Raw genomic sequence first — 56,078 nt, forward strand, 5'->3', positions numbered from 1 at the left:
TCCGTGCCAGTCCCCCGGCGTTCCAACCTGATGATGAATCCCCCCGTTTCCGCTGGCGCAGCCGCGCGGGCGCGGGCCTTGATAAAGAGAGAAGGGGTGTCTTTGACACTGACCACGCCCCCAAACAACGTGCTCGCCACCATCGATATGGGCTCCAACAGCTTCCGCCTGCAAGTGTCGCGGGTGGTGGACGACCAGCTGTACGCGCTGGACGTGATGAAGGAGACCGTGCGCCTGGGCGCGGGCCTGACCGCCGACAAACAGTTGGACCAGGAAACCCAGGACAAGGCGCTGGCCTGTCTCGCCCGCTTTGGCGAGCGTCTGCGCGGCTTCACCCCGGCCCAAGTGCGCGCGGTGGGCACCAACACCCTGCGCGTGGCCAAGAACGCGGCGGATTTCATCGCCAAGGCCGAGCCGCTGCTGGGTTTTCCCATTGAGGTGATCGCTGGCCGAGAAGAAGCGCGGCTGATCTATCTGGGCGCCGCCCACTCGTTGCCGGACACCAAGGAGCGGCGCATGGTGGTGGACATCGGCGGCGGATCCACCGAGTTCATCATCGGCAGCCATTACAAGGCTTTGGTCACGGAAAGCCTGCCGCTGGGCTGCGTCAGCTTCACGCTGCGTTATTTTCGTGATGGCAAATTGAGCCAAGCCAATTTCCAAGACGCTATCCTGGCCGCGCGCAATGAAATCCAGCGCATTGCCCATCAATACCAGCGCGAAGAATGGCAGCTGGCGGTGGGCACTTCCGGCACCGCGCGCTCGCTGCGCGACGTGCTCGAAATCAACGACTGGAGCAGCGCCGACATCACCTTGGCCGGCATGGAAAAGCTCAAGGCGCTGTTGATCCGCCAGGGCAGCATCGATGCCATCGACGTCAACGGCCTCAAGGCCGACCGCGCGCCGGTGCTGGCCGGCGGCCTCGCCATCATGATCGCGGTGTTTCAGGAACTGGCCATCGACAAAATGACGGTGGCCGAAGGCGCTTTGCGCGACGGCGTGCTATACGACCTGCTGGGCCGCCAACGCGAGAAGGACATGCGCGATACCACGGTCGCCCAGTTCAAGCGCCGTTACCATGTGGACACCGCCCAGTCCGAGCGCGTCACCGCGTTGGCCGAACGCCTGTACCGCATGGTGGCCGGGGAAGACGTCGACCAATCCATGCTCAAACGCCTGCTATGGGCGGCCAAGCTGCATGAGATCGGCCTCACCATCTCCCACACCGCCTATCACAAACACTCTTCCTACATCCTGCAACACGCCGACATGCCGGGCTTCTCCAAGCGCGAACAAGCCACGCTGGCCGCCATCGTGCTGGGGCATCGCGGCGACATGGGCAAGATGCGTCAATACATGGAAGACGCCAGCCTGTGGCAGGCGGTGGTGGCGCTGCGCCTGGCGGTGCTGTTCCATCGCAGCCGCAACAGCATCGTGCTGCCGGACCGGCTGGACCTGCGCCAGCACGCCACCGGCTTCGCGCTGACGCTGAACAAAGCCTGGTTGAAGGGCAGTCCGCTGACCGCCAGCGGCTTCAAACAGGAAGTCGGCCAATGGAAAAACGTCGGCTTCGTGCTCGACATTGAGCAAGTGTGAGCCGCCCATGCGTCACACCACGCTGAAAAAACGCATACCCACGTTGGGTGAAGCGCCTGGCACCCTGCTGTCGGTGGGGGAGGCCAAGCTGCCGGAAGCCTCGATCTCGCTGTTTGAATACGGGCCGGAGCAACTGCAGGAAACCTCGTTCCAAACCGTGGCCGAAGGCATGGCCCACCAGTCCGGCGACGGCGTGCTCTGGCTCAACGTCTATGGTCTGCACCAGCCCGAGGTGATGCGTGCCATCGGCCAGCGCTTTGGCCTGCACGCGCTGGTGCTGGAAGACATCATGAATGCGCGGCAGCGGCCCAAAGTGGAAGACTACGGCGACTACCTGTTTATCGCCGGCCGGGTGTTCGACTACCACCAACACAGCGAGAACGGCACTGGGAGGCTGTTGTCCGATCAGATATACCTGGTCATCGGCCGTCGCTTCGTGCTCACCTTCCAGGAGCGCCCCACCGGCGTGTTCGAGGAAGTTCGGGAGCGGCTGCGCCGCGGACGCGGCCTGCTGCGTCACAAGGAGGCGGACTATCTGGGCTATTCCTTGCTGGATGCGATGATAGACGACTACTTCGGCGTGCTCACCGAGTTCAACGAAAGGGTGGAGCGCATGGATAGCACCCTGCTGCGAGGCCGCGACCAGGGCGTGTTGATGCAGATTCAGCGTCTGAAGCGCGATTGCCTGAAACTGCGCCGCGCGCTGATGCCGATGCGGGAAATGTTGATTTCGCTGAATCGCGGCGAGCACGGCTTCTTCAAGCCGGAAACGCTGGTCTATCTGCGAGACGCCTATGATCACACCATGCATGTGATCGAGTCCCTGGAAATGTCGCGTGAGATGGTGGGCGATATGTTGGACCTTTACCTCTCCACCCAATCTCACCGCCTCAACCTGCAAATGCGGGTGCTCACCGTATTGACTATGATCTTCATGCCGCTGACGCTGATCGCCGGCATCTACGGCATGAATTTCGAATACATGCCGGAGCTGAAATGGCATTATGGCTACCATCTGGTGTTGGTGGCGATGCTGGGCATTGCCGGCGGATTGAGCTGGTTGTTCTGGAAAAGGCGCTGGCTCTAGGGCCTTGCTTGCGTTTCCCTGCGCCTTGCACACCCGTGTTTACGATCTCGCGAGCCAGGGCGGGACAAGGCGAAAACGGCTGAGAGAACGGGCACAAGAGCACTTCAGAGCCGTGCTCACCGTGGGGCGTCTCACGACACGCAGCAGCAAGATTCCCATGCCAACACGTTTCATGGCGATTGATGCGCGAGTGATCCCCGGCGCGGTTCGCGCCGGGGCGTGCTTTACCCTGTTCTATCAATGAGCCGGAGCTGAGCGGGCGATGGAAGCCCGCACGGGTTTACGGCCGGCTCAGTTCCACTGACCACTCCGGACCGGAGCCGATGCCGCGCTTGGCGGCGTAGTTGTCCATGTTCAGCGCTAGCGACACGTCCAGCAGGCTGTTCAGATAGACCAGCGGCTGGCCGTTGGCCACCTCGCCGAAGGTGCGGCGGTAGGGCGCCACCACTTCGTCCACCGGCTTGCCCTGTTTGAAAATGCGCACTTTTACCGTGTCGCCGGGGCGGAAGCCTTGGGCTTCGAACAGCGCTTTGGGGATATTGGTCCACACATTACCGTATTGCGGGTCCAATACCGGGATCATGCCCTTGATCCGTTCGCCGGCGGCTTCAGCGTGTTGATACGGTAGTTTGACCACGGCGGAGGCCGGCAGCGGCGGGCCCACTTCCTCAAAGCGGATTTTGCCGGCGGCCAGCCGCGCGCCGGTGTAGGCGTAAACGTCGCGGCCGTGGAAGGTGTAGGAGTCCGACGAGCCTTTCAGGCGGTTGGTCTTCTCGTCGATGCGGCGCAGTTCGGCCACGCCGTCGCGTTCGGCGATCAAGGTCAGCAGGCCGTTGTTGGGATTGACGAAATAGCGACCGTCCCTGGTTTTCAGTACTACCGACTGGCGTTCGGTGCCGACGCCCGGATCCACCACCGATACGAACACTGTGCCCTTCGGCCAGTAGTTGGCGGTCTGGTACAGCCGGTAGGCGCCGCTCCAAATATCGTAATCCGGAATTTCATGGGTGAGGTCGGACAGCGTCAGCTTGGGGTCCACCGAATAGGCGACGCCGCGCATCGCCGACACTGCGCCGTCCTTGAGGCCAAAGTCCGTCATTAGCACCAGAGGCGCGTCCGCGCGCGCCAAGCCGGCTAACAGCAAGCCGGCGGCCAGCCAGAGGCGGGCGTGTTGGAATAGCTTCATTCTTCTTCTCCTAAGTGTTTTCTTGTGTCCAAGGATGGGCTTTCAACGCCGTATCGCCGAAGCGCAGCAGGCATTGAACAGGTTTTTACACCTCGTCCGAGCGCAGCCTCCGCACGCCGGCGGCCAGCATGTGCGCCCAGGCGCTGCTGAGCGACCCGTTCAGATTGATGCCGCGGCAGGCATCGTCCACCACCGTGGTTTCCAAGCCGGCGGCGCGCGCGTCCAGCGCGCTCCAGGCTACGCAGTAGTCCGTGGCGAGCCCGGCCAGCCACACGCGCTTGACGCCGCGTTCGGCCAGATAGCCGGCCAGGCCGGTGGGGGTTTGGCGGTCCGCTTCCACGAAGGCGGAATAACTGTCCAGCGCCGGATTGCAACCCTTGCGAATGATCAACTGCGCGAGATGGGTGTCCAGCTCCGGGTGGAATTCGGCGCCGCGGCTGCCGGCCACGCAATGGTCCGGCCACAGCGTCTGCTCGCCATAAGGCAGCTGGATGCTGTCGAAAGGCTGTTTGCCGGCGTGTTGGCTGGCGAAGGAAACATGTTTGGCCGGGTGCCAATCCTGGGTCAGGATCACCCGGTTGAAGAACTGCATCATGTGGTTGATCAGCGGCACGATCTGATCGCCGTCGGCCACGGCCAGCTCGCCGCCGGGACAAAAACTGTTTTGCACGTCCACCACGATCAAGGCGCAATCGTCGCCGTAGCGTTTCAGGGGCATAGCGTTTTCCTGCAAGGGTTCTCAGCCTTTCTTGTTACCACGCGGCCGCCGGCGCGGTAAAGCCCGACGCTGTGATAATCGCGAAAAAACGGTTTGCCATTAATACCCTGTGGGGGTATATAATTCAGCCCAGGAGGTCATCATGACAGCAAGCACCGTGGATTTGCCGATTGAGGGCATGAGTTGCGCGGCCTGCGCCGCCAGGATTGAAAAACAGTTGAATCGGCTGGACGGGGTGGAAGCGGCGGTGAATTTCGCCAGCGAGTCCGCCAAGGTTTCGTTCGACCCGGTCAAAACCCCGCCGCAGACACTGGTGGACACCATCGCCAAGACTGGTTTCGCCGTGCCGCGCCGGCAGGCGGAGCTGGACATCCAGGGCATGACTTGCGCCGCCTGCGCCGGCCGTATCGAGAAGGTGCTGAACCGCTTGCCAGGCGTGTCCGCCCAGGTCAACTTCGCCAGCGAGAGCGCCCGTGTCGATTACGTGGCCGGTCTGGCCGACGAGGCGGCGTTGATCGCCGCGGTGAGCCGCGCTGGTTATCAGGCCGCGGCCAAGGCCGGGCCGGGCGACGACACGCTGGCCGCCGAGCATGCGCGCCGCTACCGGCGCGAGCGGTTGTGGTTCGCGTTCTCCGCCTTGCTGACCTTGCCCTTCCTTATTGAAATGGCGGCGATGTTCAGCGGCGGCCACCATGGCTGGCTGCCGCGTTACTGGCAGTTGGCCTTGGCCACGCCGGTGCAATTTATCGTCGGCTGGCGTTTCTACAAGGGCGCCTGGGCGGCGCTGCGCGGCGGCGGCGCCAATATGGACGTGCTGGTGGCCCTGGGCACCAGCATGGCCTGGCTGTTGTCGGCGGCGGTGACGCTGCTGGGGCGGGAAGACCAGCATGTCTATTTTGAAGCCAGCGCCTCGGTAATTACGCTGGTGCTGCTGGGCAAGCTGCTGGAAGCCCGCGCCAAGGGGAAAACTTCGGCCGCGATTGAGGAGCTGATCCGGCTGGCGCCCAAGACCGCCCGCGTGGAGCGCGAGGACGGCCGGGTGGAGGAGGTGGCGGTCACCGCGCTGCGCCAGGGCGATCTGATTGTGGTGCGCCACGGCGAAACCTTGCCGGTGGACGGCGAGGTGGTGGACGGCGCGGCGGCGCTGGATGAAAGCATGTTGACCGGCGAAAGCCTGCCGGTGGCCAAGCGCGTCGGCGACAGCGTCTACGCCGCCACCCGCAACCAGGACGGCATGCTGAAGATCCGCGCCACCGGCGTGGGCGGGGACACCCAGTTGGCCGAGATTGTGCGCCTGGTGAGCGCGGCCCAGGGCTCCAAGGCGCCGATTCAGCAATTGGCGGACGTGATTTCCGGCGTGTTTGTGCCGGTCGTGGTGGGCATCAGCCTGTTGACCTTCATCATTACCGGCCTGTGGCTGCAGGATTGGCCGGCGGCGCTGATCCACGCGGTGGCGGTGCTGGTGATTGCCTGCCCTTGCGCTTTGGGCCTGGCCACGCCGACAGCGGTGATGGTGGGCGTGGGCAACGGCGCGCGGCGCGGCATCCTGTTCCGCAACGCCACCGCGCTGGAACTGGCAAGCCAGGTGGGGGTGCTGTTGGTGGACAAGACCGGCACGCTGACCGAAGGCAAGCCGCAAGTCAAACAAGTGCTGCCGCTGGCGGCGGACACGGATTTGGTGCTGCAACTGGCCGCCAGCGTGGAGGCTGGATCGGAACACCCGTTGGCGCGCGCCATCCTGCAACAGGCGCAAGAACAGGGCCTGGGCTTGCTGCCGGTCAGCGGCTTCGCCGCCCAGGTGGGGCAGGGGGTGCAGGCGGAAGTGGCCGGTCACGGCCTGGTGCGCGCCGGCGTGCCCGGCTGGTTGGGCGAGCAGGCCTTGAACGCCGCCTTGCCCTTGCAACAGGCGGGAAACACCGTGGTGGCGGTGGCGCGCGGCGAGGAGCTGTTGGGCCTGCTGGCCATCGCCGATCGCATCCGTCCCAGCTCGGCCCAGGCGGTGGCGCAGTTGCAGCGGATGGGCATACGGGTGGCGATGCTGACCGGCGACAACCCGGCCACCGCCGCCGGCATCGCCGCGGAGGCGGGCATCCGCGACTACCGCGCCGAGGTGAAGCCGCAGGACAAGGCGGCGGAAGTGCGGCGTTGGCAGGCGCAGGGCTTCAAGGTGGCGATGATGGGCGACGGCGTCAACGATGCGCCGGCGTTGGCCGCCGCCGACGTCAGCCTGGCGATGGGCGCCGGCTCGGATGTGGCGATAGAAGCCGCCGACATTACCCTGATGCACGGCGACTTGATGCACGCGGTGGATGCGATTCGGTTGTCGCGCGCCAGCCTGCGCAAAATCCGGCAGAATCTGCTGTTCGCCTTTATCTACAACGTGATGGGGATTCCGCTGGCGGCGCTGGGCATGTTGAACCCGGTGATCGCCGGCGCGGCGATGGCGATGAGTTCGGTATCGGTGGTGAGTAACTCGCTGCTGCTGCGGCGCTGGAAATAAGGCGGCATCGGTGTGAGAACGTGTTTACGATCTCGCGAGCTAAGAGCTGAGAAGGCGCAGTGTACAGACGGTACATGAGTATTTCGAAGCTGTACTCACCGTGTGACGTCTCACGACGCGCAGCAGATCGTGAACAGGTTCTGAGGGACGGTTTGAATTTTTTCAGGAGAAAGCAATGTCCGAATTGATCATGAAAGTGGATGGCATGACCTGCCAGGGGTGCGTGAAAAGCGTCAGCGGCGTGCTCAGCGGCATGGCCGGCGTCAGCGAGGCCGAAGTCAGCCTGGAGGCTAAGCAGGCCAAGGTGGTGTACGACGCGGAGATCGTGTCGCCGGAGGAACTGGCGGCTGCGGTGGAGGACGCGGGCTTCGACGTGACGCGCTGAGTGTTAAACGATGGCGAGGCGGAACAGGGCATGGCTTGCGGGCCATGCCCTGTTTCATTGTTCGTCGCCTTTGGGCGTTAACTGAGTTCCGTCGTTTTCAGAGGAGAGGGCGTCGGGGAATCGCCGGCAATGTATTGTTTTTCAATGATCTTGCCGGCTTGACGATTCGGGGAACGGGTGCCGGCATCAAGCTATGCCTGGCTGGCAAAGGTCAATGATGAGCGACGAGAAAACCATAGAGAAGATGAGACAGCGGGCGGGCGGCCTCAGCTTAGATGAACTCGTGGCCGTGCGCGACGCCAGCTGAATCAAGGGCAGCCACCAGCTCTACAAGATCCCCGGAGTTCCAAGTGGCGTGAATATGTGAAGTTCAGACCTTATCCGCCGGTCCTTGCCGACCGGGTTGTCACGATTCCTCCTCCCCCAACACGCCGAACTCCACCGGCGTCTTCACGTAAAACACCTTGACCCCGGCGGCGGCGAGCGCGGCCAGCAGCCGCTCGGCCTCGTCGGCGCTGATCACCAGCGTGACTTCCTCGGGCTGGTCCGCCAGATCGAAGAAATGGACGGAGTGCAGCCGGCGGTGGCGGCCGTAGCCTTCACTGGCGGTGAACAGCGTGGCGCCGCGGATGTCCATCCGCCGCGCCTGTTGCACGATCCATTCCGCCAGCGGCAGGCCGTCGTGGCAGTGGTCTTGCTGGGTGAAGAAGGAGAGTTGATAGCCTTGCATGGTCTTGGTCTCCGGCGGCTACAGTTCGATCAGCATGCCTTCGCGCAGCGGGCAGACGCGCAGGCCGTTGGCGTATTCGGAGCGCAGCTGTTCCAGCAGGTGTTCGCGGCAGCCGGGGTCGATGTGGCTGATCCAAAGATGGGTGTTGGCCGGCAGCAGCGGCAGGAAGGGCAGCAATAGCAAGGGCGTCATGTGGCCCTGGCGCGCGGCCTCGCCCTGGCGCTCGTCGGTGTAGGTCAATTCGCAGATCACGTCGGTCAGCGAGGGCACATTGGACACCCATTGCCAGAAAGCCGGGCAAGGGCCGCTGTCGCCGCTGAAAGCGAGAGCGCGCCAGCTGCCTTCTATCAACCAGCCCAGCGCCGGCACGCTGTGATTGGCCGGCAGCGCGGTGGCCAGGCCTTCGCCTATCGGCAGCGCGTAGCCGGGCTCCACCGCTTGCAGCCGCAGCCAGGGCTGTTCGACGCTGGGTTGGCGGGTGTAGTCCGGCCAGAGTTCGCCGTTGAACAGATGGGCGCGCAGCGCGTCCAGGGTTTCTTGCTGGCTGTAGACAGTGAGGCCGGGGCCGCGGCGGCTGGCGTGAACGTCGGCCAGCAGCGGCAGGCAGCCGCAGTGGTCGGCGTGGCTGTGGGTGAGCAGCACCTGGCGGATGGACAGCATCTCGTCCGCGCGCAAGCTGGTCACGCCGGTGCCGCAATCTATCAGGGTGTCTTCGTCAATCAGAAAACTGGTGGTGTGGCCGGGGTGGCCAATGCAGGCGGCGGCGCCGAGAACCTTGATGTGCATGGGTTTCTCCTGGTTGCGGCCGTTGACCGGCCGGGCTTGGCCGGTCCGCCGCTGCAAACATGGAAAACGATCTGCTGCCCGCCCCGCCCGATGCGAGTTATTGTCGCGCCGCCGCCCAAGAGACCGCCGGCTTGAATCTTTCTAGTGTAGACAAGCCGGCGGCCGCTTGCGCGGTCTGGGGTTAGCGCACGATGCCCACCGGGTAGAGGAAGCGGTTGCTGTCGGCGAACGGCGTCTGCTCATAGAACCAGTTGAGCCGGGCGTTGCGGTCCTTGGCGAACTTGGGGTCCTTGAGCCTGGCCTGGAAGGCCTGACGCAAGGCCGGGCTTTCCGCCAGCATGCGCCGCGCCATCGGTTCCATCACATAGGCTTCCGGCGCTTCCGCCGAGGTGAGGTTGGCGTTGAAGAAGCCCCAGTGCAGGAAGGAGTCCGGGCTGGCCGGTTCCAGCAGCAGCATCGCCAGCGTGCCCAAGGGTTGTTGCGGGTCCACCACCACGGAGCCGGCCGGATAGGTGACTTTGCGCTGCAAGGGGCTGGGCTTGCCGTCTATCAGCAGGCGGCCTTCGTAGCCGGGAATCTTGTCGGCGGATTCGCGGTCCGGCTCAAACGGCGTGCCCAGCTTGATATCGTCCAGCCGGTAGACGGTGACGTCCAGCGTTTCCGGCCGGCTCAGTTCGCGCAGCTGGATGCCGTGAGCGCGTAGCCGGGCGATCACCTCGTGCCACTGCGCCGGCACCACATAGGCCTTGGGCCGCGCGGCGGTGAGGTCCGGCACGGTCAGCGGGGTGATGGGCAGGCGGTAGTCGCGCGGCTGATTGCTCCAGCGCACGATCTTGTCGCCGGTGATCGGAGATTGCACCTTGTCGAACTTGACGCCCTTGAAGTCCACCAGTTTGGGTTTGCCCTCGGCTTCCTTCCAGGTCAGCGTCACCGGATCCGGCCGCGCGGCGCGGCCCTTGGCGATGGCGGCGCGCAGGCTGTCGTAATGGCGGGACACGCTGTCGAAGATGGCGCGATAGAGCACGTAGTTGCCCAGAACTTGCTGCTTGTAGGGCTTGAGCGCGTGCAGTTCCACCAGGATGGCGGGGATGCCGCGGGCGTCGGCGTACTGATTGGAGAAGCGCGCCAGATCGCTGTAATACGGGTAATAGCCCTTGTCGGGGTTCTCGTTGTCGTTCATCGAGATGCAGACATTGGGCTCATGGCCGTAGCGGCGCAGTTCGCGATAGACCTCGGGCGTCATCACCTGGTCCATCCAGCGGCTGGACTCGGGCGACCAGCCTTGGCCGTTGTTGCAGTAGGTGACGTCGTATTGGTAGTTGACGCCGTCCGTGCTGTGGGTGTCGATGAAGAAGTCCGGCTGGTAATCGTTGAGCGCGCGCGCCACGTTGCGGATTTCCGGGCTGTCCAGCTTGGTGAAATCCCGGTTCAGGTTGAGGTTGCGGCCGTTGACCCGCCAGCCGGTCTGTTCCGGCCCGTTCTGGTTGATGCGGCCGTATTTGCCGTAGCGCATGTCGCCGTCCACGTTGACGGTGGGGACGAACAGCAGGTTGACCTTTGACAGCAGCGCGTCGTCGCGGATGAGTAGATCGCGGATCAGCATCAGCCCGGCGTCCTTGCCGTTGGCTTCGCCCGGGTGGATGCCGGCTTGCACGTAGATCAGCGGCTTGCCGCTGGCGCGCAGGCCCTGCGGCGATTTGTCGGCGGTGGAGGATACCAACGCCATCATCATCTCGTGGCCTTGATCGGTTTTTTCCGCCATCGGGCCCAGCTTGAGCAGCGCCGGTTTGGCCGCGGCCAGCTTGTTCAGGTAGGCGATGGTTTCCGGATAGGCCGGCGTGTGCTTGAAGCCGCTGGTCTCCAGCGGCGTGGCCCACGGGTCGTCCGCCTTGGCGGCGAAGCGCTGGCTGTCCCCCTGCCAGGGGATGTCCGGGGGCAGCACGCGCTGGCGCGCAGCGGATAGGTATTGGCTGTCGTCGACGTAGTCCGGCGCGGCCGGCATGGCGTGTGCGTGCGGGCCGAGGTGCAGGGCGGCGAAGGCGGAAACGATGGCGAGGCGCAGCGGCAAGTGCATGATGATTACCCTGATTGTCCAAGACCGAAACAGGCTACGCCCGCCGGCCCGGCGGACGCACGGGCTGTTGCACGGCGGCTTGACCGGGGTCAAGCGGTGCCTGCGGGGGTGTGGTTCGAGAATCGATATTTTTTGTGGCATATTGTCGCAGGGGTCCAGCGCGGCCGCGCCGGATCGGGATCATTTCAGACAAGGGGTTCTCGTGAAAACTTGGGTATCGAGCCTGGCCTTGGCCGTCGCGTTGTCCAGCGCGGCCTACGCCGCGGACATTCCGCTGCGTGACTTTTTCCGTAATCCGGAGCAGAGCAATTTCACCTTGTCGCCGGATGGCAAGAGCGTGGCTTTCCTGGCGCCTTGGGAGGCGCGGCGCAATATTGTGGTGCGCATGCCGGGGCAGCCGGACCGGCGCGTCACCGAAGTGAAGGACCGCGACCTGTCGGGTTATTTCTGGAAGGGTAATCAGCGGCTGGTTTACAGCAAGGATAATGGCGGGGATGAGAATTTCCACCTGTACGCGGTGGACCTGGTCAGCGGCAAGAGCCGCGATCTGACGCCGTTTCCCGGCGTGCGCGCGGAGATCGTCGACGAACTCACCGAACGGGACGACGAATTGCTGGTGGGCCTGAACAAGCGCAAGCCGGAAGTGTTCGACGTTTACCGGGTGAACCTGAAAACCGGCAAGCTGACGCTGGAGGCGAAGAACCCCGGCAATGTCACCAGTTGGAGCACTGATCACAATGGCCGCATCCGCATCGCCACCACCACGGACGGCGTCAACAGCACCCTGCTGTATCGCGACCAGCCGGGCGGCGCCTTCCGCAAGCTGATGACCACCTCCTTCCGGGACAGTTTCAATCCCTTGTTCTTCACTTTCGACAACCAGCGTTTCTACGCCGCCAGCAATCTGGGCCGCGATAAGAGCGCCATCGTCGAATTCGATCCCAAGACCGGCAAGGAAGTGAAGCAGATCTATCACCGCGACGACGTGGACGTCGACGGCCTGGGCTTTTCCCGCAAGCGCAAAGTGATCACCTGCGCCCGCTTCGAAACCGACAAGCCGGGCCGGCAATGCCTAGATGAGAAGAGCGAGGCCCTGCTTGCTAGGCTGGAGGCGCGGCTGCCCGGCTACCAGGTGGATATCCAGTCCGCCAACCGTGCGGAGAACCGTTTCATCGTGGCGGCCTGGAACGACCGTACCCAGGGCAAGCGCTATCTGTACGACGAGGCCGGCGACAAACTGGAACTGCTGGCGGAGATCACGCCCTGGTTGAAGGAAAGCGAGATGGCTACGATGCGGCCGGTGCAGTACCGCAGCCGCGACGGTTTGACTATCAACGGCTACCTGACCCTGCCCAAGGGCAAGGAGGACGCCAAGGGGCTGCCGGTAATCATTAATCCGCACGGCGGGCCATGGGCGCGCGACAGCTGGCGCTTCAACCCCGAGGTGCAGTTCTTCGCCAATCGCGGCTGGGCGGTGCTACAGATGAACTTCCGCGGCTCCACCGGCTATGGCCGCGATTTCTGGCAGGCCTCGTTCAAACAATGGGGCGGCACCATGCAGGACGACGTCAGCGACGGCGTGGACTGGCTGGTCAAGCAGGGCGTGGCGGATCCGAAGCGCGTCTGCATCTACGGCGGCAGCTACGGCGGCTATGCCACGCTGGCGGGCATCACTAAGACGCCGGATTTGTATCGCTGCGCGGTGGATTACGTGGGGGTGTCCAATCTATTCACCTTCATGAACACCATACCGCCGTACTGGAAGCCGATGCTGGACATGATGCACGAGATGGTGGGCGATCCGGTCAAGGATAAGGCGATGATGCGCGAACGCTCGCCGGTGTTCCAGGTGGACCGCATCAAGACTCCGCTGCTGGTGTTGCAGGGGGCCAAGGACCCGCGCGTCAACATCGACGAATCCAATCAGATCGTCAAGGCGCTGCAGAGGCGCGGCGTGGAAGTGGAATACATGGTCAAGGACAATGAGGGCCATGGTTTCCGCAACGAGGAAAACCGCTTTGACGCGTATGGCGCGATGGAGCGTTTCTTCCGTCAGCATTTGAATTAAGACCCGCTAAGAACGTGTTTACGATCTCGCGAGCCAAGGCGAGACAAGGCGAAAACGAGCGAAAAAGCGAAATGTACCGTGGTACATGAGCATTTTGAGCTCGGTTTCAACGCCGTATCGCCGACGCGCAGCAGATCGTAAACAGGTTCTCAGGCCCTGGCCGGCAGACTCCAGCGCCTGTCGCTCCAGCGGCCCAGCAGTTGCAGGCCGCCGCAGACCACAAAGTAAGCCAGCGCGATGAAGGCGAAGATCTCCAAAGGGTAGACCTGCTCGCGGTTGTTGACCTGAGTGGCGACGAAGGTGAATTCGGCCACGCCCACCACATAGGCGAGCGAGCTGTCCTTGATCAGGGTGATCCACTGATTGACGAAGGAGGGCAGCATCATGCGCAGCGCTTGCGGCAGCACGATCAGCCGCAGCGTCTGCCAGCGGTCCAGTCCCAGCGACAGCCCTGCCGCCCATTGTCCGGGGCCGATGGCGGCGATGCCGGCCTGCACCGACTGGCTCAGATAGGCCGCGTTGATCAGCGCCAGCGCCAACACCACGGTGAGTACGCCGGGGATGTCCACCCCAAACAGGATGGGCAGCAGGAAATAGCACCAGAAGATCAGCATCAGCACCGGGATGGCGCGCAGCAGCGCCACCAGCGTGGCCAGCGCGCGGCGCGGGCCGGGCCCGCACATGACCAGGGCGATGCCGCCGGCCAGGCCCAGCAGGCTGGCCAGCACGCCCGCGGCGGCGCTGATGGCCAGGGTCAGCAGCAGGCCGCCGGGCTCGCCGTTGGTCAGATTGCCCCACAGCAGATAATCGAGATTGTCCTGAATCACCGGCGGCATCATTGCGGCGCCCTCCATGCCGGCTCGCCGCGCAGGCTCAGCGCCTGAGTCAACAGCACCAGCAGCAGATAAGCGGCGGTGGCCACGGCGAAGGCCTGGAAGGCGAGCAGGGTTTCGGTTTCCACCTGGCGCGAGGTATAGGACAACTCCGCCACGCCTATGGCCATCGCCAAGGAAGTGTTCTTCACCACCGCGGTGTATTGGCCGACCAAGGGACGGCGCGCCAGCGCCCAGGCCTGCGGCAGCACCACCCAGCGGAACTCCTGCCAGCCGTTCATGCCCAGCGCGCGCGCCGCCTGGCGCTGGCCGGCGGCGACGCCGCGCAGCCCGGCTTGTAGTTCGCCGCAGATGAAGCTGGCGCTATAAAGGGTTAGCCCCACCAGCGCGGCCAGGAATTCGAAGGACGGCCATGGCAGCGTCAAGCCGCCCGGCAAGGGCAGGCTGCGTGGTGTGTTCAGCCACAGCATGGCGGTTTCCGGCAGCAGGCCGGCCACGCCGAAATACCACAGCAGCAGCTGCACCATCAGCGGCGTGTTGCGATGCAGACTGACCCAGAGGCCGGCGCCGTGGCTCAAGGCGCGCCAGCGCGATTCCAGCGCCGCGGTCAGCAGCATGCCTAGCGCGGTGGCGGCGACGCAGACCAGCAGAGCCAGCCAGCCGGTGAGCAGCGCGCCCTTGAGCAGCCAGCCCAGGTAGTGGGGTTCCAGCCAGTGGTGGCCAAGCCAGGAGGGGGGATTCATTGCTTGCTGTCCTGTATTTCGATAAGGCCGCCGTTCGGCGCCGGCGGCGCTTCAAATGGCGAAACCGCCGGGCGCGCCCGGCGGCTTGGGATACGGATGGGAAAACGCGCCGTCTTAGAGTCTGTTTACGATCTCGCGAGCTAAGGCGAGACAAGGCGAAAACGAGCGAAAAAGCGGAATGTACGAGTGGTACATGAGCATGATGAAGCCGTTTTCAACGCCGTATCGCCGACACGCAGCAGATCGTAAACCGGTTCTTGGAGCCGCTAAGAAAACCTCGCGGAGAACCTGAGCCAAGGCGCGCCGACGCAGGCAGTACAAGTCGTACGACAAGGAGGCGCAACGCAGGATCAGGGGTTTTGTTAGCGGGTCTTAGCTGGCTTCGCCGATCTTGAAGTCCCTAGGCAGCGGCGCCTTGGTGGCCGGCCCGAACCACTGGTTGTAGATCTTGGCGGCCTGGCCGGATTTTTCCAGTTCCAGCAGGCTGTCGTTCACCGCTTTCAGCAGACGCGCTTCGCCCTTGGGCAGGCCGATGGCCTGGTATTCGCGGGTCAGGGTGAACGGCGCCAGTTCAAATTTGGCCTTGTCCGGCGCGTTGGCCAGCAGCGCGGCCAGCTTGGAGCCGTCCTGGCTGATGGCCTGGACATTGCCGTTGCGCAGCGCGGTGAAGGCCAGCGGGGTGTCGTCGTAGGCCACTACGGTGGTCTTGGGGTATTTGTCGCGCAGGTTCACCTCCTGAGTGGTGCCCTTGTCCACTCCCACGCGCAGTCCGGCCAGTTGCTCCGGCTTTTGCAGCGAACCCTTGCGGGCGATGAACTGCTGACCGGAGGCGAAGTAGGGCAGGCTGAACGCCACTTGCTTCTTGCGCTCGTCGGTGACGGTGAAGTTGGCGGCGACCAGATCCGCCTTGCCGGACACCAAGAGCGGCACGCGGTTGGCCGGATTGGTGGGGATCAGGCTGAGTTTGACGCCCAGCTTCTTGGCGATGTGCTGGGCCACGTCCACGTCCAGGCCGGAGATCTGGCGTGTCTTGGCGTCGAGAAAGCCGAATGGCGGATTGCTGTCGAAGGCGGCGACGCGCAGCACGCCGGCTTTCTTGATGTCATCCAGACGGTCGGCCCAAGCGGCGGTGGCGGCGGTGCTCAATGCGATGGCCAATGCGATGGCGTGTTTCATGATGATGCCCCTTGTCTGAAGACGCGCCGGGGGTTCCGTTCGCGCTGTTTGGCGGCGCGTTTTCAGAAGATGCCGGCGCATCGTGATTCCGAGAAATTTTCTGCCATGGATAAACCCATGACATGCGATGAGATGATGCTAAGGCATTCTGTAAATTCTTGGAAATTATTAAAAATTAGTCTTATATATTAATTTGTTTTGATTGTGTGATTTTCCTCATCGGAACAATGCCTTGTCCAAATCGAGGCCGTGGCGACGGCGGGCCGATATTTTTGTTCGAGGTAGGATTGCCAAACAATTTCCTTTGCCGCGCTTTTCTGCAATCGGCATAATCGCGTTTTCCGTGTGCCCGCCCTTGGCGGACGCCTCGACGGATTTGCAACTTTTCTTGACGACTGTGATGACTGTCGCGTAAGCGCGCCGGGACGGATCAGACAAGCCAAAGCCGAAATGCCCAGCATCTATCAACTCAAATCCCGTTTTCAGGACCTGCTGCGCCCCTTGCTGCGCGGCTTGGTTTCCCTTGGCGTTACCGCCAACCACGTTACGCTCGGCGCCATGCTGGCCTCCATCGCCTACGGTGGCTGGCTGGCCACCCAGCCGGAGCGGGCCTTGCCGTGGCTGCTGTTGCCCGTATTCCTGTTCCTGCGCATGGCCTTGAACGCCATCGATGGCATGCTGGCGCGCGAGCACGGTCAGAAGTCCCGGCTGGGCGGCATTCTCAACGAAGTGGGCGACGTGGTGTCCGACGCCGCGCTCTACCTGCCGTTCGCCTTCTTGTTGGCGGAGCCGGCCTGGGTGGTGTTGGCGGTGAGGCTGGCCTTGCTGACCGAGTTCGTCGGCGTGCTGGGCCCCAGCCTGGGCGGCACGCGGCGCTACGACGGCCCTATGGGCAAAAGTGACCGCGCTTTCGTATACGGCGCCTACGCGTTGCTGCTGGGCCTGTGGCCGCAGGCGACGGCCTGGGGGGCTTGGGTGTTTGGATTGAGCGCCGCCTTGATGGCGCTGACCTGCGTCAACCGGGCGCGGGCCATTTTGAAAGAGGGCGAAGATGTTTAAACCGCTGTTGCCGCAGGCATTGATCTGGGCGCTGGGCGCCGTATTCGCGTTGTTGGTGATCGCCAGCGTCGCCATCCGCGTGCTGGAGAGCCGATCGCCGCAAAAGAACTGGCTGGAGTTGAAGCTGCGCATCCGCACCTGGTGGTGGATCGTCGCCTGCTTCTCGCTGACTTTGCTGGGCAATGTGCCGCTGGCGCTGGTGGTGTTCGCGCTGATCAGCTTCCTGGCGCTGAAGGAATACCTGACGCTGTGCGCCACCCGCACCGCCGATCACGTGGTGCTGTTCTGGGCTTATCTGAGCATCCCGCTGCAGTATTACTGGCTGGGCATTCACTGGTACGGCATGTTCATCATCTTCATCCCGGTTTACATCTTTCTGTTCCTGCCGATGCGCATGGTGCTGATCGGCGAGACCCAGGGCTTCCTCAAGGCGGCCGCCTCGCTGCAATGGGGGCTGATGATTTGCGTGTTTTGCCTGAGCCATATGGCCGCCGTGTTGACCCTGCCGCAGCTGACCCATATCGGCGAACCGGCCCAAGGCGCGATGTTGCTGTTCTACCTGGTGGCGCTGACTCAGCTCAACGACGTGGCGCAATACTTGTGGGGCAAGGCCTTCGGCCGGCGCAAGGTGGCGCCCAAGGTATCGCCCAACAAGACGCTGGAGGGCTTCCTGGGCGGGGCGCTGACCACCTGCTTGCTGGGCTGGCTGCTGGGGCCGTTGCTGACGCCGTTCTCGCCGCTGCACGCGGCCTTGGCCGGTTTGTTGATCGGGGTGATGGGGTTCATTGGCGACATTGTGATTTCCGCGGTGAAGCGCGACATCGGGGTCAAGGACTCCGGCCGCCTGCTGCCCGGCCACGGCGGGGTGCTGGACCGGCTGGATTCGCTGACCTATACCGCGCCGCTGTTCTTCCACTATGTCCACTACTTGTACTTCTGAGCCGATGATGAGCCGATTGCTGCGCATTCTGTTTGTGTTGCTGCTGGCCCGGCCGGTGGTGCGATTGTGGTTGGGGGTGACGGTGCGTCATCAGGAGAGGCTGCCGCTGAACGGCCCGGCCATCGTGGTGGCCAACCACAATAGCCACCTGGACATCCTGGCGCTGTACAGCCTGTTTCCGCTGGGGCGCATCCCCGAGGTGCAGCCGGCGGCGGCGGCGGACTACTTCCTGAAAAATCGTCTGTTCGCCTGGTTCGCCACCCAAGTGGTGGGCATTATCCCGGTGGTGCGCGGCGGCGTGGCCAAGGGCCTGGACCCGTTGGAGGGCTGCCGCGAGGCGCTGCGCCAGGGACGGATTCTGATCCTGTTTCCGGAAGGCTCTCGCGGCGAACCCGAGGTGCTGTCCGAGATCAAGTCCGGCATCTGGTATCTGAGCCGCGATTTCCCCGACGTGCCGGTGGTGCCGGTCTATCTGCACGGCCTGGGCCGGGCGATGGGGCGCGGCCAATGGCTGCCGGTGCCCTTCTTCGTCGATATCGCCATTGGCCGACCGCTGCAGTGGCTGGAAGAGAAAACCGCTTTCCGCGACCGCATCCGCGAATCGCTGTTGTACTTGAAGCAAAAAACCCTGCCCGCCGCGCCGGCGGAGCAGGAGGCTTGAAAGGAGCCGGAGCATGCGCCAAGCCGAAGAATCGCAGTTTGTCAGTTTTGACGGTCAAACCCTGTTTTATCGGCATTGGCCGGCGCTGACTCCCGGCGCGCGGCCGCGCGCCATCGTGCTGCTGCACCGCGGCCACGAACATTCCGGCCGCCTGCAGCACCTGGTGGACGAGTTGCAGCTGACGGATACGCCGATGTTCGCCTGGGACGCGCGCGGTCACGGCCGCAACGACGGGCCGCGCGGCTACAGCCCCAGCCTGGGCGCCACGGTGCGCGACCTGGACTGCTTCGTCCGCCACCTGTGCCAGCGTCACGGCCTGGCGATGGAGGAGATCGTGGTGATCGCCCAGAGCGTGGGCGCGGTGCTGGCGGCCGCCTGGGCCCACGACTACGCGCCGCGCGTGCGCGCGCTGGTGCTGGCCTCGCCGGCCTTCAAGGTCAAGCTCTACGTGCCCTTCGCCCGGCCTGGGCTCCGGCTGATGCAGCGGCTGCGGGGCAATTTCTTCGTCAACTCCTATGTCAAGGCGCGCTTCCTGACTCATGATCCGGAGCGCATCGCGTCCTACAACAGCGACCCGCTGATCACCCGGCCGATTTCCTCCAACATCCTGCTGGACTTGTACGACACCGCCGAGCGCATCGTCGCCGACGCCGGCGCCATCACGCTGCCGACCCAGTTGTTGATGTCGGGCGCTGACTTCGTCGTGCACCACGGGCCGCAACGCGAGTTCTTCCAGAAACTGGGCAGCCCCCTGAAGGAAATGCACCTGCTGCCGGGCTTTTACCACGACACCTTGGGCGAGCGCGACCGCGCGTCGGCGCTGGACAAGATTCGCGCCTTCATCCAACGAGTGGAGGCCGGCGCGCCGGCGGTGGACCTGAGCCGCGCCGACGCCGCCGGCTATACCGCGCTGGAATACCAGCAACTGCAGCAGCCGCGCTCCTGGCTGTCGCCGTTGCGCTGGCAGTTTGCGCTGACCCGGCTGACCCTGGCCACGCTGGGCCGCCTGTCCGCCGGCATACGCCTGGGCTGGCGCACCGGTTTCGATTCCGGCAGCACCCTGGATTACGTTTACCGCAATCAGGCGTCCGGCTTCAGCCCGCTGGGCCGCCTGGGCGACCGCGCCTACCTGGACAGCGTGGGCTGGAAGGGGATACGCCAGCGCAAGCTGAACCTGGAGGAGCTGATTGCCGCGGCGATGAGCCGCCTGCGCGTCGATGGCCGGCCGCTGCGCCTGTTGGACATCGCCGCCGGTCATGGCCGCTACATTCTGGACGCCGTGGCCGGCCAGCCGGTGGAACATGTACAGCTGCGCGATTACAGCGACATCAACGTCGGCGCCGGCCGACGCTTGATCGCTGAACGCGGCCTGGAAGCGGTGGCGCGTTTCGACCAGGGCAACGCCTTTGACCGCGCCAGCCTGGCCGCGTTGCAGCCGGCGCCGACGCTGGCGGTGGTGTCCGGCCTCTATGAGCTGTTTCCCGAAAACGAACCCATCCGCCAATCGCTGGCCGGCCTGGCCGAGGCGGTGCCGCCCGGCGGCTATCTGGTCTACACCAACCAGCCCTGGCACCCGCAGCTGGAACTGATCGCGCGCACGCTGAGCAGCCATCGCGGCGGCGCGGACTGGATCATGCGCCGGCGCACTCAGCAGGAAATGGACCAACTGGTGTCCGACGCCGGCTTCGAGAAGCTGGAGCAGCGCATCGACGAATGGGGCATCTTCAGCGTCAGCCTGGCGCGACGCCGCGCCGACGCCGCAACGGAGCGGCCACAGCCGCTGGCCGAGGCCGAGGCGTGAGCGCGCCGGCCGCCGCCGGCCGTCCTTGGCGGCTGGCCTGTCTATGGCTGTTGCTGTTGGGGCCCAGCTTCTTCCTGCTCTACGGCGCGGCCAATCAATACGCGGCCGGCCTGCCGCCGGAGCGGGTGGGTAATGTGGCGATGGCCTGGGAGCGGGCCATCCCGCTGTGGCCGTGGACCATCGTGCCGTATTGGAGCATAGACCTGCTCTACGGCCTGTCGCTCTTTCTGTGCGTCAGCCGCGCCGAACTCAATGCCCACGCCAAGCGCCTGCTGGCGGTCACCCTGCTGTCCTGCCTGTGCTTTCTGCTGTGCCCGCTGCGCTTCGGCTTTGAGCGCCCGCCGCTGGACGGCGTTTTCGGGCAACTGTTCGACCTGCTGATGGGCTTCGACAAACCGTTCAACCAGGCGCCTTCGCTGCATATCGGCCTGTTGGTGGTGCTGTGGCTGCGCTACTGGCAGCACACGCCCCGGCGCTGGCTCTGGCTGCTGCATGGCTGGTTCGCCTTGATCGGCGTGTCGGTGCTGACCACCTGGCAGCATCATTTTTGGGATGTGCCCAGTGGTTTCGCGCTGGCGGTGCTGGTCTGCTATCTGTGGCCGATGCCGGCGCCGACGGCCCCGTCCTGGCGTTCGCCCGAGCCGGGCCGCAGCCACGTTTTGGGCGCGCGTTACGCGGCAGGGGCCGTGTTGCTGCTGGTTTTGGCGGCGGCGCTGGGCGGCTGGGGCTGGCTGCTGGCCTGGCCGGCGCTGGCCTTGAGCGTGCTGGCGTGGGCTTATTGGCGGCTGGGTCCGGCCGCGCTGCAAAAACACGCCGGCCGCCGCCGCTTCGCCGCGCGTGTGCTGCTGTGGCCTTACAGCCTGGCCGCGCGGCTGGCGCATGCTTATTTTCTGCGCCGCTTGCCGGGCGCGGAGGAGGTGATAGAGGACGTTTGGCTGGGGCCGGTCAGCGCGGCGCGCGACGCCCGCTTCGTCGCGGTGCTGGACCTGGCCGCGGAATACGACCGCCAGGCGGCCGGAGCCGTGGTATACCATAGCCAGCCCTTGCTGGATCTGCTGCTGCCGGCGCCGGCTCAATTGCGGCTGGCGGTGCAGGCCCTGGATCGATTGCGGGCCGGCCAGCGCGGGCCGTTGCTGGTGCATTGCGCTTTGGGCCTGACACGCAGCGCGGCAGTGTTGCTGGCTTGGATGGTGCTCAGCGGACGCGCGGGCTCGGTCGAGCAGGCGCGCGCGCTGCTGAGGCAACGCCGCCAGCGCGTGGAGCTGAGCGATGCGCAATGTGAAGAACTGGCGCGCCTGTGCGCGCGATTGGAGCCCTTGTGACGTCTGATCTTGCGCAGGCGCGGCTGAGCGCCGCGGTTCTGGTTTCCTGCCGCTGGCTGTGCTGGCCTAGTTGGGGTTTGCTGGCCTTGTCGGCGCTGACGCCGGCGCCGGCCTTATGGCTGCCGTTGTGCGCTGCTGTCGCTTTATGGCAAGCCTGGCTGGGCTGGCGTTTGCAATTGGACGCGGCCTTGTTGCAGGCCGTGGATTCGGCTGGCACTCTTGAGGAGCTGGACCTGACCTTGTCACGGCTGTTTGGGCGCGACTTGGCCGGCCGCTCGCTGGAGGCAAGGCAGCGCGGCATGGCCCGCTTGCTGCGCGGATTTTTACTGGCGACCGGTCTGTGCTGGCTGCTGTGCCTGGCAGGGCTGTTGGCGGGGCGGATGTGAACAATAAGAAGATTCAAAAGCGTGGGAAGAGGAGAACCGTGATGAGCAAGAGAGCATGGTATGGCGGGGCGGTCTGCGCTTTGCTGGCCTCCGGGGGCTTGGCCTGGTTGGGTTTGATGCTGGCGGGCTTTGGCGCGTCCGGCAGCAATGGCGGCACGCCGGAGTGGCCGTTCTTGGTGGCCAAGGCGCTGGGGTTCGCGGGTTTCGCGATGTTTGTGTGTGGATTGGTCGCTTGCAAGGAAGCCAATTAAGCATGGGATGAAAATGGACGGGGCGGCAGGCTAAGGCTTGCCGCCCCGTTCGTCGTCTCAGAACCTGTTCAAGGGCTGCAGCGCTTCGTGGAGCGTTGCACGGTGAGTACAAGTTCAAATGCTCGTGTAGCACGAGTACATTCCGTTTTTTCCTTGTTTTCGCCTTGTCTCGCCTTTGCTCGCGAGACTTTGAACAGGCTCTCAGCCCAGGCGCCGGCGCAGCGCGCGGCTCAGCTGTTCCACGCCCCAGGACAGCGCCACCATCGCCAGGATGACGGCGGCGGCGGCTTGCTGCTGGAACAGCGACAGCGCCAGATACAGCTGCTGGCCCAGGCCGCCGGCGCCGACGATGCCGAGCACGGTGGCGATGCGGATATTGTTTTCCCAGCGGTACAAGGTGTACGCCAGCCATTGGCTGGCGACCATGGGCAAGGGCCCGTAGCAGAAGGCGGCCGCGCGGCCGGCTCCGGCGTGGAGCAGCGCCTGTTCCGCCTGCGGCGGCGCGTTTTCCAGGGTTTCCGCAAACAAGCGGCCCAACACGCCGGCGGTATGCATCGCCAGCGCCAGCACGCCGGCGGCCGGCCCCAGGCCCAGCGCCAACACCGCCAGCGCTGCCCACAGCAGGTCCGGTATGCCGCGCAGCATGTTCAACAACAGACGCGTCGCGCGCTTGGCTGCGACGCCTAGCCGGCCGGCGGCCGGCAAGGCCAGCGGCATGGCCAGCAAGGCCGCCAGCACCGTGCCCAGCGCCGACATCGCCAAGGTCTCCACCACGCCCTGACCCAGTTGTCTTAAAGCGGCGGGGGAGAAGTCCGGCGGCAGGAATTCCATGGCGAAGCGCGGCAGGCCGCGCCAGTCGAAGCCGTTGGCTCGCCAGTCCGGCCATAGCCAGCAAAGACTGAAGGCGGCCAGCGCGCCGCCGGCCAGCAACAGGCGGCGGCCGCCGCCGTTGCGTTCCAAAGCGCGCCGCGACCAGCGGCTGACGCCTTCGCTCAAACCCACCAGCAGCAGGAACACCAGGAGCAGAGTGCCCACCTCGCCGCCGTTGAGCATTTTCAGGCTGCTGTCCAGCAACTGACCGATGCCGCCGGCGCCGACGAAACCCATCACGGCCGACGCGCGAATCGCGCATTCCCAGCGGTAGACGCTATAGCTGATCAATTCCGGCAGCGCTTGCGGCCACAGCGCCCAGCACAGCCGTTGCCAGCGGCTGGCGCCGGCGGCCGCCAGCGCCTGCGCCGGCGCGCGTGGCTGGGATTCCAGAATTTCCGCGTAGACCTTGCCCAGCATGCCGCCGTAAGCCAGGCCCAGCGCCAACACCGCCGGCAGGCTGCCCAGGCCGGCGGCGCGGACAAAGAGCAGCGCCCAGACGATGTCCGGCACGCCGCGCAGCCACACCATCAGCCCGCGCAGCAGGCTTTGCGCGGCCAAGACCGCGCGGCGCGGCGGGGAGGCGGTGAGTTGATGATCGTCCAGCGCGCGGCTGGTGGCGAAGGCCAACGGCGCGCCCAGCAGCATGGCCAGGACCAGGCCGGCGCTGGCTACCGCCAGCGTGACGACGGTTTCCCTCACGACTTCTTTCAGGAAGTCGCCGTCGTGGGCCGGCGGCAGAAAGCCGGCGGCGAAGCGCGCCAGGTTGAGCCAGGTGTCGCCGTTGAGCAAGGTGGCCAGCGTGAACTGAGTCAGCGGCAGCGTGGGTAGAAGCAGCGCCAGAGTCAGCAGCAGCCAGCCTAGCCTCGCGCGCGCGGCCGGGTCGCGCGGTTTCAGCATTGCAGGCCTCTGAGCGCCGTGGCGGGCGCGGCCGCTTCCATCGCCGCGTCAGGCGCGTCGCCGGAGTAGAGTTCGGTCAGCAGCGCGGAGTCGACCTGTTCGCGTGGCAAGTCGAAGGCGATCGCGCCGTCGCGCAGGCCGATGATGCGCGGGAAGTGCTCCAAGGCCAGTTGCACCGAGTGCAGGCTGACCAGAAGCGCGGCGCGGCGCGCGCGGGCGTCCTCGCACAGCAGGCGAATGGTGTCGTCGGCCAGCCTGGGGTCCAACGCCGACACGGGTTCGTCGGCCAGCAAGAGTTCCGGGCGCTGGTACAGCGCGCGGGCGATGCCGACACGCTGGCGCTGTCCGCCGGACAGCTGGTCGCAGTGCTGCCACAGTTTGTCGGACAGGCCCAGCCGTTCCAGTTCGGCGGCGACGCCGGCGGCGTCGTCCGGCCACAGCAGCCGGCGCAGGGCCGCCAGTTCGCCGCTATGACCCAGCCTGCCGGCCGCCACCGCATGGATCACCCGCTGGCGCGGAGGCAGCGGCGGCGTCTGATAGACACTGCCGATGCGCGCGCGCAAGGCGCGCAGGGCGCGGCGCGGCAGGCGCCAGGGGTCGGCGCCCAGCAGCCGGACCTCGCCGGCGTCCGGGCGCAGGCCGGTGTTGGCCAGCAGCAGCAGCGAACTCTTGCCGGCGCCGGACGGGCCGATCAGGGCCGCTTGCTCGCCGGCGGCCAGGCGCAGCGTTATGCCGCGCAGGATGACGGCGCCGTCCAGCTTCAGGCCGGCGTCGTGGAACTCCAGGCTCACTTCAGCAGCCCGGCGGCCGTGGCGGCGGCTTCTATGCCCTGATAATTGTCCGGCTTGGTGGGAATGAAGCGGCTGGCGCGCTGTAAATCCAGCACGGCTTTCTGTTCAGGATTCTTGGCGTCCAGCTTGAGGAAGGCCTGGCGGATTTTGTCCTGCAAACCCTTGTCCATGCTGCCGCGCACCGTCCAGTTGTAGTCGTAGTAGGGCGGGGTGGTGGCGATTACGCGCACTTTGGCGCTATCCACCTTCTTGCTTTCCACCAGCTTTTGCCACACCGAGCTGTTCAACACGCCGGCCTCCACCTTGCCGGCGGCCACCCAGGCCACGGTGGCGTCGTGGGCGCCGGAATAGGCGACGTTCTTAAAGAAGCTTTCCGGTTTGATGCCGTCCTTCTGCATGAAATAGCGCGGCATCAGATGGCCGGACGTGGAGGAGGCCGAGCCGAAGGCGAAGCTGTCGCCCTTCAGCTCCTTCAGGCTCTTGGCCGGGCCGCTGGTGATGAAGGTTGAGGTGAACTTGCTGTCCTCCTCGCGCTGAACCAGCGGAACCACCTTGCCGCGCTGGCTGGCCTGCACATAGGTGAAGCCGCCCAGCCAGGCCAGGTCCAGCTTGTCCGAGGTCAGCGCGGTGACCACGCCGGCGTAGTCCGATACCGGCACGAACTGCACTTTCATGCCCAGCTCTTTTTCCAGGTACTGGCCCAGCGGCGCGAATTTGCGCTGCAGTTCGGTGGGGGATTCGTCTGGAATAGCGGAGACTTTGAGCACGGTCTGGGCGGCGTTGGCCAGGGTGGCGGCGGCCAGCAGGGCGCTGGCCAGCGTCAGTTTGATGGCGGTCATGGCAGTGTTTTCCTCTATCTGCGGACAAAAAGCCGCAAGGGCTGGCGCCGGCGGGCCGGCGATTCAAAAAGGCCAGTCATAAGACTGGCCTTGAAGCAGCGGGCTAAGAACTTGTTTACGATCTGTTGCGCGTCAGCGATACAGCGTTGAAACCAACCTCGAAATGCTCATGTACAGTATGTACATTCCGCTTTCTCAGCTGGTTTCGCCTTGTCTCGCTCTAGCTCGCGAGATCGTAAGCCGGCTCTAAAGACCGCCGCGTATAGCAAGTATTCTAGCCTAGCCTGGCTCAGGCTGCCTTGCGCTTGCCGAACAGGTAGAACAGCGCCAGGCCGATCACGATCATAGGCAGGCTCAGCCATTGGCCCATGCTGATCACGTCCGACCGGCCGAAGATGCCGGCGTCCGGCGTGCGGAAGAATTCGCTGCCAAAGCGGGCCAGGCCGTAGCCGATGAGGAACAGCGCGGACACCTGGCCGCGGGCGCGCGTCTTGGCGCTAAAGCACCACAGCAAGGCAAACAGCGCCAGGCCTTCCAGCGCGAATTCGTACAGCTGCGAGGGGTGGCGCGGCAGGCCGCCGTACTGGAGCAGGGTCACCATCAGGTCGGAGGACTGCTGCGCCTGGACCAGGTCGTCCATTCTGGCTTGCGGAAACAGCATCGCCCAAGGCAGCTTGGGATCGGCCACCCGGCCCCATAGTTCGCCGTTGATGAAGTTGCCGATGCGGCCGGCGGCCAGGCCCAGCGGCACCAGCGGCGCGATGAAGTCGGTGACTTCCCAGAAGCTGCGGCCGTGCTTGCGCGCGAACAGCGCCACGCCGATCAGCACGCCGATGAAGCCGCCGTGGAAGGACATGCCGCCCTTCCACACCATCAGGATTTCCAGCGGGTGGCTGAGGTAGTAGCCGGGCTGGTAGAACAGCACTTCGCCCAGGCGGCCGCCCAGCACCACGCCGACGGCGCCGTACATCAGCAGATCGTCCAGCAGTTTGGAGGTGAGGAAGGCGTGGCCGCGCTTGATGCGGTAATTGCCCAGGATCAGGAAGCTGGCGAAGCCCAGCAGGTACATCAGACCGTACCAATGAATGGCTAGCGGGCCCAGCTGGATGGCCACGGGGTCGAACTGCGGATGAATGATCATTTGTCAGCCGTGTGCGTTTGCGGTAAAAGAATGTGGACGGATTATATGGGAAAGCGTTCCCACGCGTCGCGCGGCCCACCCGCCGCCCGGCGCATTTTTGCCTTGAGCTCCCCGGCACCCGGAGCCAGGCGGCCCGGCCTTAAAGCAGGCCAGGCCCGGAGCGCCTTTCCGCCCATGCAGAAATTAAGGAATCAGCAATGCCCCAATACCGCTCCCGCACTTCCACCGCCGGCCGCAATATGGCGGGTGCCCGCGCTCTATGGCGCGCCACCGGCATGAAGGACGACGACTTCGGCAAACCCATCATCGCCATCGCCAACAGCTTTACCCAGTTCGTGCCCGGTCACGTGCACTTGCACAATATGGGCCAACTGGTGGCGCGGGAAATCGAACGCGCCGGCGGCGTGGCCAAGGAGTTCAACACCATCGCCATCGACGACGGCATCGCCATGGGCCACGGCGGCATGCTCTACAGCCTGCCCAGCCGCGACCTGATCGCCGACAGCGTGGAATACATGGTCAACGCCCACTGCGCCGACGCGCTGGTGTGCATCTCCAACTGCGACAAGATCACCCCCGGCATGCTGATGGCGGCCATGCGCCTGAACATCCCTGTGGTGTTCGTCTCCGGCGGCCCGATGGAAGCCGGCAAGGTGCAGTGGGGCAACGACATCCGCAAGCTGGATCTGGTGGACGCGATGGTGGAGGCCGCCAACAGCGCGGTGTCCAACGAGGATGTAGAGCGCGTGGAGCGCTCCGCCTGTCCCACCTGCGGCTCCTGCTCCGGCATGTTCACCGCCAACTCCATGAACTGCCTGACCGAGGCGCTGGGCCTGTCCCTGCCCGGCAACGGCAGCCTGGTGGCCACGCACGCGGACCGCAAGGAATTGTTCCTGCGCGCCGGCCGGCTGATCGTGGACATCACCAAGCGCCATTACGAGCAGGACGACGCCAGCCTGCTGCCGCGCGCCATCGCCACCAAGGCCGCGTTTGAGAACGCGATGAGCCTGGATGTGGCCATGGGCGGCTCCACCAACACGGTGCTGCACCTGCTGGCGGCGGCGCAGGAAGCCGGAGTGGACTTCAAAATGGCGGACATCGACCGCATCTCGCGCTCGGTGCCGTGTCTGGCCAAGGTGGCTCCGGCCACCCAGAAATACCATATGGAAGACGTGCACCGCGCCGGCGGCGTGGTGGCCATCCTGGCTGAGCTGGACCGCGCCGGCCTGATCCGCCGCGAGGTGCCCACCGTGCACAGCGCCACGCTGGGCGAAGCGCTGGAAGCCTGGGATATCCGCCGCCACGGCGAAGACAGCGAGGCGCGACGCTTCTACCGCGCGGCGCCGGGCGGCGTGCCCACCACCATCGCCTTCTCGCAATCCATGCGCTACCCGACCGTGGACGACGACCGCGCCGAAGGCTGCATTCGCGACCGTGAGCACGCTTACTCCCAGGATGGCGGCCTGGCGGTGCTGGCCGGCAATATCGCCGAACGCGGTTGCATTGTTAAAACCGCCGGCGTGGACGACTCCATTCTCAAATTCAACGGGCGCGCCCGCATCTTTGAAAGCCAGGACGCGGCGGTGGAGGCCATCCTGGCCGACCGCATCGTGGCCGGCGACGTGGTGGTGATCCGCTACGAAGGCCCCAAGGGCGGCCCCGGCATGCAGGAAATGCTGTATCCCACCAGCTATCTGAAATCCAAGGGTTTGGGCAAGGACTGCGCTTTGCTGACCGATGGCCGCTTCTCCGGAGGCACCTCCGGCCTGTCCATCGGCCATGTGTCACCGGAAGCCGCGGAGGGTGGCGCCATCGGTCTGGTGGAAGAGGGCGACCGCATCGAGATCGATATCCCGGGCCGTTCCATCCGCTTGGCGGTCAGCGATGAAACGCTGGCTGCGCGACGCGCGGCGATGGAAGCCAAGGGCCGCGACGCCTGGAAGCCGCTGGGCCGCGACCGCCTGGTCAGCCCTGCGCTGCGCGCTTACGCGGCGATGACCACCAGCGCCGACACCGGCGCGGTACGCGATGTGACGCAAGTAGAACGCCGTTGATATTTGTCATATTTCCTTAACCGGTTTCCGGATAGGATTCGGGCCGTGCGGTTTTTTGCCGTGCGGCCCATTGTTTTTTAGGGCGCGGCAACCATCTGGTCTTCATTCGCTCGCCGCTGTTTTCGCAGGCGCAGCCTCGCTTCTTTCTCGCCTCCCGGCTTCCGGCGGCGTCTTAGTCTTGTTCATTTGTTTTCGAATCCAACAGTTCTTCTCTGTGTGTTTTCCTAAATTTTCACAAACGAAATCCGTTCTAATGCCGTTAGTCATATGCTTTGTCTGTTTAAATCTAAATGGCATTGTTTTTGACTAAAGCGAAAACGGATCAAGATAGCGCAGATACCTGAGAGGAGGGAGGACGTGATCAAGTTGCGAGGGACAGGCAGGCAAGTTCCCTTATTACACGAATTTTAATAATTTTGTTGTTTAACAAAAGCTTAGCGAATGCTTAGCATGGGTGTGGCTGGGGGAAAGGCAAAAAAAATGCGCGGTACCGTTAGGTCCGCGCCAAGTCTACAAAGGAGAAATAGAGGAGAAACTATCAAGAAGCAATTGCTGCATCTCAACGAGAACGAATTATCCAGATTGCGGTATCGAGTGTCAACATGTTGTTTTTCGCAAATGTGTGAAATTATAATTTTCTGTCGCGCATCTGGTACATCTCGGCCGGGGCCGCCTCTGTCGCGGCGCACCATGGCCGCCGCAGCTGTGCCAAAATAGCGGTTTTCCGATTGCAGCAGGATTCCCCTTCATGGACGCCGTACGCCATACCCTTCCCGATCCGCGCCAGTACCACCCGCAAGTGGCGCTGACCAATATGCTGATTCACAATGCCCAGTCGGCGCTGAACGCCAAGACCGAGTCCGATCGGGAAATGTGGTTCTCAGCGGTGCGAGACGCGATGGCCGAGATGCTGGCGCGCGGTGAGCTGCTGTCCATTTCCGTGGCGCTCGCCATGGTGCCGTCGCAGCAATGCTATCAATTGGTGTGGGACGCGCTGCGCGACGCGGTGGAAAACACCGGCGGCGGCCGCGCCATTGTCTTCGCCATGCCCTTGGTGTTGGTGGCCGGCAGCAAGAGCCAGACCACGCTGCCCGGCGAGATTGCCGACGAGGCCGGCCTGAACCAGCTGCTGCGCGAGCACGGCGTGTTCGCCGGCGACGCCGACGTTGCCTTGGGCGGCGCGCTCTTGCACCCGGACAGCGTGGTGGGCTTGGACTCCGCCCAGCTTTATAAGCTGAACCGCGACCCGGCCCATGCCCGCGCGTTGCTGCCGCAGCAACCGGCACCGGTCACGGTAAAAGAAGAGGGCGTGTTCCTGCGCTACCTATTGGGCGTGGCGATTCAGCCGGAGGGCGCGGAACCGCCGTTGCGCCTGGGCGGCGCGGTGGGCAGCTGGGGCATGCCGCTGATGAAATTCCTGGGCGAGCAGTTGAAGGCCGACGGCGTGACGCTGTTCCCCATCGCTCGTCCGCCGATGCCCGCGATGCAGGCGATGGTGGCGGGCAACTACGCCCGTTTCGAGGTGGCGATGCAGGTATTCGCCAGCAGCCAGATCCGCCGCCTGCGTGAACTGAACAAGGAGCCGGTGGCCATCCTGTCCGCTCACGATAACGGCGAACTGCATATCACTCTGTCCGCGGAAGGCGACGAGCGCAATTGGGAAGCCTTCGTCTGGCCGCTGGCGGCGCTGGACAATGTGCAACTGATTGAAGAAAGTTTCCGCGAACTGATGGCGGAATGCCATGTGCGCGAAGTGCATGTGCTGCCGGAGCTGCACCCGGACAGCAAGGACGGCGTGCCCCTGTTCTTTACCGCCGACGATTTGTAAGAACGTGTTTACGATCTCGCGAGCTAAGGAGAGACAAGGCGAAAACAGCTGAGAAAGCGGAGTGTACACACGGTACATGCGCATTTTGAAGGTGCACACACCGTGTAACGCTCCACGACGCGCAGCAGATCGTAAACAGGTTCTAAGCCCCGTCCCATTTTGTTCGATGACCAAGCCCCGCATGAAGCGGGGCTTGGTCATGGGGCTCAGCCTTTCGCTTCCGGCTGATGGCGCGCCCATGGCGCGACGGCCAGCCGCGCCGCCAGATAGTCGATCAAGGCCTGCACCCGCGCCGGCCGGCTGCGGCCCGGCGGCGTCAGAATGTAAAGCGCGATCGGGTCCACCTGCCAATCCATCATCACGGTTTCCAGTTCGCCGGCCTGCACATCCTGCCAGGCCAGGAATTCCGGCTGAAGCGCCAGGCCCAGGCCGGCGCGCAGCGCCGGCGTCAATGCCTCGGCGTTGTTGACCCGCAGCGGCGAGGGCATTTCCAGCGCGAACTCGCCTTCATCCGGGTGGCGGAAGCGCCAGAACTGCCCGCCGGGCGCGTTGCTGTACAACAGCGCGCGGTGTTCGGCCAACTCGCGGGGATGGCGGGGCCGGCCATAGCGCGCGAAATACGCCGGGGAGCCCACCAGAAGGATGCGCACCGCGCACAGGCGGCGGGCCAGCAGGCTGGAGTCGGTCAGCGAGGCGATGCGCAGCGCCAGGTCCAGCCGTTTGGCCACCAGATCCACCTGCTCGTCGCTGAAGTGGAAGTCCAGTTCCACGTCCGGGTGGCGGGCCATGAACTCCGGCAGCAGCGGCGCCAGGTGGGACAGGCCGAAGGACATTGGCGCGGTGACCCGCACCGCACCGCGCAGGCTGGTGGATTGCTCGGCGATGTCCGCCTCCACCGCCTCGCCCTCCGCCAGGATGCGGCTGGCCCGCTCCAGCGCGGCGTGGCCGGCCTCGGTCAGCGTGATGCGGCGCGAGGTGCGGTGGAACAGCATGGTCTTCATTCGGGCTTCCAGGCGCGTGATGGCCTTGGACACCGTGGCCTGGGACAGCGTCAGTTCCGCGGCGGCGCGGGCGAAGGAGCCGCATTCCGCCACCTTGGCGAAAATAGCCCAGGCTTCCAGATCGGGGAGTCGTTTCATCATTGGATTCGCTTCAGGCGATGGATTTCAATTTTAACCATCAAACTGCAAGATAGCGCATTAATCATGTCAAAAATGGAAACGATGCAATTCCATATATCCCGTTAACATAGCGTTGTCCGCTGCGTATAGTGGTTGCATCAGACGCGTCGCCGGGCAGGCGGCGCCTCGCCACAATACGGGAGGACAGCATGATAGAACATCGCTCTTTCGCCAGCCTGGGCGGAGCCCACCATGGCTGGTTGGACGCCAAACACCATTTTTCCTTCGCCGAATACCATGACCCGGCGCGCATGCACTGGGGCGCTCTGCGGGTGTGGAACGACGACACCATCGCGCCGGGCACCGGCTTTCCTCCACATCCGCATGCGGATATGGAAATCATCACTTATGTTCGTGAAGGCGCGATCAGCCACCGCGACAACCTGGGCAATCAGGGCCGCACCGAGGCCGGCGATGTGCAAGTGATGAGCGCAGGCAGCGGCATTGTTCACTCTGAATACAATCTGGAAGCCGTCGACACCCGTATTTTCCAGATCTGGATCATGCCGGAGCGGCGCGGAGGCGAGCCGTCCTGGGGCAGCAAACCGTTTCCCAAGGAGGACCGCTCCGGCGCCTTCGTCGCTCTGGCCAGCGGCATGGACGGCGACGATCAGGCCTTGCCGATCCGTGCCGACGCCCGCGTGTTGGGCGCCGCCCTCAAGGCCGGCGAAAGCGTCGATTACCGGTTGGGCGCACAGCGTTGCGCTTATCTGGTGCTGGCTCGCGGCCGGGCGGAGGTTAACGGCGTGACGCTGCAAGCCCGCGACGGCGCGGCGATCCGTGATGAGGACTTGCTGCGCATCGTCGCCGGAGAGGACGCCGAACTGATTCTGGTGGACAGCCGCGAATGACTGCCGCGGCGGGCAGGGGCCGGCGGCCCTTCTGCCCGCCCGGCGTCTTGCCCACCCGGCCGCCGTCTGTTCATTCCTTGATCCACTGGAGAATGCCATGAGCCTGAAAGCCACCCCGACCCCCAGCCCGCTGTTGCTGACCCCGCACGATCACACGCTGATCCTGATCGACTACCAATCGCAGATGGCTTTCGCCACTCACTCCATCGACATGCCCACGCTGCGCAACAACGCCGGCTTGGTTGCCAGCGCCGCCGCCGGCTTCAAGGTGCCCACGATACTGACCACTGTGGCCGAAAAGAGCTTTTCCGGGCCGATGTTCGAAGAGGTGAGCGCCCCCTTTCCCGGACAGCGTATGCTGGACCGCAGTTCGATGAACACCTGGGAAGACGCGGCGGTGATTGATCGCGTCAACCATATCGGCAAGGGCCGCATTGTGCTGGCGGGCTTGTGGACCAGCGTCTGCATTGTCGGCCCGGCGTTGTCCGCGCTGTCCCAGGGCTTCGAGGTCTACGTGATCGCCGACGCTTGCGGCGACATCTCGGCGGAAGCGCACGAGCGCGCGATCCAGCGCATGGTGCAGGCCGGCGCGCGGCCGATCACGGCCTTGCAATACTTGCTGGAATTGCAGCGCGACTGGGCGCGAGCCGACACATACGACCTAACCACCGGCATCGCCAAAAAGCTGGGCGGAGGCTACGGCTTGGGCATCCAGTATGCCAAAACCATGTTCGGCGCCCAAGAAGGTTGATCCGCCGAGCGTATTGATTCCATGCCGGCGGCCACGCCGCCGGTAGAGGGCGCAAGCATGAAACCTTATCTGATTTCCTTGGCGACCGGCCTGTTGGTGGGCGTCATCTACAGCCTGCTGCACGTGCGTTCGCCGGCGCCGCCGGCCGTCGCCATCCTCGGCCTGCTGGGCATGTTGATCGGCGAGCAGCTTTGGCCCCAATTCCAAGCGTTGCGCCATGGCGCGCCAGCCGCCGTCAGCCAGCCGGCGAGCCCGGTCGCCGCCTCACAGGAGAAGCAATCATGACCACCACTGCCTTGGCCGATCTCATTTTGCGCAATGGCCGTTTCACCACGCTGGACCGCGCTCGGCCCTGCGCCAGCGCAGTTGCCGTTAAGGATGGCCGCTTTCTCGCCGTGGGCGAGGACAGTGAAATCATGGCGTTGGCCGGCGCGGCCACCCGCGTGATCGATCTGCGCGGTCGCAGCGTTTTGCCCGGCCTGATCGACAACCATACTCACGTGGTGCGCGGCGGCCTCAACTTCAATATGGAGTTGCGTTGGGACGGAGTGCGTTCGCTGGCGGACGCCATGGAGATGCTGCGGCGGCAGGTCACCGTTACGCCCGCGCCGCAATGGGTGAGGGTGGTGGGGGGCTTCACCGAGCACCAGTTTCTTGAGAAGCGCCTGCCCACGCTGGAGGAGATCAACGCGGTAGCGCCGGACACGCCGGTCTTCTTGCTGCATCTGTACGACCGCGCCTTGCTCAACGGCGCGGCTCTGCGCGCGGTAGGCTACACCAAGGACACGCCGGCGCCGCCGGGCGGCGAAATCGTCCGCGGCGCCGACGGCGCGCCCACCGGCTTGCTGCTGGCCAAGCCCAATGCGGCCATCCTGTACGCCACCCTGGCCCAAGGACCCAAGCTGCCCTTTGATTACCAACTCAACTCTACCCGCCATTTCATGCGTGAGCTCAACCGCCTGGGCGTGACCGGCGTGATCGACGCCGGCGGCGGCTTTCAGAACTACCCGGACGATTACGCGGTGATCCAGCAACTGGCCGACGCCGGCCAGATGACGGTGAGATTGGCGTACAACCTGTTCACCCAAAAACCCAAGCAAGAGAAAGAGGACTTCCTCAACTGGACCGCCGGAGTCAAATACAAGCAGGGCGATGATTATTTCCGTCACAACGGCGCGGGGGAGATGCTGGTGTTTTCCGCCGCGGACTTTGAGGATTTTCGTCAGCCGCGGCCGGACATGCCGCCCGAAATGGAGGGGGAACTGGAGGAGGTGGTGCGCATCCTGGCGCAAAACCGCTGGCCGTGGCGTTTGCACGCCACTTACGACGAAACCATCTCCCGCGCGCTGGACGTGTTTGAAAAAGTGGACCGCGACATTCCCTTGAGCGGCCTGAACTGGTTCTTCGACCACGCCGAAACCATTTCCGATCGCTCAATCGACCGCATCGCCGCGCTGGGCGGCGGCATCGCGGTGCAACACCGCATGGCTTACCAGGGCGAGTATTTCGTCGAGCGCTACGGCGCCGCCGCCGCCGAGGCCACCCCGCCGATCGCCCGCATGCTGGCCAAGGGCGTCAAGGTGTCCGCCGGCACCGACGCCACCCGCGTCGCCTCGTACAATCCATGGGTGTCGCTCGCCTGGATGGTGACCGGCAAGACCGTGGGCGGCTTGCGGCTCTACCCGCAGCGCAACTGCCTGGACCGAGAAACCGCGCTGCGGATGTGGACGGAGAACGTGGCCTGGTTCACTCATGAAGAAGGCCGGCGCGGCCGCATCGAAGCCGGGCAGTTCGCCGATCTCATCGTGCCGGACCGGGACTTCTTCGCTTGCGCCGAGGACGACATCTCCTTCATGAGCTCGGACTTGACCATGGTGGGAGGCCGCATCGTTTACGCCGCCGCCGACTTTGCCGCGCTGGACGACAATCCCTTACCGCCGGCGATGCCGGATTGGTCCCCGGTGCGACGCTACAAAGGCTACGCCGCTTGGGGCGAGCCGGAGGGCGCTGGCCGCCGCTCGCTGCACCGCCAGGCCGGCGCGGCCTGCGCTTGCGCCAGCGCCTGCGGCCTGCACGGGCATCAGCACGCCCGCGCCTGGGACGCGGGCCTGCCGGTGTCCGACTCCCAGAGTTTCTTCGGCGCCCTGGGCTGCTCCTGCTGGGCGGTTTGACTCCGGGATAGAAGAAGCCAGCGCGCGGCCGCGGCCGGCTGCGTTATCATGACGATGGCCTGCCGCGCCCGCGGCGGCGCCCATCTTGAGGACACATGATGAAATCCATCGCCAGCGGCCGTTTCGACGTCAAACTCTCCCCGGAACCCTTGAGCGAGACAGCCGGCGCTAGCGGTCTTGGCCGCATGTCGCTGGACAAGCGTTTTCATGGAGATCTGGACGCCGTCAGCCAGGGCGAGATGCTGAGCTTCCGAAGCGCGGAGCCGGGTTCGGCCGGCTATGTCGCCATGGAGCGGGTGCAAGGCAGCCTGCACGGCCGCAAAGGCAGTTTTGTGCTGCAACACAGCGCCACGATGACGCGCGGAGCCGCCGAGCAAGCCATCATGGTGACGCCGGATTCCGGCACCGAGGAACTCTGCGGCATCAGCGGCTGCCTGCGCATCACGATCACCGCCGGCGAGCACTTCTACAATTTTGATTACCCCCTGCCCGGATAAGCGGTTCAAAGCCGGCTGCGCCCTGGCTCGCAAGATTTTGAACTGGTTGCGCGCATCTGGAGAGGCCCGTTTTTCCCTTCGCGGCAATTGCTTCACGTTAAGGATTTCGCCTCGGCATTTCGTGTAGAATGCCCGCATCGTTAACCCTTTGATGGATGAGTCAAAGATGTTCGCTGCTGACCAGACGATTGCCAAATTCGATCCCGAACTCGCCGCCGCCATTGCGGCCGAGTGTCAACGCCAGGAAGATCACATTGAGTTGATCGCCTCGGAAAACTACACCAGCCCCGCGGTGATGGAAGCCCAGGGCTCCCAACTGACCAATAAGTACGCCGAAGGCTACCCAGGCAAGCGCTTCTACGGCGGTTGCGAGCATGTGGACGTGGTCGAGCAACTCGCCATCGACCGCGTTAAGCAGCTGTTCGGCGCGGAATACGCCAACGTGCAGCCGCACTCCGGCAGCCAGGCCAACCAGGCGGTGTACTTCTCCATCCTGAAGCCGGGCGACACCGTGATGGGCATGAACCTGGGCCACGGCGGTCACTTGACCCACGGCTCTCCGGCCAACCTGTCCGGCAAGATGTTCAACATCGTTGCCTACGGCCTGAACGACAAGGAAGAAATCGACTACGACGACATGGAGCGCGTAGCGATGGAAACCAAGCCCAAGCTGATCATTGGCGGCGCGTCCGCTTACGCCTTGCGCTTCGACTTCGAGCGCATGGGCCAGATCGCCAAGAAATGCGGTGCTTACTTCATGGTGGACATGGCGCACTACGCAGGGCTGATCGCCGCCGGCGTGTATCCGAACCCGGTGCCGTTCGCCGACTTCGTGACCTCGACTACCCACAAGACCCTGCGCGGCCCGCGCGGCGGCATCATCCTGGCCAAGGCCGAGTTTGAGAAAAGCATCAACAGCAATGTGTTCCCGACCCTGCAAGGCGGCCCGCTGGAGCATGTGATCGCCGCCAAGGCGGTGGCCTTCAAGGAAGCGCTGCAGCCCGAGTTCAAGGTGTATCAGGAACAAGTGCTGAAGAACGCCTCCATCATGGCCAAGACCCTGGCCGAGCGCGGCGTGCGCATCGTGTCCGGCCGCACCGAGAGCCACGTGTTCCTAGTGGACTTGCGTCCCAAGGGCCTGACCGGCAAGGCCGCCGACGCGCTGCTGGGCCGCGCCCACATCACCGTGAACAAGAACGCGATCCCGAACGACCCGGAAACCCCGTTCGTGACTTCCGGCATCCGCATCGGTTCCCCGGCCATTACCACCCGCGGCTTCAAGGAAGCCGAAGCCATCCAGGTGGCCAACCTGGTGGCGGACGTGCTGGACAACCCGAACGACGATGCGTTGATCGCTCGCGTAGCGGAGCAAGCCACCGCGCTGTGTCATCGGTTCCCGGTGTACTCCAAATAAGCCGCGCTGGTCTCGGCCTTAAAAAGACGCCCTCAGGGGCGTCTTTTTCATGGAGGGCGATAGCGGCATTAACTTGACTGCGCATTGCTGATAACATCCATACATTGGAACCCTTAGGATTAAGTCATGAAATGCGCGTTCTGCGGCAATGCCGATACTCAGGTAATCGACTCCCGCGTCAGTGAGGACGGCAGCAGCATCCGGCGGCGGCGGCGCTGCCCGGTGTGCGAGAAGCGTTTCACGACCTTTGAAACCGCCGACGTGCGCATGCCGCAGGTGGTGAAAACCGCCGGCCATCGTTCGGAATTCGATATCGAGAAAGTTCGCACCAGCTTCCTGCGCGCGCTGCACAAGCGCCCGGTGCCCACCGCGCTGGTGGACGAAGCGATAGACCGCATCTGTCACAAGTTGCTGCAACTGGGCGAGCGGGAAGTGTCCAGCCGCGAGATCGGCGAAATGGTGATGAACGAACTGGCCCGCCTGGACAAGGTGGCCTATGTGCGTTTCGCCTCGGTCTACCGCAGTTTTCAGGACGTGTCCGAGTTTTCCGACGCGATCAAGGAAATCCAGAAGTCTTCGCATTGACCTCCCGGCGGGAGGCTGGAGTAGACTGCTCCATTCTTCCGTCCTTGCGGGTGCCTGCATGTCTGAACCCCTGCCTGCCCATGTTTCGCTGAGCGCGCCTGAGCTGTCCGACGCGCCGGCGCTGTTCGCCTTGATCAACGCCAACCGCGACGCGCTGCGGCCATGGATGCCGTGGGAGCCGCTGACCCGTTCCGAGTCCGACTCCCGCGCCTTTCTGCAGTCCGCCGCCGTCAGCCGTCAGATCGGCAAAGCCTATACTTGGCTGGTGTTGCGCGGCGGCGAGCTGGCCGGCGTTTGTGATCTGCACTCCGTTGACGCCTTGAACCGCCACGCCTTCGTCGGTTATTGGCTGGACCGCCGTCAGGTGGGCCAGGGAGTGATGCAGGCGGCGCTGACGCAACTGCTGAACGAGGCTTTCGGCCCATTGGGCCTGCACCGGGTGGCGATAGACGCGGCGGCGGCCAATCACCGCAGCTGCGCGGTGGCGGAGCGGCTGGGCTTCCGTTTTGAAGGCCTGCTGCGCGAATACCTGCTGCTGCAAGGCCGCTACTGCGACGCCAGGCAGTACAGCTTGCTGGCTCATGAATGGAAGCAATGAAACATGAACGACTCCGCCGATGACCATCGTTACATGCAGCGCGCGCTGCGGCTGGCCGCCGAGGCTACTCGCCGCGCCGCGCCCAATCCGGGCGTGGGTTGCGTGTTGGTGCGCGACGGCGCGGTGATTGGAGAGGGCGCCACCCTGCAAGTGGGCGGCGATCACGCGGAAATCCAGGCGATCAAGGACTGCCTGTCGCGTGGCCTATCCCCACGCGGCGCCACCGCCTATGTCACGCTGGAACCCTGCAGCCACCACGGTCGAACTCCGCCGTGCGCGCGGCGTTTGATCGACGAAGGCGTGGCCCGAGTGGCTGCGGCGATGGTGGACCCCTACCACGAAGTGTCCGGCCGCGGTTTGGCCATGTTGCGGGCCGCTGGCGTAGACGCCGACGCCGGGCTGATGGAGGCGGAGGCGAGACAAGTACATCGCGGCTTCTTGTCGCGGGTTGAGCGCGGCCGCCCGTGGGTCATGCTCAAGGCCGCCGCCACGCTGGATGGCAAGACCGCCTTGCTCAACGGCCGCAGCCAGTGGATCACCGGACCCGAGGCGCGGCGCGACGTGCATCGTCTGCGTGCCGAGCATTGCGCGGTGCTCACTGGCAGCGGCACGGTGTTGGCCGACGATCCGCAACTGACGGTGCGCGAAGTCCCCTGCGAGCGCCAGCCGCTGCGCGTGGTGCTGGACAGCGATCTGCGCACTGCGCCGACGCAGCGTATCTACCAGGACGGAAGCACTGTGCTGGCCACCTGCAACCATGAGGAAACGCGTCTGCGGCCTTATCGCGCCGGCGCGGAGATACTGACCTTGCCGCGGCAGGCCGACGGCCATGCCGACCTGCCTGCCTTGCTGGCGTCCTTGGCGCAGCGCGGCGTCAATATGCTGATGGTGGAAGCGGGGGCCGGCCTCAACGGCGCGCTGCTGCGCGCCGGGCTGGTGGACGAGATCGTGCTTTATCTGGCGCCGTCGCTGGCCGGCGACGCCGCGCGCGGCCTGTTTGCCTGGCCGGCGCTGGAGGACTTGGCCGATAAGCAGAAGCTGAATATCCGCGATGTGCGAATGGTGGGCGCGGATTTGCGCTTGAGCCTGACGCCGGCCTGAGAAGCTGTTTCCAGTCCGGCGCGTTAGAAAAACGCCGACGTCGCCGTGAATCCCGTCTGGAGTCTGCAACATTTCTGTCCGAAAATAAGAACAGTCCGCCGGCTGTGCCGAAGAGCGCGAGCGGCGCGGGGAAGGGCGGGCAAGACCGGGAGGGCTGGGGAAAGGGCATGAGCGATTTGAAGGCGGCGCTGGAGGCTTATATGCGATTGCTGGCGCGTCAGGGCGCGCCTGCCCAAGTGATCGACGAGAGGCGTCGCATTTTGGAGCAGATGTTGCCCTGGCTGGATGGCGTCGAGCGCAGCGCCGAAGGCTTTCGCGTTCCTTGCGAGCGTTTGTTGCAGGCCTGCGCGCCGGACGAGCAGGTGCTGGCGCTGACCTGTACCCGCGAGTTCTATTACTTCTGGCTCGGCGATACCAAGAAAGTGGTGGAGATCACCGCGCGCAGCGGTTTTTCGGTGCGCAATGTGCGGGTTTGGCTGGAGACGGACTGGGAAGGTCTGTTGACGCGAATGGAACGCGATGGTTTCTCCCGCTTCCCGCCGTCGCTGGGCCTCTACCTGGGCAAGCTGTTCGAGGACGGTATGTCCGAGCCGGACATCCATCTGCGCGAGCGCCTGCTCAAATCCTTGCTTTATCTATTGGACGGCCAGCCCATCCAGGGCGACAGCTTCCGCATGATGGTGGACGCGGTGTTGCTGCATCTGCGCGATGCGGAGCTAAAAAACATTTTTCTGCAGCTGGTGCGCGAGTACTTCTACTATTGGCATCAATTCCCGCAAGCCCAAGCGCGCAACGCCGGCCAGCCGGCGGCGTGAGGCGGGCTGACCGGTCCGCTATTCCATTCCAGATGCTTCCACCACCGTAGCCTCAAGCCGGGCCCTGCCCGGCAAGCCCCGGCGCCAGGCCGGCGGCGCTTCGGCGCTGGCCCAGTATTCCTCTATCTGGCTGATCAGCCCGTGCTCCAGAGTGAACAGCGAATTGGCGAAGAAGCGCGCCGCGCCGTGGTCCACCTGCGCCACCACGTGCCAGCGGCCGTCGGTTAGTAGATTGTCCTGCAGCAGGCGGATGCTCCAGCCCTCTGGATAAACGCGGTTGACGTGGACGATGGCTTCCGCGCCGCGGAAACACTCGCCGCTGCAATGCCATAGCATCACGGCGTCGTCGCACAGCAAGCGGCGCGCGCGCTCCCAGTCGCGGTCCTGGTAGGCGAGGAAGAGTTGAGCGGCGATGGATGGCATGATTTTACCTCATGCTAGTTATGGAATATTGATAATGTACAAAATCAAAATCCTTGTCAATACGCGGCTTTTGCGGGTTTTTGGGCGGAAGTTGTCAGATCAAATAGTCTGATGGCATCATGCTTTTACAAGTAGAGCGTGTTTATGATCTCGCGAGCTAGAGCGAGACAAGGCGAAAACTGCTGAAGAAGCGAGATGTACAAGACTACATGAGCATTCTGAAGCGGTTCTCAACGCCGTATCGCCGACGCGCAGCAGCTCGTAAACCGGTTCTTTTATAGAGGAGACAAGATGACGCACACATCCGCCTACCAGGCATTGACCCACACTTTCGCCCGCTTGCACCGCTTTAGCCACCTCGGCGCCATCGCCGGTTGGGACCAGGCGGCAATGATGCCGAGCAAGGGCAACAACGCCCGCGCCGCCGCGCTGGCGGAGCTGGGGGTGCTGACCCACGGCATCATCACCGCGCCGCAGCTGAAGGAACAGCTGGACGCGGCGGAGCAGGAAAACCTGGACGAGCTGCAGCGCGCCAATCTGCGCGAAATGCGCCGCGAGTGGGCGCAGGCCAATCTGCTGCCGGCGGAGCTGGTGGAGGCCAAGACCCTGGCTGGCGCGCGCTGCGAGCACGCCTGGCGCAGCCAGCGCCCGGCCAACGACTGGAAGGGCTTTCTGGAAAACCTGCGCGAAGTGGTCAAGCTGTCGCGCGAGGAGGGCCGTCTGCTGGCCGAGGCCAGCGGCGGCAGCCGTTACGACGCGCTGATGGACAAGTACGAGCCGGGGATGAAGAGCGCGGAGATCGAGCGCATTTTCGCCGAGGTGAAATCCTGGCTGCCGGGCCTGATCGACCGCGCGCGCGCCAAGCAGGCGTCGGAAACGGTGATTGAGCCGGTGGGGCCGTTCGCGGTGGAGCGGCAGCGCGCGCTGGGCGTGGAGGCAATGAAACTGCTGCGCTTCGATTTTGATGGCGGCCGGCTGGATGTCAGCAGCCATCCCTTCTGCGGCGGGGTGCCGGAGGATGTGCGCATCACCACCCGCTACCGCGACGATGATTTCGTCCAGAGTCTGATGGGCATCGTCCACGAAACCGGCCACGCCCGTTACGAGCAGAATCTGCCCAAGGACTGGCTGGAGCAGCCGCTGGGCCGCGCGCGCTCCATGGGCATCCATGAAAGCCAGAGCCTGTCCTTCGAGATGCAACTGGGCCGCAGCCCGGCCTTCCTGCAGTTGATCGCTCCGCTGATCCGCAGCCATTTCGGCGAGCAGCCTGCGTTTGCGCTGGATAATCTGCAGCGTTTGTACAGCCGGGTGCAGCCAGGTTACATCCGTGTGGACGCGGACGAGTTGTGTTATCCGGCGCATGTGATTCTGCGTTTCGAGATCGAGCGCGCACTGATGGACGGCGAGATCGAGGCCGAGGATATTCCGGCGCTGTGGGACGAAAAGATGATGGCTTATCTGGGCGTGGACACCCGCGGCAATTACACCAATGGCTGCATGCAGGACATCCACTGGACCGATGGCGGCTTCGGCTATTTCCCCAGCTACACGCTGGGCGCGATGTACGCGGCGCAGTATTTCGCCAGCCTGCGCCGCGCTGAACCGGAGCTGGACGCGAAGGTGACGGCCGGCAATCTGGAGCCTATTTTTGATTGGTTGAACGCCAATATCTGGAGCCAGGGTAGCCGTTGGAGCACGGACGAGCTGGTACGCCGCGCCACCGGCGAGACGCTGAATCCGGCGCACTTCAAGGCGCATCTGGAGCGGCGTTATTTAGGTGTTTGATTTGGTAGGTCAACCATGAAAAGCGCGGCTAGGCCGCGCTTTTTTTAGGCCCGCTAACAAAACCCCTGATCCTGCGTTGGGCCTCCTTGTCGTACTACTAGTACTGCCTGCGTCGGCGCGGCTTGGCTCAGGTACGCTACGCGGTTTTGTTAGCGGTTCTTGGAGCCTGTTTACGATCTGCTACGCGTCGTGAAACGTGGCTCGGTGAGTGCATCTTCAAAATGCGCATGTACCGTGTGTACACTCCGCTTTTTCAGCGGTTTTCGCCTTGTCTCACCCTAGCTCGCGAGATCGTAAACACGTTCTTATTGGGGTTGGCTGAAAAACGCGTGGATCGCCGCCGCCAGCGCTTCCGGCTGTTCCCATTGCAGCATATGGCCGGCGTCGGCAATCACGGTTTCTTGCAGTTGGGCGAAGCAGGCGCGACGCTGCGGCATGCTGGCGGCCACGCTCTTGGCCAGCGGATGGTCGTCGGTGTCGCCGCCCAGCGCCCACAGCACCGGCGCGCTGATGCGCTGCCAGCAGGCCATCGCTTCCTCCAGCCGGTACAGCACCGGGTTGACCATTTTGTGGCGCGGGTCGGCGCGGTAGTAGAGGCCGTCGTCCCGCTGCCGGGTCAGTTCGCGCGCCAGCCATTGGGCCCGCTCCGACGTCAGCCTGGGGTTGCGTTCCAGCAGCTTGGCGGCCACGGCGTCCAGTGATTGCAAGTCGCCGAACTCGGGCGCCGCGCGGGTTTCGCGCAGCCAGCGCGCGTAGCGGCCAGGCGCTTCCGCCGGCTTGGTGGCGGCCAGGCCGAAGCCTTCGGCCAGCACCAGCTTTTCTATGCGCTCGGGGCGGGTGCCGGCGTAGATGCCGGCGACCATCGAGCCCATGCTGTGGCCCAGCAGTTTGACCGGCTGTTGCGGCGACAGCGCGTCCAGCAGCGCGTCGAGGTCGGCCAGGTAGTCGGGGAAGTAATAGCTGCCGTGGTTCCAGTCGCTGTCGCCAAAGCCGCGCCAGTCCGGCGCCGCCACTTGCCAGCCGTCCGGCAGCGCGTCCACCAGGAATTGGAAGGTGGCCGAGCTGTCCATCCAGCCGTGCAGCAGCACCAGCAGCGGCGCATTGCTAGGGCCCCAGCGGCGCAGATGATAGCGGTGGCGGTTGAGGATCAGGGTTTCGGACTGGCTGAGACGTTGAATCGGCATGGCGGCGCGGGAGGTGGGACGAAAGCCCCAGTCTACCCAGAAACACGGCGAACCGGGAGGTTCGCCGTGCGCGTGGGAAGGAGCTTATTGATGGATGTCGGCGCGGTGCGTCTCCTTCAAGCCCAACAGGCAGACCACGAAACTGACGCTGTAGACGATGACCGGATACCACAGGCCGTAGAGGATGTCGCCGGTGTAGACCACCAGCGAGAACGCCACGGTGGGGAACAGGCCGCCTATCCAGCCGTTGCCGATGTGATAGGGCAGCGACATCGAGGTATAGCGGATGCGAGTGGGGAACAGCTCCACCATGGTGGCGGCCAGCGGGCCGTAGACCATGGCGGCGATCAGGCTGAGCAGCACCAGCACCGCTATCACCATCGGGTAGTGGATCTTGTCCGGGTCGGCCTTGTCCGGGTAGCCGGCCTGTTTCAGCGCGGCCAGCAGCGCGGCCTTGTCGAAGCCGGTCAGCGTCTGTCCGCCCACCTTGATCTGGGTTTCGCCGCCGGCGGGCGCGGCTTCACGCTGGTAGGGCACGCCGTTCTTGGCCAGCAAGGCCTTGGCCTGGTCACAGCTGGTGTTGAGTTTGGCCTTGCCCACCGGATCAAACTGGAAACGGCAGCTGGCCGGGTCCGCCACCACCACCACCGGCGCCTGGCGCGCGGCGTTGGCGATGTCCGGGCTGGCGTAGGCGGTCAGCCATTTGAAGGCGGGAAAGGTCAGCAGAGCCGCTAGCAGCAGGCCGGTCAACATCACCGGCTTGCGGCCGATCCGGTCGGACAGGTAGCCGAAGTACAGAAATAGCGGGGCGGCGATCAGCAGGGAAACCACCAGCAACTGGGTGGCGATCTGGGAGTCGACCTTGAGGATTTGGGTGAGGAAGAACAGCGAATAGAACTGCGCGCAGTAGAAAGTGACCGCCTGGCCGCCGTTGATGCCGAACAGGGCGGTGAGCACGATGCGCAGGTTTTTCCAGTTGGTGAAGGATTCGGTCAGCGGCGCCTTGGAGTGCTTGCCCTCGGCCTTCATTTTCAGGAAGGCCGGCGACTCGTGCATCGACAGCCGTATCCAGGTGGAGATGGCCAGCAGCGCCAGCGACAGCAGGAAGGGCAAGCGCCAGCCCCAGTCGTCGAAAGCCGGGCCGGTGAGTTTGCGGCAGGCCAGGATCACCAGCAGGGACAGCAGCAGGCCGGCAGTGGCGGTGACCTGGATCCAGCTGGTGTAAGCGCCGCGTTTGTGGTCCGGCGCGTGCTCGGCCACGTAGATGGCCGCGCCGCCGTATTCGCCGCCTATCGCCAGGCCCTGCAACATGCGCAGCACCACCAGCAGGATGGGCGCGGCGATGCCTATGCTGGCGTAGCCGGGCAGCAGGCCCACCAAGAAGGTGGAGACGCCCATGATCAGGATGGTGGCGAGAAAGGTGTATTTGCGGCCTATCATGTCGCCCAGCCGGCCGAACAGCAGCGCGCCGAACGGCCGCACCAGGAAGCCGGCGGCGAAGGTCATCAGCGCGAAGATGAAGGCGGTGGTTTCATTGACGCCGGCGAAGAACTGTTTACTGATCACCGCGGCCAGCGCGCCGTACAGGAAAAAGTCGTACCACTCGAAAACGGTGCCCAGCGACGAGGCGAAGATCACTTTGCGCTCGGAGCTGCTGATCGTGTGTCCCGCCGTGGCGGCGGGCGTCAGGGTGCTGCTCATGGTGCTGTCTCCTCTTGGTGTGGCTTTGCGACAAGTTGTGGGTCGGGAAGTGGGCTTCCTCTGTTTGGGTGGGCCGATGTTGCGCAGCGCCGCTCAGTCCGGCGCGGGGCGGTCTTGCAAAATCATGCGGGAGGCTTTCTCCGCGATCATCAGCGTGGGCGAATTGGTGTTGCCCGAGGTGATGGAGGGCATGATGGAGGCGTCCGCCACTCTTAATCCGGATAGTCCGTGAACGCGCAGTCTGGCATCGACCACCGCATCGGTATCCTGTCCCATTTTGCAGGTGCCTACCGGATGGAAAATGGTGGTGCCGATGCGGCCGGCGGCGGCGGCCAGTTCCTCGTCGCTCTGGGCGGCGAGGCCGGGCAGGTATTCCTCCGGCCGGTAGCGCGTGAGCGCCGGCGCGGCGACGATGCGTCGGGTCAGCCGCAGCGCGGCCACCGCGACGGCGCGATCCTGCGGGTGGCTGAGATAGTTGGGCTGGATCAGCGGCGCGGCATCCAGCCCCGCGCCTCCGATGGCGACCCGGCCGCGGCTGAGCGGGCGTAGATCGCATACCGAGGCGGTGAAGGCGGGGAAGGGGTGCAGCGGTTCGCCGAAGCGTTCCAGCGACAGCGGTTGCACATGGTATTCCAGGTTGGCGCGCGGCTGTTCCGGGCCGGATTTGGCGAAGGCGCCCAGCTGACTGGGGGCCATCGCCAGCGGTCCGCTGCGCCGCCACAGGTATTCCCAGCCCATGGCCAGCTTGCCGGTCCAGCTATTGGCCAGCTGGTTCAGCGTGCGCGCGCCGCTGACCTTGAACACCATGCGCAGTTGCAGATGGTCTTGCAGGTTGGCGCCGACACCGGGCAGCGCATGACGCACGGCGACGCCGTGTTCTTGCAGCAGCGCGGCGGGGCCGATGCCGCTGCGCTGCAACAAAAGCGGGGAGCCGACGGCACCGGCGGCCAGGATGATTTCGCCGCGGCAGCGCGCTTGCCAGCGCTGCCGCTGTTGCAGGAATGCAATACCGATGGCGCGGCCGTCCTCCAGCAGCAAGGTTTCCGCCTCGGCATGGGTCAGTACAGTGAGGTTGGGGCGCTGGCGCGCGGGGCGTAGAAAGGCTTTGGCGGTGTTCCAGCGCAGCCCGCCCCGTTGGTTGACTTCGAAATAGCCGCAGCCGGCGTTGTCCCCGCGATTGAAGTCGTCCACTGGGGCGATGCCGCTCTGCTCCGCCGCGTCGCGGAAAGCGTCCAGAATCTCCCAGGACAGCCGCTGCCGTTCCACCCGCCATTCGCCGCCGTGGCCGTGCTGGGCGCGGGCGCTGTCGAAGTGGTCCTCCATGCGCAAAAAGTCCGGCAGCACTTCGTCCCAACTCCAGCCGGGGCAGCCCTGGGCCGCCCAGCCGTCGTAGTCCGCGGCCTGGCCGCGCATATAGATCATGCCGTTGATCGAGGAGCAGCCGCCCAGCACTTTGCCGCGCGGGTAGTTGAGGCTGCGCCCGCCAAGGCCGGGCTCGGGCGCGGTGCGCAGGCACCAGTCGGTGCGCGGATTGCCGATGCAGTAGAGGTAGCCCACCGGGATGTGTATCCAGGGGTAGTTGTCCTCGCCGCCGGCTTCCAGTAGCAGCACGCGGAGCCGCGGATTGCGCGACAGGCGGTTGGCCAGCAGGCAACCGGCGCTGCCCGCGCCGACGATGATGTAGTCGAATGTCTCCGCCAATACCTGCATGCCGCGCTTTCCTATGACGTCAGTATCGCCACCATATAAGATCAAGCCGGGCCGGACTGGGAATAGCCAGAGCGGAACAATGGCTGTTAGTTTTCTAACAGCGGTGCAGTTGAAGCTTGCCATCGTTGTGTGCAAGCGCACCATAAACGCGAGGAGGGTGCAATGTTCGACTGGAACGACATCCGTTATTTTCTGGCCTTGCAGCGCAGCGGCAAACTGCTGGCGGCGGCCCGGCAACTGCGTACCACCCATGCGACAGTGGCCAGGCATATCGAGCAGTTGGAGCGGCAGTTGGGCCAGCCGTTGTTTGTGCAGCAGCCGGACGGATATCAGTTGACCGCGGCCGGCCGGCAGCTGCTGCCGCTGGCGGAGCAACTGGAAAACACCGCGTCCCGGATGCAGGACGAGGCGAGGGTGGGGCATGTGGAGGTGGCCGGCCTGGTGCGCTTGGGCGCGCCGGAAGGCTTGGGTTCCTTATTCCTGTCGCGGCACTTGCCGCGGCTGATAGCGCGCTATCCGGCGCTGGAGATCGACCTAGTGTCGGTGCCGCGCTTCGTCAGCATCACCAACCGCGAGGTGGACATCGCCATCGCGCTGGAGCGGCCGCAGGCCAATATGGTGGTGACGCGCAAGCTGACCGATTACTGCCTGGGCTTGTACGCGACACCGACCTATCTGGACGCGCATGAGCCCATTCGCGAGCGCGAGGACCTGGCCGGGCATCCCATCGTCGGCTATGTCGACGACTTGCTGTTCTCGCGCGAACTGATGTTTCACCGCGGTCTGTGCCGCAACCCGCTGATTAATCTGCGCTGCACCAGCGTGGTGGGCCAGCAGCAGGCGGCGCTGGCCGACGGCGGCATTGCGGTGCTACCGTATTACCTGACCTACGACGACGCGCGGCTGCGTCAACTACTGCCGGAGCTGCGCATCATCCGCTCGTACTGGATCAGCGGCCGCAGCGACATCCGCCGCACGCTGCGCTATCGCGTGGTGTGGGATTTCGTGGTGGATGTGTGCCAGAGCATGCAATGGCTGCTGTTGCAACAGCCAACTCAGCAAAACGAATCAATCGATGCGGGATAAGCTCACTTCATGAGAACGCTCTATCGCAACGGCGGCCCGGATTCGCCGTATTTATGGCGGATGCTGCGGGTGCTGGACTACCTGTGGCGCCATCTGGATGGGCCGGTGCCGCTGGAAAGGTTGGCGGAGGAGGCTTGCTTGTCGCCCTTTCACTTTCACCGCGTGTATCGCGGCCTGATGGCCGAAACGGTGGGGGAGACCCGGCAGCGGCTGTTGCTGCATCGCGCGGCCGGGCAGTTGGACGGCGGCTCGCTCCCTTTGTCGAGGGTGGCGGCGCGCGCCGGCTACGGCGGCACCGCGGCTTTCGTCCGGGCCTTCGCCAGGGCTTACGGCGAGAGTCCGGGCCGCTATCGCCAGCGCAGAGCGTTCATTTCTAGGCAAGACTGGGAGACCGTTATGCATGAAGTGACATTGCTCAAGCAGGATAAGGGGCTGAAGGTGCTGATGCGCCGCCATGTCGGCAGTTATATGGAGATCGGCCAAGCCTTTGGCGCTTTGCAGGCCATCAGTCCGGGTTGCGCAGTCGGCGACGCGCCAGGTCGCGTATTCGGCATGTATCTGGATGATGCGGAACAAACGGAGGAAGCCAAGCTGCGCTCCATCGCCTGCGTGACTGTGCCGGATTCCTGGCAGGAGCGGCCGCTGCCGGATGGGTTTGAATGGGGGGAGATTCCCGCCGGGGAGTACGCTTGCGTGACGCACCTGGGACCGTACGCGGAGCTGTCCACGGTCTGGTCCTGGTTGTACCGGCACTGGCTGCCCGGCAGCGGGCGCGCGCTTGGCGGCGTGCCGTGCGTGGAAGAGTATTTGAATTCGCCTTACGACAATCCGCCCACAGCCTTGCGCACGCGGCTGATGTTGTCGCTGGCCTGACCGCGCTTGCGGTTCAACCATGAAAAAACCCGCGCCGTTTGGCGCGGGTTTTGCCGTAAAGGACGACCCTAGAGCGTACTTACGATCTTGCGAGCTAGAGCGAGACAAGGCGAAAACAACTGAGAAAGCGGAATGTACATGGAGCACATGAGCATTTCGAAGTTGTTTTCAACGCCGTATCGCCGACGGCGCAGCAGATCGTAAACAGATTCTTAGCGGGATACGTGGTAGTTCGGCGCTTCCTTGGTGATCTGCACGTCGTGGACGTGAGACTCCTGGATGCCGGCGGAGGTGATTTCCACGAATTCCGCTTTGGCGTGCATGTCGGCGATGGTGGCGCAGCCAAGGTAGCCCATCGAGGAGCGCAGGCCGCCCACCAACTGGTGGATCACCTGGCCGATGGAGCCCTTGTACGGCACGCGGCCTTCGATGCCTTCCGGCACCAGCTTTTCCACATTGCCTTCGTTGTCCTGGAAGTAGCGGTCGGACGAGCCCTGGCTCATCGCGCCCAGGCTGCCCATGCCGCGGTAGGACTTGTAGGAGCGGCCCTGGAACAGCTCGACTTCGCCGGGGGCTTCCTCGGTGCCGGCGAACATGCCGCCCAGCATCACGCAGTTGCCGCCTGCGGCCAGCGCCTTGGAGATGTCGCCGGAGAAGCGGATGCCGCCGTCGGCGATCATCGGCACGCCGGTGCCTTTCAGCGCCTCGGATACATTGTGGATGGCGGTCAGCTGCGGCACGCCCACGCCGGCTACGATGCGGGTGGTGCAGATGGAGCCGGGGCCGATGCCGACCTTGACGCCGTCGGCGCCGGCGTCAACCAGCGCCATCGCGGCGGCGGCGGTGGCGATGTTGCCGCCGATCACGTCCACTTGCGGGAAATTCTTCTTCACCCAACGCACGCGCTCAATCACGCCCTGGCTGTGGCCGTGGGCGGTATCGACCACGATCACGTCCACGCCGGCCTTCACCAGCGCGATCACGCGCTCTTCGGTGTCTCCGCCGGTGCCGACGGCCGCGCCCACGCGCAGACGGCCTTGGCTGTCTTTATTGGCGTTGGGGTGCTCGCTGGTCTTGATGATGTCCTTGACCGTGATCAGGCCCTTCAACTCCCAGGCGTCGTTGATCACCAGCACGCGCTCTAGGCGGTGGGTATGCATCAACTCGCGGGCCTCGTCGATGCTGGCGCCTTCCTTGACGGTGATCAGACGCTCGCGCGGGGTCATGATGGAGCCGACGGTCTGGTCCAGGCGGGTCTCGAAGCGCAGGTCGCGGTTGGTGACGATGCCGACCACCTTGCCGTTTTCGATCACCGGCAGGCCGGAAATCTTGTGGTGGCGGGTCAGCAGCACCAAGTCGCGCACCAGCATGTCCGGGGCGATGGTGATGGGATCCTTGACCACGCCGCTTTCATGGCGTTTCACCTTGGACACTTCGCTGGCTTGTTTCGCGGGGTCCATGTTTTTGTGCACGATGCCGATACCGCCTTCTTGAGCCATGGCGATGGCAAGACGGGCTTCGGTCACCGTGTCCATGGCGGCGGACACCAAGGGCAGGTTCAGGGTGATGTTGCGGGTAAGCTTGGTGGAGAGGACTACGTCGCGCGGCAGAACTTCAGAGTGGGCCGGGACGAGGAGAACGTCGTCGAAAGTATAGGCTTTCTCGATGATACGCATCTTGGCGTTTCCTTTGCGGCAAAGCGGCATTATACCGAGGCATTGCCGCTATTGCAAAAAAACGGGCTTTCCGCCCGCAACCCTGTTACCTTTTTGCCGACCGGCCGCGCAGGCCTTACAATTTGAGTATCTGCAGCGCAATTCGGGTCAGGGAGTCGATGATGAAGTCAACCTTAGTATGGACCTTTTTGCTGGCTTTGCTGGGCTCCGCCGCCGCCAGCGCGGAAGTCTATGTATGGAAGGACGAGGCCGGAAAAACCGTGTACTCGGATCAGCCGCCGCCCAGCGTCAACGCCCGCCGCATGAATACGCGCGCGCCGGCGCCCGCCTCGGCGCCGGTCAAGGAAAGCAAAAAGGCCGCGGACAAGGACGCGAGCGGGGAAAACGCCAGGATCGCCGCGGAGAACGCCAAGGTCGCGGAGGCCAACGCCAAGATCCGCGAGCAGAATTGCCAGAACGCCCGCACTCAACTGGCCACGGTGCAGATCAATAGCCGCATCCGCATGCCGGGTTCCAATGCGCTGGCCTCGGACGCCCAGCGCAATGAACTGATCGCCCAGGCGCAGGCCAATGTGCAGATCTGGTGTGGAAAATAAGTGGCGAAAACGGTTTTTGACTACAAGGCGGTATTGGTTTCCCTACCCAATCTGCCCGGCGTGTATCGAATGCTCGACGCGTCGGGCAGCGTGCTTTATGTCGGCAAAGCCATCGATTTGAAACGGCGGGTCAGTTCCTACTTTCAGAAGAACGACCAGTCGCCGCGCATCCAGCTGATGGTGCGCCAGATCGCCGATATTGAAACCACGGTTACGCGCTCCGAAGCGGAAGCGCTGATCCTGGAAAACAATCTGATCAAGGCATTGACGCCGCGTTACAACATTCTGTTTCGCGACGACAAGTCCTATCCCTATCTGATGTTGACCGGCCACGCCTTTCCGCAGATGGCCTATTACCGCGGCGACCCCAAGCGTCCGAACCAGTATTTCGGCCCGTATCCCAACGGCTACGCGGTGCGCGAGAGCATCCAGATCCTGCAAAAAGTGTTCCGGCTTCGCACCTGCGAAGACGCGGTGTTCGCCAACCGTTCCCGCCCCTGTTTGCTGTATCAGATCAAGCGCTGTTCCGGGCCTTGCGTTGATCATGTCTCCAAGGAAGACTACGCGCGCGACGTGGCCAGCGCGGTGGCTTTCCTGCAAGGCCGCCAGAGCGAGCTGATCGACGGTTTGACCCAGCGCATGATGGCAGCGGCCGAGGCGATGGAGTTCGAGCAGGCGGCGGAGCTGCGAGACCAGATTCAGGCGCTGGCGCGGGTGCAGGAGAAGCAGTTCGTTTCCAGCAACTCCAGCCAGCAAGATTGCGACGTGGTGGCCGCGGTACAGCGGGAAGGCATGCTTTGCGTCAATCTGGTGATGATTCGCGGCGGCCGTCATTTGGGCGACAAAAGCTTTTTCCCGGTCAGCGGGGAGGAGGGCGAACTGGCGGACAGCCTGGAGGCCTTCCTGGCCCAGCATTATCTGGGCGCGCCCTTGCCGCCGGCCATCATCATCAACGGCGAAATTTCCGATACCTTGCGTCAGCACCTGGAGCGGCAAGCCGAGCGCAAGCTGGCCATCGCCAGCAACCCCATAGGGGAGCGGCGGGTATGGCTGGAAATGGCGGAAAAGAACGCCGAGCTGGCCATCATGCAGCGGGCCAACAGCAAAGCCACCCAGAACCAGCGGCTGGCCCAGCTCAACGAGGTATTGGAGTTGGAGGGCGCCGGCCGCTTTGAATGCTTCGATATCAGTCACACCATGGGAGAAGCCACGGTGGCTTCCTGCGTGATCTACGATAAGGGCGCGATGCAGCCAAGCGAATACCGGCGCTACAATATTGAAACCGCCAAGCCCGGCGACGATTACGCCGCGATGCGCGAAGTTCTGTCACGTCGCTACGGCAAGCTGGCGGCGGGAGAGGGCAAGTTGCCGGATGCTGTGTTCATCGACGGCGGCAAAGGGCAGGTGGGCGTGGCCTTGGAGGTGTTCGCCGAAATCGGCCTGAACCTGCCCATCGTCGGCATCGCCAAGGGCGAAGAGCGCAAGCCGGGCCTGGAAACGTTGATCCTGCCGTATCTGGACAAGAGCCTGCAGTTGAGGCAGGACCATCCTGCGCTGCATTTGATCCAGACGGTGCGCGACGAGGCCCACCGCTTCGCTATCACCGGCCACCGCGCGCGGCGCGCCAAGGCGCGCACCGCGTCCACATTGGAGGAGATTCCGGGGGTGGGGGCCAAGCGGCGGCAACAGCTGCTGATGCGTTTTGGCGGCCTGCGCGGCGTGGCCGCCGCCAGCATGGACGACCTGGCTCAGGTGGACGGCATCAGTCGCACGCTGGCGGAGAAGATTTACAACGCGCTGCATTGATTGCCGGCGCGCCATCGTTTATACACTGTAACCATCGCTGTGCGTCCCGTTGTGGCTTGGGGCGAGCGCGCAGTTTTTGACCGAGCCGCAAACAATAAGATTACTGACACCGATGCCCTTCAATTTGCCGATATTCCTGACCTGGCTCAGGGTTGCCCTGATCCCTATCTGCGTAGCGGTTTTCTTTTTGCCGGATTCCGTCCTGCTGCTGCAAAGCCGCAATCAGGTAGGCGCCGCCATCTTCGCATTGGCGGCGATCACCGATTGGCTGGACGGCTACCTGGCGCGCAAGCTGGGGCAGACCTCGGCCTTCGGCGCTTTCCTGGACCCGGTGGCGGACAAGCTGATCGTCGCCGCGGCCTTGATCCTGCTGGTTCAGATGGGGCGCACCGAGGGCTGGATGGCTATGATCATCATCGGCCGCGAGATCGCGATTTCCGCGCTGCGCGAATGGATGGCGGAAATGGGCACTCGCAAGAGCGTGGCGGTGGCCTATATCGGCAAGCTCAAAACCACGGCGCAGATGGTGGCTATTCTATTGCTGCTCTATGCCGGGCCGCTGCTTCCCGGCGTCTCCACATTAATTTTGGGCAACGCCTTCATGGTTTTGGCGGTGATTTTGACTTTGTGGTCAATGGTTTATTATCTTCGGATGGCTGCCAAGGAGTTTTCCGGGAAAAAAATTGATGTTTGAAGTGTTGACAGTGCCTGATAAATCCTTATAATTCGCATCTCTCAGCGCTGCTCCAGCAGCAGCGAAGAGAAAGCAGAAGTATTGCAGCAGTTTTGAATGCGGGAATAGCTCAGTTGGTAGAGCGCAACCTTGCCAAGGTTGAGGTCGCGAGTTCGAGCCTCGTTTCCCGCTCCAAATCCTCTGCATATAGCGTTATGCGACGCGGGAATAGCTCAGTTGGTAGAGCGCAACCTTGCCAAGGTTGAGGTCGCGAGTTCGAGCCTCGTTTCCCGCTCCAAAACTTCTGCAATAGCATTGTGCGACGCGGGAATAGCTCAGTTGGTAGAGCGCAACCTTGCCAAGGTTGAGGTCGCGAGTTCGAGCCTCGTTTCCCGCTCCAAAGTCAAAACGATCAGAGTAACCTGACAGTTCGCCGGTAACGGCGGGGTAGCAAAGTGGTTATGCAGCGGATTGCAAATCCGTCTACGCCGGTTCGATTCCGACCCCCGCCTCCAGTTAAAGCCCCGTAAGTCAAAGACTTGCGGGGTTTTTGCTTTGTTTGGCCCGCACTCGTAATCGCCAAGCTCAGAGTGGTTTTTTCTCTTTTATCCCGGATTGGAATCAAGTCCGCAGTTCTCCGTAGCGGCGTGCCATGGCCTTGATCGCCATCCCTGTTTGCCAGCGGGCCGGCTCTGGGATAGAATCGCCGTCTCTTTGCCCGCCCCGGTGGTGAAATTGGTAGACACAAGGGACTTAAAATCCCTCGACTTAGGTCGTGCCGGTTCGATTCCGGCCCGGGGCACCACTACGGCAAAACCGTCCACGAGACGAACACGACCCGCACAGCCAGGCGCTGGGCGGGTTTTTTTGGCCTCTCTTAAAGCCGCACCTCGAATTCATAGAGATCGCTGCGGCACAAAACTTCGCTGAATTCCAATACCTGTTCCGCCGAGTTCAAACTAGTCTGCTGGATGCGCAGCAGCGGCGTACCGGTCTGGACATGCAATAGGGCGGCGCTGTCTGGGTCTGCCGGGCAGGAGGCCAGGCGGAAGTGCTTATGGCCGATCTCCACGCCATGCTGTTCCCACCACTGGTAGAGCGAGTGTTCGAGACGCTCCGGCTCCGGTAGATAGGTCAGCGGGATGTAGGTGGTCTCCAGCGCAGCCGGCGTGCCGTCCATCATCCGCAGGCGGCGTAGCTTGGCGATGTCCGCGCCGGCGGGCAGTCGCAGCAGACCGGCGATGGCGGCCGGCGCGCGTTCACGCTGCCGCAGCAGCCATTGATTGGCCACGCTGCCGCCGCTGCGCAGCACTTGCTCGGTGAAGCCGCCTTTGTCATTGAGCGAGTAGCGGAAAGCCTGCGCGACGCGTGTTCCTTGGCCTTGCTGGCGGGTGATCAGCCGCTTGCGCTCCAGCTCCGCCATCGCTTTGCTGATCGTGACGCGCGACAGCCCCAGTTTTTCCGCCATCAGCCGCTCTGTCGGCAGGAAAGTCCCTTCGCCCAACTGATGTCGCCGGATGGCTTGTTCCAGCGCGTTGGCGATCATCAGATAACGCGGCGTAGTGCCAGGCTGCCGTAGGCTGGCGACCAAGCATTCCAGAATATCGCTCATATCGTATGAAAGCTCCTGTGCGTGCGCGTTCCAGTCTAAATCAATGCCGGAAGGCATGGGGAGAGCGGCTCAAGCTTTCTGGCATGCTTTCCTGATCAATAGTATGGTTATGTGCTATTGGATTTGCATTGGACTTATCATACGATGCCAATCAAAGTCCTTAGACCCGCTAACAAAACCTGTCGATAAATCGCAGACAGATCAATGAGAAAGCCAGCTTGAGTAAGGCGTAATGCGTATCCAGCCGCCGTTCGAAGCGGATGC

49 protein-coding genes and 5 tRNA genes are annotated in these 56,078 nt (G+C 64.0%); 35 read left to right on the plus strand and 19 right to left on the minus strand.

Annotated elements, in window-relative coordinates:
• Positions 1–108: 108 nt before the first annotated feature.
• Complete coding sequence (ppx, locus tag BR71_RS12170; protein ID WP_425265943.1) at positions 109–1,596, plus strand: exopolyphosphatase; 1,488 nt, start codon at positions 109–111, stop codon at positions 1,594–1,596.
• Between the two features lie 7 nt (positions 1,597–1,603).
• Positions 1,604–2,683 (plus strand): magnesium/cobalt transporter CorA, encoded by a 1,080-nt coding sequence (gene corA, locus BR71_RS12175; RefSeq protein WP_043637637.1) that lies wholly within the window; start codon positions 1,604–1,606, stop codon positions 2,681–2,683.
• A gap of 280 nt (positions 2,684–2,963) precedes the next feature.
• Here the strand turns inward: corA and BR71_RS12180 are convergent, their stop codons facing one another.
• Both BR71_RS12180 and pncA read right to left on the minus strand, forming a co-directional pair.
• On the minus strand, positions 2,964–3,869 hold the full coding sequence (locus BR71_RS12180; RefSeq protein WP_043637640.1) for an SAM hydrolase/SAM-dependent halogenase family protein: 906 nt from the start codon (positions 3,867–3,869) through the stop codon (positions 2,964–2,966).
• A gap of 85 nt (positions 3,870–3,954) precedes the next feature.
• On the minus strand, positions 3,955–4,587 hold the full coding sequence (gene pncA, locus BR71_RS12185; RefSeq protein WP_114152073.1) for a bifunctional nicotinamidase/pyrazinamidase: 633 nt from the start codon (positions 4,585–4,587) through the stop codon (positions 3,955–3,957).
• Between the two features lie 142 nt (positions 4,588–4,729).
• Between pncA and BR71_RS12190 the strand changes: the two genes are divergently transcribed.
• Positions 4,730–7,087 carry a heavy metal translocating P-type ATPase gene (locus BR71_RS12190; protein ID WP_043637644.1) on the plus strand — a complete coding sequence of 786 codons (2,358 nt, stop codon included), beginning with the start codon at positions 4,730–4,732 and terminating at the stop codon, positions 7,085–7,087.
• A gap of 175 nt (positions 7,088–7,262) precedes the next feature.
• Positions 7,263–7,472, plus strand: coding sequence for a heavy-metal-associated domain-containing protein (locus BR71_RS12195; protein WP_019102750.1), 210 nt, complete (start codon positions 7,263–7,265; stop codon positions 7,470–7,472).
• A gap of 406 nt (positions 7,473–7,878) precedes the next feature.
• Here the strand turns inward: BR71_RS12195 and BR71_RS12200 are convergent, their stop codons facing one another.
• The 3 genes from BR71_RS12200 to BR71_RS12210 form a co-directional block, all read right to left on the minus strand.
• Positions 7,879–8,202, minus strand: coding sequence for a DUF190 domain-containing protein (locus BR71_RS12200; RefSeq protein WP_019102753.1), 324 nt, complete (start codon positions 8,200–8,202; stop codon positions 7,879–7,881).
• An 18-nt stretch (positions 8,203–8,220) separates the two neighbouring features.
• A complete protein-coding gene (locus BR71_RS12205; protein ID WP_043637648.1) occupies positions 8,221–8,988 on the minus strand; it encodes a 3',5'-cyclic-nucleotide phosphodiesterase in 768 nt (255 codons plus the stop codon).
• A 181-nt stretch (positions 8,989–9,169) separates the two neighbouring features.
• Positions 9,170–11,062 (minus strand): M14 family metallopeptidase, encoded by a 1,893-nt coding sequence (locus BR71_RS12210; protein WP_043637650.1) that lies wholly within the window; start codon positions 11,060–11,062, stop codon positions 9,170–9,172.
• A 202-nt stretch (positions 11,063–11,264) separates the two neighbouring features.
• Between BR71_RS12210 and BR71_RS12215 the strand changes: the two genes are divergently transcribed.
• A complete protein-coding gene (locus tag BR71_RS12215; RefSeq protein WP_043637654.1) occupies positions 11,265–13,130 on the plus strand; it encodes a S9 family peptidase in 1,866 nt (621 codons plus the stop codon).
• Positions 13,131–13,279: 149 nt separating this feature from the next.
• On the opposite strand, the gene BR71_RS12220 is transcribed toward BR71_RS12215, so the two are convergent.
• The 3 genes from BR71_RS12220 to BR71_RS12230 form a co-directional block, all read right to left on the minus strand.
• Positions 13,280–13,984, minus strand: coding sequence for an amino acid ABC transporter permease (locus BR71_RS12220; RefSeq protein WP_244269622.1), 705 nt, complete (start codon positions 13,982–13,984; stop codon positions 13,280–13,282).
• A complete protein-coding gene (locus tag BR71_RS12225; RefSeq protein ID WP_043637660.1) occupies positions 13,966–14,706 on the minus strand; it encodes an amino acid ABC transporter permease in 741 nt (246 codons plus the stop codon). The genes BR71_RS12220 and BR71_RS12225 overlap by 19 nt, the downstream gene beginning before the upstream one ends.
• A gap of 372 nt (positions 14,707–15,078) precedes the next feature.
• Entirely contained in the window at positions 15,079–15,882 is an 804-nt protein-coding gene (locus BR71_RS12230; RefSeq protein ID WP_019102759.1) for an ABC transporter substrate-binding protein, read from the minus strand.
• 450 nt (positions 15,883–16,332) lie between these two features.
• Here BR71_RS12230 and BR71_RS12235 point away from each other — a divergent pair, with 450 nt between their 5' ends.
• From BR71_RS12235 to BR71_RS12265, 7 genes are read left to right on the plus strand one after another with little or no spacing between them, the layout of a single operon-like run.
• Positions 16,333–16,941 (plus strand): CDP-alcohol phosphatidyltransferase family protein, encoded by a 609-nt coding sequence (locus BR71_RS12235; RefSeq protein ID WP_043637662.1) that lies wholly within the window; start codon positions 16,333–16,335, stop codon positions 16,939–16,941.
• The gene (locus BR71_RS12240; RefSeq protein WP_107732795.1) at positions 16,934–17,881 is read left to right on the plus strand and encodes a phosphatidate cytidylyltransferase; all 948 of its coding nucleotides are present in this window, start codon (positions 16,934–16,936) and stop codon (positions 17,879–17,881) included. Before BR71_RS12235 ends, BR71_RS12240 begins: the two co-directional genes overlap by 8 nt.
• 7 nt (positions 17,882–17,888) lie before the next feature.
• On the plus strand, positions 17,889–18,542 hold the full coding sequence (locus BR71_RS12245; protein ID WP_019102762.1) for a lysophospholipid acyltransferase family protein: 654 nt from the start codon (positions 17,889–17,891) through the stop codon (positions 18,540–18,542).
• A 13-nt stretch (positions 18,543–18,555) separates the two neighbouring features.
• Entirely contained in the window at positions 18,556–20,343 is a 1,788-nt protein-coding gene (locus BR71_RS12250) for a bifunctional alpha/beta hydrolase/class I SAM-dependent methyltransferase (RefSeq protein WP_052370530.1), read from the plus strand.
• Positions 20,340–21,665, plus strand: coding sequence for a phosphatase PAP2/dual specificity phosphatase family protein (locus BR71_RS12255; protein ID WP_052370531.1), 1,326 nt, complete (start codon positions 20,340–20,342; stop codon positions 21,663–21,665). Before BR71_RS12250 ends, BR71_RS12255 begins: the two co-directional genes overlap by 4 nt.
• Positions 21,662–22,051 carry a hypothetical protein gene (locus BR71_RS12260; protein WP_043637665.1) on the plus strand — a complete coding sequence of 130 codons (390 nt, stop codon included), beginning with the start codon at positions 21,662–21,664 and terminating at the stop codon, positions 22,049–22,051. The genes BR71_RS12255 and BR71_RS12260 overlap by 4 nt, the downstream gene beginning before the upstream one ends.
• A gap of 41 nt (positions 22,052–22,092) precedes the next feature.
• A complete protein-coding gene (locus BR71_RS12265; protein ID WP_043590936.1) occupies positions 22,093–22,302 on the plus strand; it encodes a hypothetical protein in 210 nt (69 codons plus the stop codon).
• 201 nt (positions 22,303–22,503) lie between these two features.
• Here BR71_RS12265 and phnE read toward each other — a convergent pair whose 3' ends face one another.
• The 4 genes from phnE to lgt form a co-directional block, all read right to left on the minus strand.
• Entirely contained in the window at positions 22,504–24,072 is a 1,569-nt protein-coding gene (phnE, locus tag BR71_RS12270) for a phosphonate ABC transporter, permease protein PhnE (protein WP_043637668.1), read from the minus strand.
• Positions 24,066–24,863, minus strand: a complete 798-nt coding sequence (locus BR71_RS12275) for a phosphonate ABC transporter ATP-binding protein (RefSeq protein WP_043637671.1) — start codon at positions 24,861–24,863, stop codon at positions 24,066–24,068. The genes phnE and BR71_RS12275 overlap by 7 nt, the downstream gene beginning before the upstream one ends.
• On the minus strand, positions 24,860–25,702 hold the full coding sequence (locus tag BR71_RS12280) for a putative selenate ABC transporter substrate-binding protein (protein WP_043590938.1): 843 nt from the start codon (positions 25,700–25,702) through the stop codon (positions 24,860–24,862). Before BR71_RS12280 ends, BR71_RS12275 begins: the two co-directional genes overlap by 4 nt.
• Before the next feature lie 289 nt (positions 25,703–25,991).
• A complete protein-coding gene (lgt, locus tag BR71_RS12285) occupies positions 25,992–26,843 on the minus strand; it encodes a prolipoprotein diacylglyceryl transferase (RefSeq protein WP_043637675.1) in 852 nt (283 codons plus the stop codon).
• Between the two features lie 197 nt (positions 26,844–27,040).
• On the opposite strand from lgt, the gene ilvD reads away from it, so the two are divergent.
• Both ilvD and BR71_RS12295 read left to right on the plus strand, forming a co-directional pair.
• A complete protein-coding gene (ilvD, locus tag BR71_RS12290) occupies positions 27,041–28,897 on the plus strand; it encodes a dihydroxy-acid dehydratase (RefSeq protein ID WP_043637677.1) in 1,857 nt (618 codons plus the stop codon).
• A gap of 748 nt (positions 28,898–29,645) precedes the next feature.
• Positions 29,646–30,725 (plus strand): hypothetical protein, encoded by a 1,080-nt coding sequence (locus BR71_RS12295; RefSeq protein ID WP_043637681.1) that lies wholly within the window; start codon positions 29,646–29,648, stop codon positions 30,723–30,725.
• Positions 30,726–30,931: 206 nt separating this feature from the next.
• Here the strand turns inward: BR71_RS12295 and BR71_RS12300 are convergent, their stop codons facing one another.
• The gene (locus BR71_RS12300; RefSeq protein WP_244269623.1) at positions 30,932–31,867 is read right to left on the minus strand and encodes a LysR family transcriptional regulator; all 936 of its coding nucleotides are present in this window, start codon (positions 31,865–31,867) and stop codon (positions 30,932–30,934) included.
• A 188-nt stretch (positions 31,868–32,055) separates the two neighbouring features.
• Here BR71_RS12300 and BR71_RS12305 point away from each other — a divergent pair, with 188 nt between their 5' ends.
• The 10 genes from BR71_RS12305 (at position 32,056) to BR71_RS12350 (ending at position 40,689) form a co-directional block, all read left to right on the plus strand.
• A complete protein-coding gene (locus BR71_RS12305; protein ID WP_043637687.1) occupies positions 32,056–32,757 on the plus strand; it encodes a pirin family protein in 702 nt (233 codons plus the stop codon).
• Between the two features lie 97 nt (positions 32,758–32,854).
• Positions 32,855–33,508 carry a hydrolase gene (locus tag BR71_RS12310; protein ID WP_043637689.1) on the plus strand — a complete coding sequence of 218 codons (654 nt, stop codon included), beginning with the start codon at positions 32,855–32,857 and terminating at the stop codon, positions 33,506–33,508.
• A gap of 57 nt (positions 33,509–33,565) precedes the next feature.
• Positions 33,566–33,793, plus strand: coding sequence for a DUF1427 family protein (locus tag BR71_RS12315; protein WP_156038969.1), 228 nt, complete (start codon positions 33,566–33,568; stop codon positions 33,791–33,793).
• Positions 33,790–35,679: an amidohydrolase gene (locus BR71_RS12320; RefSeq protein ID WP_043637692.1), complete on the plus strand. Its 1,890-nt coding sequence runs from the start codon at positions 33,790–33,792 to the stop codon at positions 35,677–35,679. Before BR71_RS12315 ends, BR71_RS12320 begins: the two co-directional genes overlap by 4 nt.
• A gap of 95 nt (positions 35,680–35,774) precedes the next feature.
• Positions 35,775–36,176, plus strand: coding sequence for a DUF3224 domain-containing protein (locus BR71_RS12325; protein WP_208854870.1), 402 nt, complete (start codon positions 35,775–35,777; stop codon positions 36,174–36,176).
• Positions 36,177–36,342: 166 nt separating this feature from the next.
• Entirely contained in the window at positions 36,343–37,590 is a 1,248-nt protein-coding gene (gene glyA / locus BR71_RS12330; protein ID WP_043637694.1) for a serine hydroxymethyltransferase, read from the plus strand.
• 126 nt (positions 37,591–37,716) lie between these two features.
• Positions 37,717–38,175, plus strand: coding sequence for a transcriptional regulator NrdR (nrdR, locus tag BR71_RS12335; RefSeq protein ID WP_019100637.1), 459 nt, complete (start codon positions 37,717–37,719; stop codon positions 38,173–38,175).
• A gap of 58 nt (positions 38,176–38,233) precedes the next feature.
• Positions 38,234–38,773 carry a GNAT family N-acetyltransferase gene (locus BR71_RS12340; protein WP_043637696.1) on the plus strand — a complete coding sequence of 180 codons (540 nt, stop codon included), beginning with the start codon at positions 38,234–38,236 and terminating at the stop codon, positions 38,771–38,773.
• 3 nt (positions 38,774–38,776) lie between these two features.
• A complete protein-coding gene (gene ribD, locus BR71_RS12345; protein WP_043637699.1) occupies positions 38,777–39,874 on the plus strand; it encodes a bifunctional diaminohydroxyphosphoribosylaminopyrimidine deaminase/5-amino-6-(5-phosphoribosylamino)uracil reductase RibD in 1,098 nt (365 codons plus the stop codon).
• 167 nt (positions 39,875–40,041) lie between these two features.
• Entirely contained in the window at positions 40,042–40,689 is a 648-nt protein-coding gene (locus BR71_RS12350) for a hypothetical protein (protein ID WP_043637702.1), read from the plus strand.
• A gap of 18 nt (positions 40,690–40,707) precedes the next feature.
• Here BR71_RS12350 and BR71_RS12355 read toward each other — a convergent pair whose 3' ends face one another.
• Entirely contained in the window at positions 40,708–41,112 is a 405-nt protein-coding gene (locus tag BR71_RS12355; RefSeq protein ID WP_052370533.1) for a nuclear transport factor 2 family protein, read from the minus strand.
• A gap of 291 nt (positions 41,113–41,403) precedes the next feature.
• Between BR71_RS12355 and BR71_RS12360 the strand changes: the two genes are divergently transcribed.
• Positions 41,404–42,897 (plus strand): carboxypeptidase M32, encoded by a 1,494-nt coding sequence (locus BR71_RS12360; protein WP_043637705.1) that lies wholly within the window; start codon positions 41,404–41,406, stop codon positions 42,895–42,897.
• 305 nt (positions 42,898–43,202) lie between these two features.
• On the opposite strand, the gene BR71_RS12365 is transcribed toward BR71_RS12360, so the two are convergent.
• From BR71_RS12365 to BR71_RS12375, 3 genes are all read right to left on the minus strand, one after another.
• Positions 43,203–44,081 carry an alpha/beta fold hydrolase gene (locus BR71_RS12365; protein ID WP_043637707.1) on the minus strand — a complete coding sequence of 293 codons (879 nt, stop codon included), beginning with the start codon at positions 44,079–44,081 and terminating at the stop codon, positions 43,203–43,205.
• A gap of 84 nt (positions 44,082–44,165) precedes the next feature.
• Entirely contained in the window at positions 44,166–45,782 is a 1,617-nt protein-coding gene (locus BR71_RS12370) for an MFS transporter (protein WP_043637710.1), read from the minus strand.
• Between the two features lie 93 nt (positions 45,783–45,875).
• Positions 45,876–47,492, minus strand: coding sequence for a GMC family oxidoreductase (locus tag BR71_RS12375; protein ID WP_043637713.1), 1,617 nt, complete (start codon positions 47,490–47,492; stop codon positions 45,876–45,878).
• 162 nt (positions 47,493–47,654) lie between these two features.
• On the opposite strand from BR71_RS12375, the gene BR71_RS12380 reads away from it, so the two are divergent.
• Positions 47,655–48,578, plus strand: coding sequence for a LysR family transcriptional regulator (locus BR71_RS12380; protein ID WP_043637715.1), 924 nt, complete (start codon positions 47,655–47,657; stop codon positions 48,576–48,578).
• A gap of 9 nt (positions 48,579–48,587) precedes the next feature.
• Entirely contained in the window at positions 48,588–49,451 is an 864-nt protein-coding gene (locus BR71_RS12385; protein WP_043637719.1) for an AraC family transcriptional regulator, read from the plus strand.
• A 212-nt stretch (positions 49,452–49,663) separates the two neighbouring features.
• On the opposite strand, the gene guaB is transcribed toward BR71_RS12385, so the two are convergent.
• Positions 49,664–51,127, minus strand: a complete 1,464-nt coding sequence (gene guaB / locus BR71_RS12390) for an IMP dehydrogenase (RefSeq protein ID WP_019100074.1) — start codon at positions 51,125–51,127, stop codon at positions 49,664–49,666.
• A 161-nt stretch (positions 51,128–51,288) separates the two neighbouring features.
• On the opposite strand from guaB, the gene BR71_RS12395 reads away from it, so the two are divergent.
• The 8 genes from BR71_RS12395 (at position 51,289) to BR71_RS12430 (ending at position 55,007) form a co-directional block, all read left to right on the plus strand.
• Positions 51,289–51,723: a DUF4124 domain-containing protein gene (locus tag BR71_RS12395; RefSeq protein ID WP_081862644.1), complete on the plus strand. Its 435-nt coding sequence runs from the start codon at positions 51,289–51,291 to the stop codon at positions 51,721–51,723.
• Positions 51,724–53,529, plus strand: a complete 1,806-nt coding sequence (uvrC, locus tag BR71_RS12400) for an excinuclease ABC subunit UvrC (protein WP_043637721.1) — start codon at positions 51,724–51,726, stop codon at positions 53,527–53,529.
• Positions 53,530–53,641: 112 nt separating this feature from the next.
• Positions 53,642–54,223, plus strand: a complete 582-nt coding sequence (pgsA, locus tag BR71_RS12405) for a CDP-diacylglycerol--glycerol-3-phosphate 3-phosphatidyltransferase (protein WP_019100077.1) — start codon at positions 53,642–53,644, stop codon at positions 54,221–54,223.
• A 98-nt stretch (positions 54,224–54,321) separates the two neighbouring features.
• Positions 54,322–54,397, plus strand: a tRNA-Gly gene (locus tag BR71_RS12410).
• 27 nt (positions 54,398–54,424) lie between these two features.
• Positions 54,425–54,500: transfer RNA gene (locus tag BR71_RS12415), tRNA-Gly, on the plus strand.
• A gap of 26 nt (positions 54,501–54,526) precedes the next feature.
• Positions 54,527–54,602: transfer RNA gene (locus BR71_RS12420), tRNA-Gly, on the plus strand.
• Between the two features lie 41 nt (positions 54,603–54,643).
• A tRNA-Cys gene (locus BR71_RS12425) sits at positions 54,644–54,717 on the plus strand.
• A gap of 205 nt (positions 54,718–54,922) precedes the next feature.
• A tRNA-Leu gene (locus BR71_RS12430) sits at positions 54,923–55,007 on the plus strand.
• 72 nt (positions 55,008–55,079) lie between these two features.
• Here BR71_RS12430 and BR71_RS12435 read toward each other — a convergent pair.
• Complete coding sequence (locus BR71_RS12435; protein ID WP_052370535.1) at positions 55,080–55,814, minus strand: GntR family transcriptional regulator; 735 nt, start codon at positions 55,812–55,814, stop codon at positions 55,080–55,082.
• Positions 55,815–56,078: the final 264 nt, after the last annotated feature.

The organism is Chromobacterium haemolyticum DSM 19808 (assembly GCF_000711885.1).
GTDB lineage: Bacteria > Pseudomonadota > Gammaproteobacteria > Burkholderiales > Chromobacteriaceae > Chromobacterium > Chromobacterium haemolyticum.

Bases quoted from the DNA above. Each gene is read 5' to 3' on its own strand.
- BR71_RS12365 (WP_043637707.1), bottom strand. From the start codon at position 44,081: ATGCCGATTCAACGTCTCAGCCAGTCCGAAACCCTGATCCTCAACCGC.
- BR71_RS12190 (WP_043637644.1), top strand. From the start codon at position 4,730: ATGACAGCAAGCACCGTGGATTTGCCGATTGAGGGCATGAGTTGCGCG.
- pgsA (WP_019100077.1), top strand. From the start codon at position 53,642: ATGCCCTTCAATTTGCCGATATTCCTGACCTGGCTCAGGGTTGCCCTG.
- BR71_RS12240 (WP_107732795.1), top strand. From the start codon at position 16,934: ATGTTTAAACCGCTGTTGCCGCAGGCATTGATCTGGGCGCTGGGCGCC.
- BR71_RS12385 (WP_043637719.1), top strand. From the start codon at position 48,588: ATGAGAACGCTCTATCGCAACGGCGGCCCGGATTCGCCGTATTTATGG.
- BR71_RS12370 (WP_043637710.1), bottom strand. From the start codon at position 45,782: ATGAGCAGCACCCTGACGCCCGCCGCCACGGCGGGACACACGATCAGC.
- phnE (WP_043637668.1), bottom strand. From the start codon at position 24,072: ATGCTGAAACCGCGCGACCCGGCCGCGCGCGCGAGGCTAGGCTGGCTG.
- BR71_RS12225 (WP_043637660.1), bottom strand. From the start codon at position 14,706: ATGAATCCCCCCTCCTGGCTTGGCCACCACTGGCTGGAACCCCACTAC.
- BR71_RS12355 (WP_052370533.1), bottom strand. From the start codon at position 41,112: ATGCCATCCATCGCCGCTCAACTCTTCCTCGCCTACCAGGACCGCGAC.
- BR71_RS12435 (WP_052370535.1), bottom strand. From the start codon at position 55,814: ATGAGCGATATTCTGGAATGCTTGGTCGCCAGCCTACGGCAGCCTGGC.
- BR71_RS12265 (WP_043590936.1), top strand. From the start codon at position 22,093: ATGAGCAAGAGAGCATGGTATGGCGGGGCGGTCTGCGCTTTGCTGGCC.
- BR71_RS12180 (WP_043637640.1), bottom strand. From the start codon at position 3,869: ATGAAGCTATTCCAACACGCCCGCCTCTGGCTGGCCGCCGGCTTGCTG.
- BR71_RS12375 (WP_043637713.1), bottom strand. From the start codon at position 47,492: ATGCAGGTATTGGCGGAGACATTCGACTACATCATCGTCGGCGCGGGC.
- BR71_RS12305 (WP_043637687.1), top strand. From the start codon at position 32,056: ATGATAGAACATCGCTCTTTCGCCAGCCTGGGCGGAGCCCACCATGGC.
- BR71_RS12200 (WP_019102753.1), bottom strand. From the start codon at position 8,202: ATGCAAGGCTATCAACTCTCCTTCTTCACCCAGCAAGACCACTGCCAC.
- BR71_RS12325 (WP_208854870.1), top strand. From the start codon at position 35,775: ATGATGAAATCCATCGCCAGCGGCCGTTTCGACGTCAAACTCTCCCCG.
- BR71_RS12220 (WP_244269622.1), bottom strand. From the start codon at position 13,984: ATGGAGGGCGCCGCAATGATGCCGCCGGTGATTCAGGACAATCTCGAT.
- BR71_RS12195 (WP_019102750.1), top strand. From the start codon at position 7,263: ATGTCCGAATTGATCATGAAAGTGGATGGCATGACCTGCCAGGGGTGC.
- BR71_RS12350 (WP_043637702.1), top strand. From the start codon at position 40,042: ATGAGCGATTTGAAGGCGGCGCTGGAGGCTTATATGCGATTGCTGGCG.
- glyA (WP_043637694.1), top strand. From the start codon at position 36,343: ATGTTCGCTGCTGACCAGACGATTGCCAAATTCGATCCCGAACTCGCC.
- BR71_RS12250 (WP_052370530.1), top strand. From the start codon at position 18,556: ATGCGCCAAGCCGAAGAATCGCAGTTTGTCAGTTTTGACGGTCAAACC.
- pncA (WP_114152073.1), bottom strand. From the start codon at position 4,587: ATGCCCCTGAAACGCTACGGCGACGATTGCGCCTTGATCGTGGTGGAC.
- BR71_RS12235 (WP_043637662.1), top strand. From the start codon at position 16,333: ATGCCCAGCATCTATCAACTCAAATCCCGTTTTCAGGACCTGCTGCGC.
- BR71_RS12295 (WP_043637681.1), top strand. From the start codon at position 29,646: ATGGACGCCGTACGCCATACCCTTCCCGATCCGCGCCAGTACCACCCG.
- BR71_RS12210 (WP_043637650.1), bottom strand. From the start codon at position 11,062: ATGCACTTGCCGCTGCGCCTCGCCATCGTTTCCGCCTTCGCCGCCCTG.
- BR71_RS12395 (WP_081862644.1), top strand. From the start codon at position 51,289: ATGAAGTCAACCTTAGTATGGACCTTTTTGCTGGCTTTGCTGGGCTCC.
- lgt (WP_043637675.1), bottom strand. From the start codon at position 26,843: ATGATCATTCATCCGCAGTTCGACCCCGTGGCCATCCAGCTGGGCCCG.
- ilvD (WP_043637677.1), top strand. From the start codon at position 27,041: ATGCCCCAATACCGCTCCCGCACTTCCACCGCCGGCCGCAATATGGCG.
- BR71_RS12230 (WP_019102759.1), bottom strand. From the start codon at position 15,882: ATGAAACACGCCATCGCATTGGCCATCGCATTGAGCACCGCCGCCACC.
- nrdR (WP_019100637.1), top strand. From the start codon at position 37,717: ATGAAATGCGCGTTCTGCGGCAATGCCGATACTCAGGTAATCGACTCC.
- BR71_RS12315 (WP_156038969.1), top strand. From the start codon at position 33,566: ATGAAACCTTATCTGATTTCCTTGGCGACCGGCCTGTTGGTGGGCGTC.
- BR71_RS12245 (WP_019102762.1), top strand. From the start codon at position 17,889: ATGAGCCGATTGCTGCGCATTCTGTTTGTGTTGCTGCTGGCCCGGCCG.
- BR71_RS12380 (WP_043637715.1), top strand. From the start codon at position 47,655: ATGTTCGACTGGAACGACATCCGTTATTTTCTGGCCTTGCAGCGCAGC.
- BR71_RS12320 (WP_043637692.1), top strand. From the start codon at position 33,790: ATGACCACCACTGCCTTGGCCGATCTCATTTTGCGCAATGGCCGTTTC.
- ribD (WP_043637699.1), top strand. From the start codon at position 38,777: ATGAACGACTCCGCCGATGACCATCGTTACATGCAGCGCGCGCTGCGG.
- BR71_RS12340 (WP_043637696.1), top strand. From the start codon at position 38,234: ATGTCTGAACCCCTGCCTGCCCATGTTTCGCTGAGCGCGCCTGAGCTG.
- BR71_RS12280 (WP_043590938.1), bottom strand. From the start codon at position 25,702: ATGACCGCCATCAAACTGACGCTGGCCAGCGCCCTGCTGGCCGCCGCC.
- BR71_RS12300 (WP_244269623.1), bottom strand. From the start codon at position 31,867: ATGATGAAACGACTCCCCGATCTGGAAGCCTGGGCTATTTTCGCCAAG.
- BR71_RS12310 (WP_043637689.1), top strand. From the start codon at position 32,855: ATGAGCCTGAAAGCCACCCCGACCCCCAGCCCGCTGTTGCTGACCCCG.
- guaB (WP_019100074.1), bottom strand. From the start codon at position 51,127: ATGCGTATCATCGAGAAAGCCTATACTTTCGACGACGTTCTCCTCGTC.
- BR71_RS12205 (WP_043637648.1), bottom strand. From the start codon at position 8,988: ATGCACATCAAGGTTCTCGGCGCCGCCGCCTGCATTGGCCACCCCGGC.
- BR71_RS12360 (WP_043637705.1), top strand. From the start codon at position 41,404: ATGACGCACACATCCGCCTACCAGGCATTGACCCACACTTTCGCCCGC.
- corA (WP_043637637.1), top strand. From the start codon at position 1,604: ATGCGTCACACCACGCTGAAAAAACGCATACCCACGTTGGGTGAAGCG.